Origin of the sequence: Mycobacterium colombiense, from assembly GCF_001672755.1 — a bacterium.
Taxonomy (GTDB): domain Bacteria; phylum Actinomycetota; class Actinomycetes; order Mycobacteriales; family Mycobacteriaceae; genus Mycobacterium; species Mycobacterium colombiense_C.
Map to the genome: position 1 here is coordinate 57,467 of NZ_LZKI01000195.1, position 57,671 is coordinate 115,137.

Sequence of the window (57,671 nt, forward strand, 5' to 3'; positions counted from 1 at the left end):
CAGCCGCACGTCGGCGAGCGCCACCGTCGCCGCCGGGGAGCGCTGCGCCTGCTCCCCCGCTTGCCGCAGTTCGTCAGCGCCGCGCGCGATCAGGTCGAGCAGCGTCGCGCCCGCTGGCAGCGCGTGGATGGTGTCGCCGGAGACGACCCCGACGCGCTCGCCGTCATCACCTTGGTAGGTAACCCATTTCACTCGCGCACCACCTCACTTGCTTCCTTGTCCGGCCGTAGCCCCCGCCAACTCGATTGGCGTAGCCGGTTATCCGGGGTCCACTCGCTGTAGCGCACCTCCCCGACCAGAACCGGCTCGACGTACGTGACGCCCCGGGCTTCGCTGCGGGGCAGCGGTGGATGGAAGGGGGAATCGTCGGTGTGCAGCGGCGCCAGCGTCCTCTTCAGCTTTGTCAGGTCGCGTTCGGTGAATCCGGTGCCGACGCGGCCCGCGAAGTGCAGGCCGTCCGCGGTGGGGATGCCCATCAGTAGTGAGCCGATGCCGCTGCTGCGCCCGCCTTCGCCGGCCTTCCAGCCGCCGATGACGACTTCCTGGGTGTTCCAATGCTTGTCCTTGATCCAGGACGACGAGCGCCGGCCGGGCTGGTAGGTGGAGTCGCGCCGCTTGGCGATCACCCCCTCCCAGCCGCGCTTGCCGGAGTGCTCCAGCGCCTGCGCGCCGTCCTCGGGCAGCAGTTCGGGAACGATGAGATCGCTGCCGGCGCCGAGCATTTCCAGTACCTTACGCCGGTCTGAGTACCTGGCCCGCAGCAGCGAGCGGCCGTCGAGGTAGAGCACGTCGAACGCCCAGAATTCGACGCGCGAGCCCCGGCCGCGGTTCTGCATCGCATGGAAGTTGGGCACACCCGAGGGGTCCAGGACGACGGCCTCGCCGTCGAGGATCACGTGATGTTCGGCGAGATCTTCTGCGAGCGAACGTAATTCAGGGTATTCGCTGGTGACTTCGCGGCCACGCCGGGACCGTATCCGGATGGCGCCGTGGTCGGCCTCGATCAACAGCCGGTAGCCATCCCATTTGCCTTCAAACGCCCACTGGCCCGCCTTCAGCGCCGTCACCGAACCATGGGTGGCCAGCATGGGGGCGATGGTGTCGAAGTCGAAGACCTTCTGATCCTTCATCCGGTGCGCGAGCCACTGGTCGCCGTTGGTCTGGATCAGTGCATAGCGTCCGGAGATTTTGCTGCCGTGCAGGTCGACGATGACTTCCCCTTTTTCGGCGGAGTCGTTGAACTTTTCGGCCTCGTAGGTTCCGGAGTCCCAGATGATCACCTTCCCGGCGCCATACTCGCCCTTGGGGATGATGCCCTCGAAGCCGCCGTATTCCAGCGGATGGTCTTCGGTGTGGACAGCCAGGTGGTTCACCGAGGTCGTTTCCGGCAGGTTCTTCGGCACGGCCCAGGACACCAGCACGCCGTCCCGTTCCAGCCGGAAGTCGTAGTGCAGCCGGCGGGCGTGGTGTTCTTGGATGACGAAGCTGTTCCCTTGTCCTACAGCCGGTTTCGTAACCGGGACCGGCTCGGGGGTTTTCGACGCGTCGCGCATGCTGCGGTATCTGCTCAGGCGATCGGGGACCGGTGCATCCTCGTCCAGCGGTGCCAGCAGATCGCCGTCTCGGGCGACCCGGTCCAGCACTTCGTCATAACGCAGCTGGCGCAGCGACGGGTCGTCGAGTTCCTCCCAGGTGCGCGGCGCCGCAACGGTGGGTTGCTCACGTCCGCGCAGCGAGTACGGCGCGATGGTGGTCTTGGCGCCGTTGTTCTGACTCCAGTCCAGAAAGATCTTTCCGGCCCGCAGGCTCTTGGTCATGGTCGACGTCACCAGCGTGGGCATCGTCTTTTCCAGTTGTTGCGCAACGCGTTTGGCCAACACCGTGGCGCCCTTACTGCTCACCGGCTCCTGCAGCGGTGTGTAAAGGTGCAGGCCCTTGCTGCCGCTGGTGAGCGGATAGGTGGTCAGCCCGATGGCGGTGATCAGTTCGCGGACGGCGCGCGCCACCTCGGCCAGTTGGGCCATCGTGACGCCTTCACCCGGGTCGAGATCGAACACCAAGCGGGTCGCCGGGCCGGGTTTCAGTTCCTCGGCCCGGCTACGGGTCCACTCGGCGACGAAGCGCCACTGCGGTACGTGGACCTCCAGTGCGGCCTGTTGGGCGATCCAGGCCAGGCCGTCGACGCTGTCGATGATCGGATACGTCGTCGTTCCGGATCGATGCGTCACGCTGGCGCGCGGCAGCCAGTCGGGCGCCGACGAGGCCAGTTGTTTCTCGAAAAACGACTCCTCCTCGACGCCGTTGGGCCAGCGCTTGCGCGTGGCCGGGCGCCCGGCGATGTGCGGGATCATCACCTCGGCGATGCGCGTGTAGTAGTCGAAGATGTCGCTCTTCGTGGTACCCGTGGCGGGGTACAGCACCTTCTCGGCGTTGGTCAGTTTCAGCCGCGGTGCCATGTTGTCAAACTACGCGTTTCGCGCGTGTTAACCGCTTTGACCACCGTTAATCGTCCAACTGCCAATTCATTTTGTGACATGACCCACGAAAGTGTTGATCGACGTCCGAGCCGGGGCACAGACACTGAATGTTTGACGTAATCCCCTCCCCGTGGCGTCGAAACAGCGGCGTCCCACTCAGCGACGCGACCCTACGACTGCATTCCCGGAGGATCGACGTCCCAACCTACGACCGGTCGTCCCTCGGCCGCGGAGTCGTCCACATCGGTGCGGGCAACTTCCATCGGGCGCACCAAGCCGTCTACTTCGACGACCTCGCCCGCTCGGGCATCTCCGACCGGTGGGGGGTTACCGGCGTCAGCCTCCACTCCCCCGACGTCAAAGACCTGCTGTCGGCGCAAGACGGGCTGTACACAGTGGTACAGCAAGGACACGACCGCCAAACCGCCCGCGTCGTCGGCTCGATCGGCGCGGTGCACTACGCACCGAACGACGGGGCAGCCGTCCGCGCCGCCCTCGCAGATCCTCAAACCCGCATCGTCAGCCTGACCATCACCGGCAACGGATACTTCCTGAATCCCGTCACCGACGAGTTCGACGCCGACGATCCCGACGTGCGCGCCGACTTGGTCGCGTCCGGCAACTACGCCACCGCGTGGGGGTACCTGGCCGAAGCCCTGGACCGCCGTCGCCACGCCGGTATCGCGCCGTTCACCGTGCTCTGCTGCGACAACATCCCCGGTGACACCCAGCCGGCGCGGACCGCTCTGGTGTCCTTCGCCGCGCTGAAGGACCCCGGGCTTGCCCGCTGGATCGACACGCATGTCGCGTTCCCGTCGACCATGGTCGATCGCATCACCCCGCAAACCTCGAAGTCGGAGCGCCAATTCGTCGAGGAGACGTTCGGCGTCGCCGACAAATGGCCCGTCGTGACCGAGCCGTATTGCCAGTGGGTGATCGAGGATTCCTTCAGCAATGGGCGGCCACCGCTGCACGAGGTCGGTGCCGAGTTCGTTGCCGACGTCAGCGACCACAAGCTGATCAAGACCCGGCTGCTCAACGGCACCCATATCGCGCTGGCGTGCTTGGCCATCCTGGCCGGCTACCAGCGCACCGACGAAGCGATGCGCGACGGCATCATCTTCGATTTCGTCGAGAAGCTGCTGCGCGACGAGATTCAGCCGCTGCTGCCCCCGGTCCCCGGGATGAACACACCCGAATACCGGCGCACGTTGCTCGACCGGCTCGGCAATCCCCGAATGAGTGACCAGCTCTCTCGGCTGGCCCGCCGGGGAACCAGCAAGATCGCGACGTTCGTGGTGCCCTCGCTGCAGGAGGCGATCGCGCAGGGCAGGCCACACACCCTGCTGATGCTGGCGGTCGCCGGATGGGCCCGTTACATGCGCGGCCACGACCTCCAGGGACGAAAGCTGCGCCTCGAAGACTCGCAGGCGATACCGGTGGCTAGGTTGGCCAACATGGCAAGCAGTAATCCCGATCCGCTGCTGGGGCACGAAATGTTCGCCGAGGTCCGCGCGGTCCCCGGTTTTGCGGAGCGCCTCGGCGACATGATCGCGGATATCGACGCGCGTGGCGTGTTGCTCACGCTGCGCGACGCGCTGCGCCACGACCAGCGGGAGTTGGTGGCACGATGACCGCGGGCTTGACCTTCATGCGCGAATTCGACCCGGCGCCGATCACCACCCTGCTCTGCGACGCCGATGACAACCTGTTCGGGTCGGAGAGGCCGGCGTTCGACGCATCGACTGAGGTCACGAATCGTTTCCTGGCCAGGTTCGGCGTGACCGCCCCGCTGAGCTCCGAGGAGTTGCGTAAGCGCGCCGTCGGGAAGAACTTCCGCACCACGGCTCTGGACTTGGCGGTGCAATGCGAGGTTCCGCTCGACCAGACGTTGGCCCAGGGCCGCCCTGCCGCGGTGGTCGCGTCGGCCGACGACGTGGCGAGCGGCAGCGCGTTGTGCGCCGACGAACTCGAGCAGTGGGTGCGCGACGAGCGCGAACGGGTCACCGCTCACCTGGCGGTCACCCTGAGCCCCGATCCGCGGGTGCTCGAACCGTTGCGCGACCTCGCGGCGCGCTACGCACTGGCGGCCGTGAGCTCCAGCGCCACCAAGCGTCTGCGCGCCTGCTTCACCGCCACCGGTCTGGCCTCGCTCCTACCGGAGGCGGTGACCTTCAGCGCGGAGGATTCTCTTCCGGTGCCGACAAGCAAACCCGATCCGGCGGTGTATCTGCATTGCGGCCAGGTACTGGGCGTCGCACCCGAACAGGGGCTGGCCATTGAAGATTCCGTGGCCGGCGTGAAGTCCGCGGTCGCGGCCGGCTACGCGACCGTCGGCAACCTTATGTTCGTGTTGCCCGACGAACGGGATTGCCGCCGTGCAGAATTGATCGATGCCGGCGCAGTCGCGATCACCGATTCGTGGCGTGCCCTTGCTGATGTCCTGTTGTCGGCGGCCGTGCCGGCCGGACGTTCGCCGCTCCCGTAGGGCATCGACCTCGCAGTAGCGATCCGGGCCGCGACCCGAGGAGGAGGTGGCCAACGATGGCCAGCGCGATCAACCTGAACAATGCGATCGATCTGAACAATGCGTCGCTTTCCGAGCTGCCGATCGACGCGCCGAAGTATGACCGCGGCAGCGTCAGCGTCGGGATCGCGCACATCGGCGCCGGTCACTTCCACCGGGCGCATCAAGCCGCATACATTAATCTGCTGCTGCAGCAAGGTGTGGCGCAGGAGTGGGGCATTTGCGGTGTCGGCGTGATGCCCGCCGACTGGACCATGCGCGACGTCCTCAATGGCCAGGACGGGCTGTACACGCTGATCCTGGAAAATCCCAACGGCAGCCGCGATGCCCAGGTGATCGGCTCGATCATCGACTACCGCTATGCCCCGGACGATCCGGATTCGGCGTTGGAGGTGCTGGCCGCCCCGTCCACCCGGATCATTTCACTGACCATCACCGAAGGTGGATACCGCGACCCCGATGGGCCCGCCTTCGCCTTGATCACCGAGGCGCTCGCCCGACGTCGCCAACGCGGGATCGCCGCGCCGACGATCGTCTCCTGCGACAACATCGAGAACAACGGTGAGGTCGCCAGGCGTACCGTGCTCGCGAGCGCCGAACACATGGATCCCGAGTTGGCCGAGTGGGTGGCCGAACACGCCCGGTTCCCGAGTTCGATGGTCGATCGCATCACGCCGGCAACGACTTTGGAGATGGCCGCGGAAGTGCGACGCGACTTCGGCGTCAACGACCGGTGGCCGGTGGTGGCCGAGCCGTTCACCGCCTGGGTCATCGAGGACACCTTCGCCGACGGCCGGCCGCCGCTGGAGCAGGCAGGCGTGCTGTTGGTCGACGATGTGCGCCCGTACGAGCTGATGAAGCTGCGACTGCTCAACGCGGGACATCAGTGCCTGGCCTACTTCGCCCATCTCTGCGGCTTCAAGTTCGTCCACGAGGCCGCGAGCGATCCGTTGTTCGCCGAATTCCTGCTTGCCTACTTCGAATCCGAAGCCATTCCGACGCTCCCGCCGGTGCCGGGCATCGACCTGCATGAGTACAGCCGCACGCTGGTAGAGCGGTTTGCCAACCCGGCCGTGCGGGACACCGTCGCGCGGCTGTGCGCCTACTCGTCGGACCGCATCCCGAAATTTCTGTATCCCGTCATCTGCGACAACCTGGCCAACGACGGGTCGGTCCGGCTGGCGGCAGCGGTGGTGGCGAGCTGGGCGCGATACGCCGAGGGTGTCGACGAGTGGGGCAACCCGTACGAGGTGTTGGACCAGCTGGCCGATTCGCTGATCCCGATCGCCAGGTCGCAGCACGAGAATCCCACCGTGTTCATCGAGATCACCGCGGTGTTCTGCGATCTGGCCCATCAGCCACGCTTCGTCGAGGCGTACCTCTGGGCACTGGATTCGTTGCACAGCAAGGGAGCTCGCGCGACGCTGGATGCCTTGGTGCGATGACCCGCGGGCTGGTGATCGGTGAGTCGCTGATCGATATCGTCGGGGGCGACGAGCATGTCGGCGGCAGTCCGCTCAACGTCGCCGTCGGACTCGGCCGGCTGGGCCGACAGGTCGACTTCCTGACCTCGATCGCCGACGACACGTACGGGCGGCGCATCGTCGACTACGTCGAAGCCGCAGGGGTGCAACTGGTCTCGGAAAGCCGGACCGCGCCGCGCACGCCGACCGCGCGGTCAACCATCGCCGAGGACGGGTCGGCTGAATACGTGTTCGATCTGGACTGGCGACTCTCGGGAACACCGCCGGTCACCCCGCCGCTTTTCGTTCACACCGGATCGATTGCCGCCGTGCAGGATCCGGGCTGCCTGGCGGTCGCGGCACTGGTCGACACCTATCGAATCTCGGCCACGATCACCTTCGATCCCAACGTCCGGCCGTCGCTCATCGCCGACCGGGAACTGGCCGTCGAACGCATCGAGCACCTCATCGAGCGCAGCGACATCGTGAAAGTCAGCGAGGAAGACCTGCATTGGATCGACCCCGCTCGCACGCCCGAGCAGATCGCGCAAACGTGGCTGCGGTTGGGTCCGGCCATCGTGGCGGTGACGATGGCCGACCGGGGCGCGGTGGCCTTCTGCGCGGCGGGCGTCGCCCGGGTGCCGACGCGCGCGGTGCACGTGGTCGACACCGTCGGCGCCGGTGACTCGTTCATGGCCGGTCTGCTCGACGCGCTGTGGAAATCGGGATCGCTGGGCGGCGACCGTCGCGCCGACTTGCACGGGATCAAAGTGGACGCACTGACGACGGCGCTGGAGGCGGCGAGCCTGTCCGCGGCGCTGACCGTCGCGCGCGCCGGCGCTGACCTCCCGGATCGGGCCGCGCTGGACGCGGCTCGCTTCAGTCGGCGCATACCCGAATAACCGAAAGCCCGGGCGGACAATCCCAGGTCGTAGCCCTGTCGTGCTGTTTTGCCACCGGCCCTACGGGCATACTGACTTGCATGCGCTCCATCTGGAAGGGTTCCATCGCGTTCGGGCTGGTGAACGTCCCGGTCAAGGTGTACAGCGCCACCCAGGACCACGACATCAAGTTTCATCAGGTGCACGCCAAGGACAATGGCCGCATCCGCTACCAACGCGTTTGCGAGGTGGACGGCCAGACGGTCGAATACCGTGACATCGCCCGGGCCTACGAATCCGACGACGGTCAGATGGTCATCATCACCGACGACGACATCGCCACCCTGCCCGAGGAACGCAGCCGCGAGATCGAAGTGCTGGAGTTCGTTCCGGCCAGCGAAGTGGACCCGATGCTGTTCGACCGCAGCTACTTCCTGGAACCGGATTCCAAATCGTCGAAATCCTATGTGCTGCTTGCCAAAACGCTCGCCGAGACTGATCGGATGGCGATCGTCCACTTCACGCTGCGCAACAAGACACGGCTGGCGGCCTTGCGCGTCAAGGACTTCGGCAAGCGCGACGTGATGGTGATCCACACCTTGTTGTGGCCCGATGAGATCCGCGATCCCGACTTTCCCATCCTAGACAAGAAGGTCGAGATCAAGCCAGCCGAACTGAAGATGGCCGGTCAGGTGGTGGAGTCGATGGCCGAGGAGTTCAATCCCGACCGCTACCACGACACCTACCAGGAGCAGCTACAAGAGCTGGTCGACGCCAAACTCGAAGGCGGGGAAGCGTTCACCACCGAGGAGCAGCCCAAGGAGCTGGACGAGACCGAGGACGTCTCCGATCTGCTCGCCAAGTTGGAGGCCAGCGTGAAGGCGCGTTCCGGTAACGGCAAGGCACCCGCGAAGAAGGCCGCGGCGAAGAAGACTCCCGCGAAGAAGACGGCTGCCAAGAAGGCTCCGGCCAAGAAGGCGGCCTCGAAGGCATCGTCGAAATCCTGACCCGCTGTCGGGTCAGCGTCTGCGGGTGGCTAGGAAGCGCGTCAGCGCCGCCACGATGTTGATGACGGCGACCATGATGATCAGGGTCAGCGCCGCACCCCAGATCCGCAGGAAGCCAGCGTGTTCGGGATTCGTGAGCTCGGTGTAGATCAGCAGCGGCAGTGACGCCATGTTGCCTTGGAAGATGTCTACGTTGATCGAGCGGCTGTAGCCGACCAGCACCAGCACCGGCGCGGTTTCGCCGATGACTCGCGCGACGGACAACAGGATTCCGGACACGATGCCGGGCATCGCGATTGGGAAGACGATCCGCACGATCGTCTTCCATTTAGACACGCCGAGCGCGTAGCTGGCCTCGCGCAGGTCGTCGGGCACCAGGCGCAGCATCTCCTCGCCGGAGCGCACCACCACCGGCAGCATCAACAGGACCAGGGCCAGCGACACCGCGAACGAACTCTGCTGGAAGCCGAGGGTGGCGATCCAGAGGCTGAAGATGAACAGCGCCGCCACGATCGAGGGCACGCCCGCGAGCACGTCGACCATGAACGTCGTCAGCCGCACCAGGCGCCCGGATCCGTACTCCACCAGGAAGACCGCGGTCATCAGGCCCAGCGGCACGGCCAGGGCGGCGGCCACCCCGGCCTGCACGAGCGTGCCGTAGAGCGCGTGGTAGACGCCGCCGGCGAACTGTTCCGGCAGCACGCCGTGCAGCGAGTGGGTCCACCAGCCCGACCGTGTGACGGCGTACCAGCCGCGTTCGACGACGATCCACAACACCCACACCAGCGGCACCAGCGCAACGCAGAACGAGCCGAGGAAGAAACCCGTCGCGGCGTTGTTGGTGATCCGGCGCCGGAAGCTCAACGGCCGGAACACCTCGATCTTGACCGGCCGGTCCAGTGCTTCAACCGTCACGAGCGCCGCTCCTCCTCATCGCTTCGCTCTGCATCGTCACGGCGCGGGTCACGAGCGCCGCTCCTCCTTCCGGCCGGTCATCCGTTGACCTTGCCGCCGGCGATCGCGCGGGCGAGCGCGTTGACGATGAACGTCAAGACGAACAGGGCGAATCCCGCCGAGATGTACGCCCCTGTCGGCAGCGGCGAGCTGAACTCCGCGGCCGCCGACGCGATCTTCGAGGCGAATGTGTAGCCACCGTCGAACAGCGACCAGTTACCCGGGCGGGCGGCCGAACGCAAGATGATCAGCACCGCCACGGTCTCGCCCAGCGCTCGGCCCAGTCCCAGCATCGAGGCCGCGATGACGCCGCTGCGGCCGAACGGCAGCACGGTCATCCGCACCACCTCCCATTTGGTGGCGCCCAGCGCCTGCGCCGCCTCCATCTGGATGTGCGGGGTCTGCCGGAACACTTCACGCGAGACGGACGTGACGATGGGCAGGATCATCACCGAGAGCACGACGCCGGCGGTGAAGATGGTGCCGCCACCGGCCAGCGAGACATTGCCCTGCTTGAACAGGAACAGCCAGCCCAGGTGGCGGTTGAGGAACGCGGCCACCGGCTCGATCTGGGGTGCGAGCACGAAGATTCCCCACAGCCCGAAGATGATCGACGGCACCGCGGCCAGCAGATCCACCACCGCGCCGAATGGTCGCGCCAGCCGCTTCGGCGCGTACTGGGTGAGGAACACCGCGATGCCGACCGCGACCGGGACGGCCAGCACCAGCGCGCTGAGCGAGCTGAGCACCGTGACCATGAGCAGGTCGCGGATGCCGAACGCGAGCCTGTTCGGGTCGCTGGTACTGAACCTGGCGCTGGTGAAGAAGTTCGCGTGGTTGACGCGCAACGACGGGATGGCGCGCAGCAGCAGGAAGACGGCGATCAACAGGATGGCGACCACGATCGTCGAGCCGGCGGCGGCGGCCATCAACTTGAACAGTCGATCAGCCCGCCGCCCCACGTGCTGACTCAGCGCAGTTAGTGCCGGCTTGTCCGCGGTCGACGGGCTGATAGCTGTTCCTCGTGTCACGACCACCTCAGGTTATGCGATGGCGTTGATGGAAGCAGACAACCTCGACTTGAACGCGTCAGGGATGGGGATGTAGCCGTTGTCGGCCAGGCCGTTCTGGCCGGCGCCGATGGTGCTCTGCAGGAACGCCTTGACCGCCGTACCGACCTGGGCGTCGGGATACTTCGAGCAGACGATCTCGTAGGTGGCCAGCACGATCGGGTAGGAACCGGCCTGGGTGGGCTTGTAGAAGGACAGCGTGTCCAGCACCAGGTCGTTGCCCTGGCCGGCGATCTTGGCTCCAGCAATCGTCTTGCCCACCGAGTCGGCACTGATCGACACCGCATCCGGGCCGGCCGAGGTGATGATCTTGGCCATGTTCAGCTTCTGCGCCTGAGCAAACGACCACTCGTTGTAGGTGACGGAGCCCTCGGTCGCCTTGATCGCCGCCGAGGTGCCGTCGTTCCCCTTTGCTCCCTCGCCGATGCCGCCCTTGAACGTCTTGCCGGCGCCCTTGCCCCACGCGCCGTTGGAGGCGGCATCGAGGTACTTCTGGAAGTTGTCCGTGGTGCCGGACTCGTCGTTGCGGAACACGACGTGAATCGGCTCGGACGGCAGGGCAGCTCCCGGGTTGAGCGCCTGGATCGCGGGGTCGTTCCACGTCGTGATCGCGCCGTTGAAGATTTTGGCGGCCGTGGCGCCATCCAGGCTCAGTGAATTGAGGCCCGCGACGTTGTAGGTGATGGCGATCGGCCCGAAGACCACCGGCAGATTGAGCGCCGGCGAACCGCAGCGCTGTTGCGCGGCGGCGTATTCGTTGGCCGCCAGCGGCGAGTCCGAACCACCGAAATCCGTTTGCTTACCGTTGAATTCGCTGATTCCCGCGCCCGACCCGTTGGCCGTGTAGTTCAGCGTCTGACCGCGGCAGGCCTGCTCGTACGCGTTGACGAACCGGGTCATCGCGTTGGCCTGAGCCGTCGAGCCGCTGGCCTTCAGCGCCTTCTTTCCGCCGCAGCTCACGTTGCCCGACGAGGAGCCGCTCGTTGCGCTCGCGCCGGTCCCGTTGTTGTCGCTTCCGCATGCCGACAACGCCAGCGCGCCGGCGCTCACGACACTCAGCACGGCGCCAAATCGGTTGAGTTTCAATTCGCTTCCTTACGGTAGGGATGAAACAGGATCGCCGCCGGTCGGTAGCCGTAGCGCCCGACCAGCCGTCTCGCAGCCACGAAGCTAACAGTAACAAGGTGAACGTTGAGCAAATTGTTCGGCGCTCATCGCTGAACGCGATGGCACCGGGCGGCGACGTGGGCGCGAGCCGGACTGGACAGCGGTTCGGCACGCTGCGGCAGCAAAGAAAATCGGTTGCCTTTCGCGGCGACCCGCGGGCGCCGTCTCACATCACGAGATGGCGTTGATGGACTCCGCCAGCCGTGACTTGAACGACGCGGGCACCGGGACATACCCGTTGCCCGCTAGCCCGTTCTGTCCATCGCCAATGGTGCTCTGCAGGAACGCCTTTACCGCCGCACCGACCTGGGGGTCGGGATATTTCGAGCAGACGATCTCGTAGGTGGCCAGCACGATGGGATAGGAGCCGGGCCGTGTCGGCTTGTAGAACGAGAAGGTGTCGACCACCAGGTCGCTGCCCCGTCCGGTCAGGGTGGCGCCGGAGATCGTCTTGCCGACCGACTCCGCACCGATCGACACCGGGTCGGGGCCGGCCGAGGTGACGATCCTGGCGATCGCCAGGTTCTGCGCCGACGCGAATGACCATTCGTTGTAGCTGATCGACCCTTCGGTCGCCTTCACGGCCGCCGACGTGCCGCCGTTGCCCTCTGCGCCCTCGCCGACCCCGCCGTTGAAGGCCTTGCCGATGCCCCTGTCCCACACGCCGTCGGACGCGGAGTCCAGGTATTTCTGGAAATTGTCCGTGGTGCCGGACTGGTCGCTGCGGAACGTGACGTGAATGGGCTCGGACGGCAGTGCGGTGCCGGGGTTCAGCGCCCGGATGGCGGGATCGTTCCAGGCGGTGATCGCGCCCTTGAAGATCTTGGCGGCCGTGGCACCGTCGAGGATCAGCGAGTTGACGCCCGCGACGTGGTACGTGATGGCGATCGGGCCGAAAACCACCGGCAGGTTCCACGCCGGCGACCCGCATCGCGCCTCGGCGGCGAAGTATTCGATCGGGGCCAGCGGTGAGTCTGAACCCGCGAAATCGGTTTGATTACCCGTGAATTCACCAATGCCGGCTCCCGAACCGTTGGGGGTGTAGTTCAGCGTCTGGCCGGGGCAGGCCCGCTCGAACGAGCTGACGAAGCGGGTCATCGCGTTGGCCTGCGCGGTCGATCCGCTGGCCTTCAGCGCCTTCTTTCCACCGCAATCGACGTGGCCCGGCGGGGTCGCCCCGCTCCCCCATGCCCGGGTGTCGCCGCCCCCGCACCCCGACAACGCCAGCGCACCGGCCGTCAGGACACTCAATGCGGCACCAAATCGGTTGCGCCTCAAGTTACTTCCTCACGGTGAAGACCAGACACGATCGTCGCCGTTCAGCTAACAGCATCAAGGTTAACGGCGGGCGAATGGTCGCCCGGCGCGAGTGGGCGCCCGACGCCGCGTGCATACCCGCACTGCGGGCCGCATCGCCACCCCCGTGTACAAAAGTAGAACCTGTTCCAGAAATGCCCGATCCGAGACGGCGCGGCTTGCTACCGTGTCGGCTGACACCAAAATGAAGAGAGGCCGCCATGATCCTTGACAGGTTCCGTCTCGACGACAAAGTCGCCGTCATCACTGGTGCAGGTCGCGGTCTCGGGGCGGCCATCGCGCTGGCCTTCGCCGAGGCGGGCGCCGATGTCCTCATCTCCTCACGCACGGAGTCTCAACTAGAAGCCGTCGCGGAACAGGTCCGGGCCGTCGGGCGGCGGGCCCACATCGTGGCCGCCGACCTGGCCCATCCCGAGTCCACCGCCGAGCTGGCCAGCAAGGCCGTCGAGGCGTTCGGGAAACTAGACATCGTCGTCAACAACGTCGGCGGCACCATGCCCAACACGCTGCTGACCACCTCGACCAAGGACCTCAAGGACGCATTCACCTTCAACGTCGCTACCGCTCACGCGCTCACCATCGCGGCGGTGCCGCTGATGTTGGAGCACTCCGGCGGCGGCAGCATCATCAACATCACCTCGACCATGGGCCGGCTGGCCGGGCGTGGTTTCGCTGCCTACGCCACCGCCAAAGCCGCGCTGGCGCACTACACCCGGTCGTCCGCGCTGGACCTGTGCCCGCGCATCCGGGTCAACGCGATCGCCCCCGGATCGATCCTGACCTCCGCGCTGGACGTGGTGGCCTCCAACGACGACCTGCGTGCACCTATGGAGAAGGCAACACCCATGCGCCGTCTGGGCGATCCCGTCGATATCGCCGCTGCCGCAGTCTATTTGGCCTCTCCCGCAGGCGACTTCCTGACCGGTAAGACGCTCGAGGTGGACGGCGGCCTCACGTTCCCCAACCTCGACATCCCCGTCCCGGACCTGTGACCCCCGACCGCTAAGGAGCACGTCATGCCCATCCCCGTCGTCCAATTGGGCACCGGCAACGTCGGTATCCACGCCCTGCGCGCGCTCATCACCAATCCGGAGTTCGACCTGAAGGGCGTCTGGGTGTCGTCGGACGCCAAAGCCGGCAAGGACGCGGCGGAGCTTGCGGGGCTTAGCGAGTCGACCGGTGTGCTCGCCAGCACCGACCTGGATGCGGTGCTGGCCACCGGGCCGCAATGCGCCGTGTACAACGCACTGGCCGACAACCGGTTGCCCGAGGCGCTCGAGGACTACCGGCGCGTCCTGGCGGCCGGAATCAACATCGTCGGCAGCGGCCCTGTCTTCTTGCAGTACCCGTGGCAGGTCATCCCCGAGGAGCTCATCAAGCCCCTGGAAGATGCTGCGCAAGAAGGGAATTCGAGCCTCTACGTCAACGGTATCGATCCCGGCTTCGCCAACGATCTGCTACCGCTGGCGCTGGCGGGTACCTGCCAGAGCATCCAGCAGATTCGGTGCATGGAGATCGTCGACTACGCCACGTATGACAGCACCGCGGTCATGTTCGACGTGATGGGCTTCGGCCAGCCGCTGGACGAGCTGCCCATGCTGCTGCAGCCCGGCGTGCTCAGCCTGGCGTGGGGTTCGGTGATCCGCCAAATGGCTGCGGGCCTGGGTATTTCGCTCGACGAGGTCACCCAGGACTACGTGCGCATCCCCGCTCCGGAGGATTTCGACATCGCCTCGGGTCATATCGCCAAAGGCACCGCCGCGGCGTTGCGCTTCGAGGTGTTCGGCATGGTCAACGGCGACCCCGTCGTCGTCCTCGAACACGTCACCCGGTTGCGCGGGGACCTGTGCCCGGAGTGGCCGCAGCCGGCCCAGGAGGGCGGCTCCTACCGCATCGAGATCACCGGCGAACCGTCTTATGCCATGGACGTCTGCCTGAGCAGCCGCAAGGGCGATCACAACCACGCCGGCCTGGTGGCCACCGCGATGCGCGTCGTCAACGCGATCCCCGCGGTGGTGGCCGCCCAGCCCGGCATCGTGACGACAGTGGACCTGCCGCTGGTCACCGGCAAGGGGCTTTACCTCCCGCAGTGAGGCCCGCGGGCGGGAAACGCCGTAGCCGCTGCGGGTCACGCCGAGATGTTCGACTAACCTCACTTTCTTATTCGGTGAAGTGAATCGAGGTCGACACGTTGGGGCAGCGCACCCAGGGCTCGCTCAAGGGCAACTGGTATTTGCTCGGGCCCGCGTTCGTTGCCGCGATCGCCTACGTCGACCCGGGAAACGTCGCCGCCAACGTCAGCGCCGGCTCGCAGTACGGCTACCTGCTGCTGTGGGTCATCGTCGTGGCCAACGTGCTGGCGGGCCTGGTGCAGTACCTGTCGGCGAAGTTGGGGCTGGTCACCGGGCGCTCCCTGCCCGCCACCATCGGCAAGCGGATGGGCCGCCCGGCCCGGTTGGTCTACTGGGCGCAGGCCGAACTCGTGGCCGTCGCGACCGATGCGGCCGAGGTCGTCGGCGGGGCCATTGCCCTGCACATTCTGTTCAACCTGCCGCTGCTGGCCGGCGGGCTGATCACCGGCCTGGTGGCCTTGCTGTTGCTGGGGATTCAGGACCGGCGCGGGCAGATCATCTTCGAGCGGGTCATCACGGGCTTGTTGCTGGTCATCGCGATCGGGTTCGCGGCGAGCTTCTTCGTCAAGACAGCCCCGCCGGAGGAGATGCTCGGCGGGTTGGTGCCCCGGTTTCACGGCACCGAAAGCGTGCTGCTGGCGGCCGCCATCCTGGGCGCCACGGTGATGCCACACGCGGTCTACATGCATTCCGGCCTGGTCCTGGACCGGCACGGACATCCAGACGAGGGGTCACACCGGCGCCTGCTGCTGCGCGTCACTCGCTGGGACGTCGTGCTGGCGATGACGGTGGCCGGCACGGTGAACGCCGTGATGCTGGTGATCGCCGCGGTCAATCTGCAGCACCGCGACGTCAGCGCCTCCATCGAGGGCGCTTACTCCGCGATTCACAACACGCTGGGCGCGACCATCGCGGTGCTGTTCGCTGTCGGGTTGCTCGCGTCGGGCCTGGCGTCGTCGTCGGTGGGCGCCTATGCGGGCGCCATGATCATGCAGGGATTGCTGCACCGGTCGATTCCGATGGTGCTGCGGCGGGTGATCACTCTGGTGCCCGCCTTGGTGATTCTGGCGGTGGGATTCGACCCCACCCGCGCACTGGTGCTGTCGCAGGTGGTGTTGTCGTTCGGAATACCTTTCGCCGTGCTGCCTTTGATCAAGCTGACCAGCAATCGTGGGCTGATGGGCAGCGACGCCAATCACCGCGTCACGACGATTCTCGGCTGGGCCGTCGGCATATTGATTAGTCTGCTTAACGTGGTGCTCATCTGGCTGACGGTGACCGGCTGAATGCCGGCCCTCCGGCACCTTTACTTCGCATACGGGTCGAACCTATGCGTCATGCAGATGGCGCAACGCTGCCCCGACGCCGCGCATCCGCGGCCTGCCGTGCTGGCCGATCACGACTGGCTGATCAATCAGCGCGGCGTGGCTACCGTCGAACCGCTCGCCGGCAACCAGGTGTACGGGGTGGTGTGGCGGATCTCCGACGGTGACCTGGCGACACTGGACAGCGCCGAGGGGGTGCCGGTGCGCTACCGGCGCGACGAGATGACGGTGCACACCGACGACGGACCCGAGCCGGCCTGGGTCTACATCGACCACCGCGTGACGCCGGGCCCGCCCAGACCGGGCTATCTGCCCAAGATCATCGACGGTGCCACGCAGCAAGGGTTGCCGCAACGCTGGGTCGACTTCTTGCGCCGCTGGGATCCCGCCGGCTGGCCCCGCCCGAAATCGTCATCGACGTCCGGGCCTGGGCCACAGTCACTTTCGGCGTTACTTAACGACCCCGGGGTGACCGAGAGCAGCCGATTACGTTCGCGATTCGGCTTTTTCGCGATCCACGGTGGCGGGCTGGAAGAGATGACCGATGTGATCGCCGAGCGCGCCGCCGAGGCCGCCGGGGCCTCGGTGTACGTGGTGCGTCATCCCGACGCTTACCCTCATCACCTGCCGTCGGCCCTGTTCGACCCGGCCGAGTCGCCGCGACTCGCCGAGTTCCTCGACCACGTCGACGCCGCGGTGTCGCTGCACGGGTATGGCCGCGACGGTCGCAGCACGCAGCTGCTGGCGGGCGGCCGCAACCGGACGCTGGCCGCTCACCTGACCCGGCACATTCGGCTCACCGGCTACCAGGTGATCACCGACCTCGACGAGATCCCACCGGAATTGCGGGGCCTGCATCCGCGCAACCCGGTGAACCTGGTGCGTGACGGCGGAACCCAGCTGGAGCTCTCGGCCCGGGTCAGGGGGATCAGCCCGCGCAGCCCGCTGCCGGGTGATGACGGTTTGTCGTCGGTCACCAGCGCCCTGATCCAGGGGTTGGCGGAGGCCGCCCGTTGTTGGTCAATGTCGGATCGTTGAACGGAGATTGTTGGTGGCCAAGGATTTTCGCTTCGGGATGAGTATGCGGTTCTTCAAGTCGCGCGAGGCACTGCTCGACAAGGCCAAGCGCGCTGAGGACGCCGGGTTCGACATTCTTTGTGTGCCGGACCATTTGGGGGCCGCGGCCCCGTTCCCGACACTGACCGCGGTCGCGATGGTCACCACGACGCTGCGGCTGAGCATGTATGTGCTCAACTCCGCGTTCTACAAGCCGGCCCTGCTCAGCCGGGACATGCAAGGCCTGGATCTGCTCAGCGATGGCCGCCTGGAGATCGGCCTTGGCACCGGTTACGTCCGGGAGGAGTTTGAGGCCGCGGAGATCCCCTATCCCAGCGCAGGCGCGCGGGTCGACTATCTCGAGCACATGACGAAGTACCTGAAAGAGCACCATCCGTCGACGCCGCTCATCATCGCCGGCAATGGCGACCGGGTACTGACCATCGCCGCCCGGAACGCCGACATCATCGGGCTGACCGGCTCCAAGGTGCGCGACGTCGAAGACCCGTTCGCCGAACGCGTGGACTTCGTCCGCAAGGCGGCGGGAGACCGGGTCGAGTCACTCGAGCTGAACCTGGCCATCACGGCGATGCCGCGGGTCGGCGAGACCGAGCCCGACCTCAAGCTGACCCGCTCGTACGCGCCGGACCTGTCCGACGAAGAGATTCTGTCCCAGCCCTCGGTCCTGAGCGGTTCGCCCCGCGAGATCGCCGACACGCTGTTGGCATACCGCGAGAAGTACAGCGTGTCGTCCTTCACCGTGCAGGACAACAACATCGACAACTTCTCGAAAGTGATCGCCGAACTGCGCTGACCGCCGCGGCGATCTATCGGTGGGCGTGCCGGTAAGCTCAGGCCCGTCCGCCCCCGTAGCTCAGGGGATAGAGCACGGCTCTCCTAAAGCCGGTGTCGCAGGTTCGAATCCTGCCGGGGGCACGTCAGCTTGTATGGCCTCGGTTGATGCTTGACATTTCTATTTCGGGTGATGCCTGACAGTGTTTCGGCTGATGCTTGACAGTTGTTTCGGCTGATCCTTAACACTCCCTGGATGTGACGGATCGTCGATCTCGCAGGTTGCCGAAAAGGGTGGGGAGTCGCCTCAGACGCCGCACTCGTGGTTAGCCCGCTATGACGCCGAGGCCCTGGACGGGTTGGTGGACCGGCCGCGTAAGCGGCGAGGCCATCCGACCATCGGTGCCCACTGCTGGCGCCCCCAGATAGCGCCGCCCAAATCACGCATCCGGCAGAACCTCCGACCAACCCGGACCGAATAGCCGTGCCGTCCCGGGACTACCAACTTGCCGGAACGAGTAACTCATCGGCCATCCGCAACCTGTGCCCAGCCGTCTGGAATCCATAAATTCGAATCAGTTCGATCACTGACGGAGGCGAATGGAGCATGCCGGACGGTTGTCGGCAGAATCCAAGGAGGACGACATGAACCGCACGAAACCGCTTTACTACAAAGACCAGCAAGCCTGGCGCGACCTACAGCAGTTCCTGCCTGAACGGCTCCGGCTGAACGACACGAACTCTCCTGAGGAGGATTTCTGGGAGTGGCGTGGGAGTACCGTTCACCTCGACCGCTACCGCAACCCAAAAGCAGCGGCCAAGGTGGTCCTGCACCACGGCGTCGGCACCAATGGCCGCCAGATGAGCCTGATCCTGGGTGCACCTCTGGCTCAACGTGGGTTCGAAACGGTCGCACTGGACAACCTCGGCTACGGCTTGACCCGAGTCGCTCCCGGCACAATCCCCAGCTATGACGACTGGGTCGATCTGGTCGTGGACTTCTTGGCCTACGAACAGTCGCGTGACGACCGGCCGATCGTGCTGTACGGCCTCAGCGCCGGTGGGATGCTGACCTACCACGTCGCGGCGAAGGCGCCAAAGGGAACGCTACGCGGCATCGTCGGCATGACCTTCCTGGACCAGCGAATCCAGCAGGTGCGTGATGAGACGTCGCACGACATCGTGAGCTCGCGAGCAGGAATCCCGCTGATGGGATTGCTGGCCCACACCACCGCCGCGGGTCTCCGCTATCCCATGACATGGGCCTCGAAGATGTCGGCCCTGGTGAACGACAAAGCGGCACTGAGGGTCATGACCCGTGACAAGACCTCCGGTGGCAACACGGTCCCGGTCCGCTTCCTCGCCACGTACGGCGGCTATGTCCCCGCCGTCGAGCCCAAGGATTTCGACGCCTGCCCGGTACTACTCACCCAGCCCGCCGAGGACCGCTGGTCGCCGCCGCACCTGAGTGAACCGATCCTGTCTGCGATCACCAAGGTGCCAGTGGAGAAAGTGATGCTGGAGAACGCGGGCCACTACCCGATCGAAGAGCCGGGTCTGCAGCAGATGCAGGACGCAATCGCCAATTTCGTCACCAAGTACACGCAGTAGCGCGTACCAACTCGGGACCACGGAGTTACTAGAATCGGCGAGGAATAGTCCAACCGGTTCTTAGGAGCTCCGTGGTTCACTGGGACATTCCGCGCTCGACGATGGGCGCCCTACTCATGACCCGGCTGGGTCAGGAGAACGGCCTTTCGGTCGAAAAATGTTTGCACGGAAGTGGACTCACCGAGGCACGACTGTTCGATCCCAGTGCGGAGGCCAGCGTGAGGGACGAACTGGCCGTCGTGGCCAATCTCGTTCGCGAACTAGGGAATCCAGCCGGGCTGGGGATCGAGGCCGGCATGCGTTTCCGGCTCACGTCCTACGGCCTGTGGGGATTTGCGCTTATCAGCAGCCCGACCCTGAGCTCAGCGATACGGGTTGGCTTTCAGTTCGGCGAACTGAGCTTCTCCCTCAGCGAAACATCTTCCCGCGTCGTGGACGGAGAACTACAGCTGGTCCTCGAGCCCCTTGGAATCCCACCGGATCTGCGCCGCTTCACCATCGAGCGCGACGCGGCAGGTATTCAAACCCTATACCGCGACTTGCTCGCGAGGCCGATGCCCTTGAGCCGGGTGAGTTTCACCTTCCCCGCGCCCCCCTCCGACAGTCTCCCGCTCTACCAAGAAATTTTCGGTATGCGACCCGATTTCGACGCGGAGGAGAACATCATCGCCTTCGATGGCAGGATCGCGAATGAGCCTCTCCCCCAAGCGAACCAACACACCGCGGCCCTCGCTCTGCAACACTGCCGCGACTTGCTCGACCGCCGTCGAGCCCGGACCGGGGTCGCCGGGCAGGTGCGCAACATCCTGATCGAACATCTGACCGCACCTCCCGACGCCGCCGACATCGCGGACACTCTCCACGTCAGCGAACGCACCCTCCGCCATCACCTCGCGCAGGAGGGCACGTCCTACCGGGCATTGCTCGATGAAGTCCGGGAACGACTGGCTGAGGAACTTCTCGGCACTCACGGCCTGCCGGTTGCCGAGATCGCCACTCGGCTCGGCTACGTCGAGGTGTCGAGTTTCTCGCAGGCATTCCGCCGCTGGAAAGGCATCGGGCCCCGCGCCTTCCGACAGCTTCAGCCGGCCGCGATCCTGTAACTGAACCAGATCTAGGCGACCGCGCTCGCGTCGCCCTCTTCGACTTCCGCGCACGCCATGAGCAGCTGCGCTGTGAGCCGCTCGAACTGGCAGTCGTGGCATAACACCAGATCAATTCCGGGCAATCGCCGGATTACGGCATTTGATTCGGTGGCCACTCGTTGACAGTGCCCGCATTTGAGATACGCGGCAGAGTGTTCGACGGTGCGGGCTGCGGCTAGGGCGGAGGGGTCGACCATGGATCGATCGTCCCCCGCGCCGCTGGCGATCTGCTGAGAGCCAGGTTGGCAATCTCCCAAGAATCAGTTAGGAATCTGCTGAGTGCGCCCCCGCCGCGCGCCAGCGGAGTCGTCTTCATCGATGGTTCGCAGGTCGGGGGGCGAATCCGCCGGAGGGAGGTGGCTTGGGTGGCAGAGCTGTGATGCGAAACTCGTTGCGCGACAAGGGCTGACGATAACCAACTGTGTCGCAGGTTCGAGCCGGGCGGCACTTCGACGTTCTTAGGACGTCCCCGGTATGCATCGACGGGTCGCCGGAAGAGGATGGTCCCATGACCACCACACCGAACAGCGCCCTCATCCCGACTTTCGCCGCACTGCGCTTTGCCACCGGCGTGGCCTCATGGGCCGCCCCAGTCAGAGCTGCCCGCCTGTTTGGACTGGGTTCGGCGAACCAGCCGCTTATCACCCAGCTCTTCGCGTCTCGCGAACTGACGCTGGCCCTGGCTGTCGCGGATCCCGCATCACCGCGGCTGCGCACCCGCGCATTGCAACTTGGGCTGCTCACCGACGCCCTGGACATCGTCGCGACCCTGCGCGGCCTCCGACACGAGACGCTGCGACCGGTCGGTGCGATCGTGACCGGCGGCGGCGCGGCGGTGTTCCTCGGCATGGGCCTTACCGCGCTGGCGAACCAGAAACGCGCCGCCGCCGCGACGCCATAAGCGGTAGTGAGTTGGGTCACCACGGGCAGCCTTTCGGCCGCTCAGGTGTTGCAACCTGCAGACACTAGTTCAGACGGTGGCCATCACCTAGCGAGGCTGACATGCGGCAGATCATCATTCGCCAACGCTCGGATGCTCGTTTCCCCATAGCGGAAACGCTATGGGTCATCGCCGGCACCATCCTGCTGCTCGCCCTAGGGGACGTCGTGATCGTGTTGACCCTCGCGCTGGCCGCCGCGGCTATCGCGGCCGCATGGTGGATCCGCCGCACCGCCGGGCGTCGCGCGCTGAGGAGCGAAGTGGCGCTGGCTTCCGTGTCTCACCTGCCGACCGGGAACCGCGAGCCGACAGCGGCGTCGGCGCGCGCGCCGTGGCATCGCCACCGCGCCGCGTAGGCACCGTCTCACCTCAGCCGACACGTCATCATCCCCAGGTGGCGCGGGGCGGTGTCGCCTTGGATTTGTCGGCCGAGGACAGATGCACGGCGTGCACGCCCGGCTTCTTGGCCAGCTGATCCAAAAGGCTTTCCAGATGCGCCTTGTCGGTGTGCCAATGTTGCACCGCCTCGGGGGTCTCCTGTAATTCCGCGAGGACGGTCTTGAGCTTGTCCGGGGTTTTGCCGTCGTTGTCCGACGGGCGGCGGCCCAAGCCGCGCGCGGCGCCCCCGGGAAGCCCGCGGGGCACGGCACCGCCGAGTGCACTTCCGGCCAAGCCCGCCAAGGCCATCTCGCCCGAGAGGCCGCTCATGGCTGCAGTGACCGTCGGTGCGGCGCCGGTGCTGGTGTACTCCAGGACGGTGGCGGCAAGCTTGACGCCGGGGCCCGCCGCGGCCCAGCTCGGCGGCACGGACAACGCCCCGGCGAGACCCGCGCTGCCGGCACTCGCCGATACGGCAGACGCGCCGGCCGCGGCCACCGACTGCGTGCTCGAACCCAGCGCGGCGAACAGCGGTCCCTCCAGATCCACCGCCGTGTCGCTCCAGGTCCGCGCCGTCGCGACCATGCCCAGGCTGAGGCTGAGCAACGTGTCGTTGACCGGACGGATGGCCTTGGTAACGAACTCGACGTTCGCGGCGATCCTCGCCAACGGCGTGGAATTCAGGTTGTTCAGCCATGTCGCCAGCGACGACGGGTCCGCCGCGGGAGACGCGGCGGGCGATGCGAGGCCTTGCAGGGTTCGCGGGGTCGTTGACATCAGCTGCGATAAGGCAGATTGCGCGTTGGTGGGCGCCGTGCCGGCAGCTTGGGCAACTGCCGCCGATTGACCGGACGCTCCAACGGGATTGGTGGTTTGCGGCGCCGCGTTGAACGGCGTCATCTGCGCGGCGGTCGCCGAGGAACCGGCGTAGCCGTACATGGCGGCGGAGTCCTGCGCCCACATCTGCCCGTACGCCGCCTCGGTGGCCGCGATCGCGGCGGTGTTCTGGCCGAGCACGTTGGTCGCCACCAGTGTTGCCAGCTGACTACGGTTTTCCGCGATCACGACCGGGGACACGGTCGCCAGGAACGCGGTCTCATAGGCCGCCGCCGCCGCTCTAGCCTGGGCGGCGGCCTGCTCGGCTTGCGCGCCGGTGGCGCTCATCCACTCCACAAACGGCGTCGCCGCGGCCGCCATCGCGACCGACGACGGCCCCTGCCAGCCGCTGGACAGGTTTGAGATCACCGATTCGTACGCTGCTGTCGCAGAGTGCAGCTGCGCGGCCAATCCATCCCATGCCGACGCCGCGGCCAACAGCGACCCCGAGCCAGGCCCGGTGTAGATCCGGGCGGAGTTGACTTCCGGCGGTAAGGCTCCAAAATCCATTGCTGCTCCTCGATATTGGCGAGCGCGGCTATTCCTGCGCGTCGTCGGCGTTGATGACGATGATCGTGGCGGTGGTCGCCGCCCTCCCGAATGCGCTGCCCCCGAGGCCCATTCCGCGAGCAGAACCCCCACCGGCGGCGGCCACGGCGCGCCCGGCCAGGCCGGACGCGGCCATGTTGCCGAACAGCGATCCTTGGCCCTCTGCCGCAAGCGCTACCGGAGCGCCGGCAACAGCGGTCTGCGGCAAGACGACGGCGATCGGCCGGACTTCTGGAGCGGCAGCGGCCCATCCCTGCGGCACCGACAAACGCCCGACCACGCCGGCGCGGCCGACTCCCGTTGACACTCCGGTTCCGCCGGGCCCCGGTGAGCTGACCACCCGCGTCCCCGAATCAATCCCAATGCCAACCCGGCCAAGCGCCGATCGGTCGCGGTCCAAGCGCTGTCGGGCACTGTTCACGTTGGCCACGTTCTGGGGCACCAGATAGCTTTCGACCCCTAGCAGGTACGGGCTGCCCCCGATGCCGTACAGCGAGATGGGCCCCAACGGACCCGTGAAGGCGGAGTCGAATGCAGATAACAGCGACGGATCAGCGGCGTTGGGCGTGGTCAGGCTTTGCAGCGATTGCGGCACGGCCGACATCAGTTGCGGTAGTGCGGTTTGCGTGTTCGTCGCGACGGATCCACTGGTCGCGTGCATGACGGCAGCAGCCTGTACCGCCGTGCCGCCCGGGTTGGCGGTCGGCGACGGCTGGGCGAATGGCGCCATCCGCGTGGCGGTCGCCGAGGTGCCGGCGTAGCCGTACATCGCCGCAGCGTCCTGCGCCCACATCTCGGCGTACGCGGCCTCGGTCGCCATGATCGCCGCAGTGTTCTGTCCCAGAACGTTCGTGGCGACCAGGGCCATCAGCCGGGCACGGTTGGCCGCAACGATCGGCGGCGGCACCGTCGCTGCGAATGCGGCCTCGTAGGCGGACACCGCGACCCGCGCCTGATTGGCGGTTTGCTCGGCTTGGGCGGCGGTCGCGCTCATCCACGCCGTATAGGGTGCGACCGCGGCCGCCATCAAGCTCGACGAAGGACCCTGCCAGTCGCCGGTCAGGTTCGCGATCACCGACTCGTACGATGCCGCCGCAGAGTGCAACTGGGCGGCCAACCCGTCCCACGCAGCGGCCGCGGCCAGCATCGGCCCCGCCCCGGGCCCGGCGTACATTCGGCCGGAGTTGACCTCGGGTGGTAAGACTCCGAAATCCATTGCTACACCTCGTGATTAATTGCACGGCGATGGCGTCTACGCCGCGCTCATCTTGATTGGCTAAGGCCGTGCTTTGACATTCGCACTCTGGCAACACGCGGGCCCGATGCGCTGTTCGCAGCCAGGGCTGCAACACCCACCGGCCCGTCCGGCACGCTACGGACGAGCCGGCTCACTAGGCGACATTGATGTTGTGGCACACGGAATCAATGGATTGATCCGTGCGAGCTGCGACTTGGCCACGGCAACTTCTGACCGTGAATGATGTGCCGACGTCGTCGGAGTTGCTGCGCAACGCCGAATACGGCACAGGAGGTAAGACTTCGAAGGCTAGGAGCCGCGGTTGCGCCACGGGCGATGCCGGCGGCGTTGCAGGTAGGACTCAACACGACGATTGTGCCCGCCGGCAATGACTTCGATTGCGCGCCAGCTATCTTCACGGGTTTGCTCAGAAATGAGCGTGGCGAGGCACGGGCGCGCTTGCGTGAGGTGACGGGTGGGCGGCAAAGAACGATTCAGCCAGCGCGGAACAATGTCCGAGGCGCTCAAAGCAAACACTGACGGTGAGCTCTCATGGAGAGACCTCATTGCAATGCTCCTGCTTGCACGGCCCTGTGCCGCAACAAATTCCCCGCTCTACCAGAAGATGACAGAACACGATCGTACTTTTCGCTGTTACGCCCTGTCCAGTTTGCGTTCATCGACTGTGCATAGTATGCGGGCCTTTTGGGCCGCCACGGGTATCTGCCCTGCGGCGCTGCCATGTCGGCCGGCGCGCGGCAACCTCCGTCGGGGTGGATTCATATCCCACAATGCGCGGAAAAAGAGGACTAACATCTATACCGTGCGTGTGAAGGAAGAAACGTAGCGCCCGTCGCTTCGTTGGGCATGAGCCGAGCCTGCGATGCGGAAGCTGGTCGCGACACTGATGGCCGCTGGGGCCGTGATGCTCAGCGGGGCTGTCGCCCGCGCCGAGAACCGGCAGCCGCCTCCTCCTCCCGCCCCCTCGTTCTACGCACCGAAGTGCCTGAGTTTCGACCCCAACCCGCCGGCGCACTGGAACTACCTGCCCTGCGGTTGGACGACGGACGGCAAGCGGTGGATTCCGCCGCCGCCGTAACCGACACCCGCTGACTCAGGCCGGCGACAGTGGCGTCGCGAAAAGCCTTCAGCAGCCGGCTAACTGGCTTTGAGGTGACCGCCTCCCCGGCAGCTCACGCCGCAGACGCCCGCATCCCCCCGGGCGTCTGCGAGCGAAAGCGCCTGGTCGATCGGAACACCACTGCAGTCCAGGCCGTTGACCACGAGGCCCAGGCTGATCGCGCCGTCGGCGCGGGTCCGTTCGATGCACACCTCGATGTCACGGAGCCCCGGCCTTCCCGCCGTCCAGAAGTCCGGCCGGTGGCCGTCGAACACCGTGTGGGTGTCCGCACCGCCGGCACCCTCCGGCCGGGAGAGCTCACCCGCCGACGACTCGGGCACATCGTCGGGCAACGCCGCCGCCGCGAGAGGAGTGAGCGGGTCGGCGAGGCCGCAACAGTTGTCGTGATACTCCAAGGCGATCATCGTCGCCCTCCTCTCACTCGGCCGTCGTCGTTCGACGGCAACGGCTTTACGGCAGCACGGTGTGCATCAGCATCACGTCGTATGCCGACCACAGCGACAGGTTGAAGTACAGGTCTCGTCCGGACGACCAGGGATGGATCATCGGCGCATAGATGCCGCCGGGCATTTGGAACGAGGACACCAGCGGCTGCTCGGGACTCCAGGGCCCTTGCGGCGTTGGCGCGGTCCGTGCCACGACGTCGTTGCTGCCGCCGTCGGTGTAGAGCACCAGGTATTGCTTGAGATAACTGTTGTACTGGGCCGACATTTCGCCGACCGGCCCCGGGAAAATCGGTGTCGCCGCGCCGGGATTGTTTGCCACCCAGTGACCGCCGTTGTCGCCGTTCCAGTATTGATACTTGGTCAGGTCGGGCAGCTGATTCGGTGGGACCCGCGAGAGGAATGCCGCGCCGCCGCGGCCCGACGGGGTGCCGAACTGGTAGAGGTAACCGTCGTTCCCCTTCATGAACGCGCCCATCTGGAAGTTTTCATTCCCCGGCGTAAACCCGGCTCCCGGAATGGCATCCGGCGAGGCCGTGCGAATGGTGGTCGGGAAGATTCCCCAGTTCTGGCCGTTGTCGTTGGACCGGGCGATCGCTGAGTAGTTCGTCGACCATTCGCCATCACGGCCCCACTGCCGGATGGACATGTAGCTCATGTACTGGGTTCTGCCCATCGACATCGCCGCGGTCGGGATGATGCCGGTCTCGTGCCCTGCCTTGTGGATGGTGTTGACGACCTGCTTGGAAAGTCCGGGCGCCCACACCGGCGAGCCGGAATATCTGTCGTTCGGCACACCGTCGGCGATGTGAATCCCCTTGGACAGATCGTGGTCGTTGCTGCGGAACAGGGTGTTGTAGCGCCACTGCTGGCCGTGCACCTTGCAATAGCCGAAGGTGTCACCGAAGGCCATCAGTACCTGGCGGTTGGCGGGATCGCCGTTGTCCCAGGCAATCCCGAGGTCGGTGCCGGAGATGCTGAAACGTTGCAGGGTCTTGTTGGGGCCGTTCGGTCCGGTCACCCAGTCGACGAGCGACGTCGGAGCCCCCGCGATCGAAGGGGGCGGCGGTCCCGGCTCGGGCTGCGGCTGTGGCTGCGGCCGCGGCATCGGTGCGGCGTTCGGGCGCAGCTGGTTGGCGTTCGGCGGGACGCCGGGCGCGGGCGGATTGGGCCCGGGCGGCAACACCTCGGCTTGCGGATACATCGGTGCGGACGGGTCGGGTCCCTCGGCGCGCGGGTGCACCGGTGCGGAGTATTGGCGGCCCGGCGCGGCCGGCTTGAGCAACGACGAGATCAGCGGGCCCAGCCGCGGTAGCGGCGCCTGGTCATTCGTGTGCGTGGGCCTGCGCCCGGTCGGCGGCTGGACGACCGGTTGGGGTGCGGGCATGGCCGGCGGCGCGGCGGGAGGATCGACGTTCGCCTCGGGTGCACCGCACGGTGTGGCGTTTGCAATTGGCGCGGGCCCCACCACGAGGACGAATCCGATAGCGGCCGCCGACGCCATCGATAGCGACACACTTCGCAGAAACGCCGACATGTAGCACCTTTCGAGGGGTAGGACACCGCGTTGACATCCTCTAGCTGGCCCATGTGACGATAGTGATCTACGGGGCGAATGTGACCAGTGATGAGCTGATAGGTATGCATCCGTGACCGTGTCGCAACGCAGCGATCCCCGCCCGCGGCGCACCCTCCAGGCGATTAGCTCACCGCTCATAGGGGCAGTTGGGAGGCGTTGTCGGCTTTGCCGGAGCCGCGGCCGCACTGGGCCACCCGTCTCCCGGCGCGGTGCCAGGATGGACTCCGGACGGGCTGCCGCGGGGTCTGGTGACCGTTCTCTCGAATCCGGCTCGTCGCTACGGGGTGGGCACCCCGTCAACCGGTCCCGCGGCATCGGCGCGGGGGTAGCGGGGTGCCGTAGGAATCGACACCGACTTTGCTGGGCGGCCGCCGAAGAGAGGCGTGAGCCGCCGATCCGCATCCGGTACGGGCGCACCACATTGCCGCAGCTCAGCCTTCCGCGCGCGGACCGTCGGACACTCTGTTGCACACACGCAAAACGAGATTCGTCATTCGCCCGGCGTAACGCGAAAGGCGTGTCACACTCAAACAGATTGGGTCAGCATGTTTGTCGACCGTCATCGGTGGCAATGATCCAACAGAGGCGAGTGCGTCGGCCGGCCTTCGCACTCGCCTAGGTCCCGTCGGTTCAGCCCGAGAGCCGACGGGGCCGCCCTTTATCGGCCCCTTTCGCCGACCCACACCCCTCGCACTCGGGTCGCCGATAGGCCTCAACAACCCCGCGGTGCGGGAGTACCGTCGGCGTATGGATCGGTCGCCCGGCGTATGGATTCTCGGCGGTTACCAAAGCGATTTCGCTCGCAACCTCACCAGAGAAGGCCGTGACTTCGCCGCGCTGACGGCCGAGGTCGTCGACGCCACACTGACCGCCGCCAGGATCGATGCGGGCGACATCGGGGTGGTGCACGTCGGCAACGCCTTCGGCGAGATGTTCGCGCGGCAGGGCCACCTCGGCGCGATGCCGGCCACCGTGTGCGACGGCCTCTGGGATATCCCGGCCTCGCGGCACGAAGCGGCGTGCGCGTCCGGCAGCGTGGCGGTGCTGTCGGCGATGGCGGATCTGCGTTCGGGCGCCTACGACAGCGCGCTGGTGGTGGGCGTCGAGCTGGAAAAGACCGTCCCCGGCGACACCGCCGCGCAGCATCTGGGCGCCGCCGCGTGGACCGGTCACGAGGGGGCCGACGCCCGCTACCTGTGGCCGTCCATGTTCGCCCAAGTGGCCGACGAATACGATCGCCGGTACGGCCTGGACGCCGCGCACCTGCTCGCCATCGCCCAGCTGAACTTCGCCAACGCGCGGCGCAACCCCAACGCCCAGACCCGTGACTGGACCGTCCCCGATCCGATCACCGACGACGACGCGACCAACCCGATCACCGAAGGCCGGTTACGCAGATTCGACTGCAGCCAAATGACCGACGGCGGTGCGGGATTGGTGCTCGTCAACGACGCCTATCTGCGCGAGCACCCGGATGTGCGCCCGATCGGCCGCATCGACGGCTGGGGTCATCGCACCGTAGGGCTGGGCCTGCGCCAGAAACTGGACCGCGCCGACGGCGACCCCTACGTCATGCCCCATGTGCGGGCCGCGGTACTCGACGCGCTGCGACGCGCGCAGCGCGCCCTCGATGACGTAGACGGATTCGAAGTCCATGACTGCTTCACCCCCAGCGAGTACCTGGCGATCGACCACATCGGGCTGACCGGCCCGGGCGAGTCGTGGAAGGCCATCGAGAACGGTGAGATCGAGATCGGCGGCCGGCTGCCGATCAACCCCAGCGGCGGACTGATCGGGGGCGGACATCCGGTCGGGGCGTCCGGCGTGCGGATGCTGCTCGATGCGGCCAAGCAGGTCAGCGACGCGGCGGGCGAGTATCAGGTCGAGGGTGCCCAGACGTTCGGCACCCTGAATTTCGGCGGGAGCACCGCCACCACAGTGAGTTTCGTCGTCAGCGGCTCCGAGGGCGTGTGACCATGGATGTTGAGATCGTCGGCAAGTTCCTGTCCACCCTGCCCGAAGACGACGACCACCCGTACCGGACCGGACCGTGGCGTCCCCAGACCACCGAGTGGGACGCCGACGACCTGATCGCCGTCGAGGGTGAGATTCCCCGGGACCTGGACGGCGTCTACCTGCGCAACACCGAGAACCCGCTGCACCCGGCGTTGAAGACCTACCACCCGTTCGACGGCGACGGCATGGTGCACGTGGTCGGCTTCCGCGACGGAAAAGCCTTCTACCGCAACCGATTCATCCGCACCGACGGCTTCCTGGCCGAGAACGAGGCGGGCGGGCCGCTCTGGCCGGGACTGGCCGAGCCCGTGCAGCTGGCCCGGCGCGAGCAGGGCTGGGGCGCCCGCACGAAGATGAAGGACGCGTCGAGCACGGACGTCATCGTCCACCGCGGTGTCGCACTGACCAGCTTTTACCAGTGCGGCGACCTGTACCGGATCGACCCGTACTCGGCCGACACGCTGGGCAAGGAGTCCTGGAACGGCGGCTTCCCGGACGAATGGGGCGTATCCGCACATCCGAAGGTAGACAACAGAACCGGCGAACTGCTGTTCTTCAACTACAGCAAGCAAGAGCCGTACATGCACTACGGCGTAGTCGACGAGCGCAACGAGCTGGCGCACTACGTCGACATCCCGCTGCCCGGGCCGCGTCTGCCCCACGACATGGCGTTCACCGAAAACTATGCCGTCCTCAACGATTTCCCGCTGTTCTGGGATCCCCAACTGCTCGAGCACGACGTGCACCTGCCACGTTTCCATCCCGACCTCCCGTCGCGCTTCGCGGTGATCCCCCGCCGCGGCGGCACCGGGGACATTCGCTGGTTCGAGGCCGAGCCCACGTTCGTGCTCCACTTCACCAACGCCTACGAGGATGGCGACGAGATCGTGCTCGACGGCTTCTTCGAAGGCGACCCGTCCCCGCTCGATACCGGCGGAACCAAGTGGGACAAGCTGTTTCGCTTCCTCGCCCTGGATCGCCTGCAGGCCCGGCTGCACCGGTGGCGCTTCAACCTGGTCACCGGCGCGGTGCGAGAAGAGCGGCTCTCGGAGTCCATCACCGAATTCGGCACCATCAACCCCGAGCACGCCGGCGGCGCCTACCGCTACACCTACGCCGCCACCGGCAAGCCCGGCTGGTTCTTGTTCGACGGCCTGGTCAAACACGACCTGCGCACCGGGGGCGAGGAGGGTTTCTCGTTCGGCGAGGGCGTCTACGGCAGCGAGACCGCGATGGCCCCGCGCGTGGGCGCCACCGGTGAGGACGACGGCTACCTGGTCACTCTCACCACCGACATGAACGCCGACGCCTCCTACTGCCTGGTGTTCGATGCCGCCCGGGTCGGCGACGGTCCGGTGTGCAAACTCAAACTGCCCGAACGTATTTCCAGCGGAACCCACTCGACCTGGGCATCCGGCGCCCAATTGCGGCGCTGGGACACCGCCGACTCGGCCGCCGGCGCGATCGGGCTGTGATGAGCGCCGGCAAGCACCACCACACGACGCACTGGCCGCTGCAGCTGGCGCCGATCGGTGCCATCCGTTTCGCCCGCCGCTCCACGCATTTCGCTCAAACCGTGCAGTTTTACCGCGATCTCGTGGGGCTGCCGCTCTACGAGACGTTCGGGGACAGCTACGGAAGCAACGGCGCCATCTTCGGGTTGCCCAGCTGGAACCTCACCATGGAAATCGTGGAGGCCGTCGACACCGTCGCGGTGGACCATCACGAACAGCTGTGTCTGTACTTTCCGGACCCACAGGCGCAACAAGCCGCCCTCACGCGCCTGCGCGCGGCGGGCGTCGAGCCCGTCGAACAGCACCCCTATTGGGAGGCCACCGGCGCGGTCACCTTCCGCGACCCGGATGGACGTGAAATAGTGTTTGCGCCTTTCGTATTCGGTGTCAACGAGCCCGCCAACAGCGCCGCGTCGGGAACGCACGAATTCCCGTCGGCCTGACCGTTCAGCGGCCGGACCGCCCGGAAGCCACCGCGGCGATGACGGCCACCAGCGAACACGCCACCGCGCAGACCGCGGCACCCGCGCCGACATACAGGCCGTATTCGGCCGACACCGGCGGGTTGACGTTGAGCTTGTAGTACCACACCGTAAGCGCCACGATCAGCAGCGAAATCAGCAGCGCGGCAACCGAAGCGACCTTGACGGACAACCCACGGCCCATCATCGCGCCGACCACCAGCAACGTCGAGGCCAACAGCACGATGAGCTGGCCCGCACCGAACCCCCGGGGCAATTCCAGGTTGCCGTGAGCGCCGCCGATGGCGTTGGCCCAGCCCCCGCCGTTGACGGTCGTCCGCAGCCACGGCAGCCATGCGCTGGCCGACACCACGACGGCGAAAAACGCCACCAGCCAACCGGGGCGCAGTCGGCGAGTCATGGTAGCGAGATTAACGGACGCTCACACCGGCCCACGCGAGCGAGCGTGAGGCTCGCCGTACGAGGCGCTACGTCTGCAGCGAGGACAGGTTGAAGACCGCGCCCGTCGGATCGCCCGCGGCGGCCAGCCGTCCGTACGGGGTGTCCTCGGCGTCACGCACCACGGTGCCGCCGTTGTCGGCAATCACCCGCAGCGTCTTGTCCACGTCCTCGGCGCCGAAGAAGATCACCCAGTTCGATGGGGTGTCCTGCGGCAGGAACGCGGCGCCGTCCATCACGCCGAGCAATTGGTCGCCACCGAATCGTGCCGTGCTGTAGCGGAATTCGTCGGTGTCGGACACAGTCTCGGTCTGCCATCCCAGCACGCTGCGGTAGAAGTCGAGGGCCGCGCCGTAGCCGCGGGTGGTCAGCTGGTGCCAGACCGGCGCACCGGCGGCCCCGATGAGCTCGAAGCCGCGGTGTTCCAGGGGCTGCCACAGCCCGAAGACCGCGCCGGCGGGGTCGGTGGCGACGGCCATGTGGCCCTTGGCGGGAACCTCCATCGCCATGCACACCTCACCACCGGCGCCGGTCACCGCGGCGACGGTGCTGTCGATGTCGGCGCTGTGGAAGTAGGTGGCCCAATGGTCGGGCGACCCGGCTTCGGGCCGGTTGGCCATGATGCCGGCCACCGGGTGGCCGTCCTTGGCGGCATTGACGTAGCCGCCGTACTCGGGTCCGGCGGACTCGAAGGTCCAGCCGAAGACCGTGCCGTAGAACTGCTGGGCGCGTGCAACGTCGGACGTGGTCAGATCGATCCAGCATGGGGCGCCCAGCGGGGCGCTGTCGCGGATGGGCACGGTGACCTCCTGGTGGTGTCCTGGCCCCGAGGGAAAGGGCTTCACACTATCGACTGGCGCCCAGCCTAAAACTCATCGGCGCCGGCGATCAGCGATGAGGCCCACCGTCTCCGTTCGTGCTCGGGTCCGCGCGGGTGAACACCGTGACGAAGTTCTCCAGCGATTGGTTGATGTCGCCGCGCAGGGCGGCGGCGACGATCATGCCGATGGGTCCGAACAGCGCCGGGCCGCCCAGGTGCACGTCGAAGCTGACGATGGAGCCGTCGTCCTTGGGCTGGATCTTGGCCATCAGCTTGACCTTGACCCCGCCGACGCCGTCGCCGTTGAGCGTCATGCCCTCGGGCGGCTTGTAGCGCACCACCGTCCATTTGATCCGGCTGTACATGCCCTTGACCTCGACGATCGACTCTACGATCGTGCCTTTTTCGATCTCGTCGGGCAGGATGCTGCGCCACACCCGGTGGATGGTCAGCCAGTCCTTGTACCGGGACAGGTCGGAGGCGTGCTGCCAGGCCACCTCGGGTGGCAGCGGGACATCGATGGATCCGGAAAGCTTCGCCATTGCTCAGTTCTGCTGGTCGCCGGTGTCCGCGGCGCCGGTGGCCTTCTTGGCCTGCTCCTGCACCTGGTGGATGGTGTCGGTGTACTTGCCCTGCGTCTTGTCGTCGACGAACTCGCCGGCCTTGTCGATCGCCATTTCGACCTTGTCGGCGTTCTGCGACAACAGGTCTTTTGCCTTGTCCAGGAATCCCATGCGCCCTCCCTTTTCCCGGCATCGTACTTGGCCGGCGAGGGCGCACTGCGGGTGAGTTCGGCGCGCTCAGCGCCACAACCGCGGCTGCACGCCGAGCACTTTGGCGCGGATCCACCACGCGGCCTCGACGGCGGCCGCACCCAGCACCCCGACGCCCAGCGCGGTCGACGTCACCGCGACATTGGACGGGTCGAGCAGGAATTCTTTGCGCGCCAGCGGCAGGCTGAAAATCACGACATAGGCCAGGCCCGAAGCGATTACCAGCGCCACCCGCCACCACTCGTAGGGGCGGGCCACCACGGCCAGCACCCACAGCGCGGTCATCAGCAACGTGATCAGGGCCGCGGTGGATGCCTGATCCTGCTGTACGAAGGTGGCGTGGCGACCGTGATAGGCCAGCAGGTAGGAAGCGAACGTCGCGGTGCCGACGATCAGCCCGGAGGGCAGCGCCGAGGTGAGGACCCGGCGCACGAAGCCCGAGTGGGCACGTTCGTTGTTGGGTGCCAGCGACAGAATGAACGACGGTATGCCGATGGTGAACCAGGCCGCGATGGTGACGTGGATGGGCTGGAACGGGTACAGCAGGGGGTCGGCTTTCAGCGGTTTGGAGAGTAGGCATTCGATGCCCACCAGCAACGCCAGCAGCACCGAGTACACCGTCTTGGTCAGGAACAGGTTGGCGACGCGTTCGATGTTACCGATCACTCGGCGCCCCTCCCCTACGACATAGGGCAACGTGGCGAACCTGTTGTCCAGCAAGACGATCTGCGCGACCGCGCGCGCCGCCGGGCTGCCGGCGCCCATCGCCACACCGATGTCGGCGTCCTTGAGGGCCAGCACGTCGTTGACGCCGTCGCCGGTCATCGCGACGGTGTGCCCGTGCGATTGCAGGGCGTGCACCATGGCGCGTTTCTGGTCCGGCCGCACCCGCCCGAAGGTGGTGTGGGTGTCCAGCGCGTCGGCCAATTGCGCAGGCTCGGAAGGTAATTGGCGCGCATCCATCGTCTCTCCGCGCAGCCCGAGCTTGCCCGCAACGGCGCCGACCGAGACCGCGTTGTCCCCGGACAGCACCTTGACCGAAACACCTTGTTCGGCAAAGTATTCCAGCGTCTCGCGGGCGTCCGGACGCACCCTCTGTTCGAGGACCACCAGCGCGACGGGGGTGACGCGGCCCGGCGCGTCGGGGTGGTCGACGGCGACGTCACCGGCGCCGATCAGTAGCACCCGCAGCCCCTGCGCCCCGATCCGCTCGGCCTGTTCGGCCGCGGCCGACGCCGGCTCGAGCAACACGTCCGGCGCCCCCATCACCCAATTGCCATGGCCATCGAACGAGACGCCGCTCCATTTTGTGGCCGACTTGAAAGGCGCTGTCGCCGTGGCAGTCCAGCCGGGCGGTTCGTGGTAGGTCTCGGCGATGGCCCGCATGCTCGCGTTGGGTCGCGGGTCGGCGGCGGCCAGCGAGGCCAGCACGTCGGCGATCCGCTCCCCCGGCGGGCCGAGTTCGTCCACGGTCGCCACCCGCATGCCGCTCTCGGTCAGGGTGCCCGTCTTGTCCGCGCAGACCACGTCGACGCGCGCGAGCCCCTCGATGGCGGGCAACTCCTGCACAAGGCACCGGCGCTGACCGAGCCGGACCACCCCGACCGCAAAGGCGACCGACGTCAGCAGCACCAGCCCTTCGGGAACCATCGGCACCAGTGCGCCAACCGTGCGCAGCGCGGCCTGCCGCCAGTCGGCGCGCGTGGTGAACAGCTGGGTGTAGATGGTGAGCAGGCCGGCGGGCACCAATAGGTAGGTGATGAACTGCAGAATGCGGTTGATGCCGTTGCGCAGTTCGGATTTCACCAGGGTGAATTTGCTTGCTTCCTCGGCGAGCCTGGTGGCGTAGGCGTCCGGCCCGACCCTGGTGGCGCGGTAGGCGCCGCTGCCCGCGACCACGAAACTGCCCGACATCACCGCGTCGCCGACGGTCTTGGCGATCGGGTCGGCCTCACCGGTCAGCAGCGACTCGTCGACTTCCAGGTTCGCCCCTTCGAGGATCTCGCCGTCGACGACCACCTGATCGCCGGGGCCCAGCTCGATGATGTCGTCGAGCACCACCTCGCCTGGCGGCACCGCCCGGGTTCCGGATTGCCTGCGCACCAACGGTTTCGCCTGTCCCACGATAGCGAGCTTGTCCAACGTCTGCTTGGCGCGGATCTCCTGGACCATGCCGACGACACTGTTGGCGATGATCAACAGCCCGAACATCCCGTTGATCACCGAGCCCGTCGCGAGCACGATCAGCAGCAGCACCCCCAGGATCGCGTTGATCCGGGTGAAGACGTTGGCCCGGACGATAGCGGGGATGCTGCGCGTGGCACGTTCCCGTACCGCGTTGCTCTTGCCGTCGGCCACGCGCTGCGCGACGTCGGCATCGGTCAGGCCAGCGGCGGCAGCGAGCGTCATCGCGTGAAGGTTCCCAGCTTGTTCGAGTCGAAATACTCCAGGTTCAGGGTATTGCCCGCGAACACGGCCTTGGAAACCGTTCCGGGTGGCGCGTTTTCGTCGGTCAGCGTGAAGGTGAAGGTGTCGCCGTCCCAGTGCGTGAGGGTGGCCGTCCGGTTTCTCGGCCCCATCGCGAGTTGCAGCGCTCCGTCGTGTTCGGTCACCACGGCCGGTCCCCAGTAATCGTTGGCGTAGCTGCCGGCGTAGTCGCCGAGCGGTCGGGCGGGGGCCGGATTGGCCGGGGGCTGCTTGCCGACCAGCGAGCCCACCGGGTTGTTCAGCCAGCCGATCGCCTTCTTGTACAAGGGACCCCAGTCCTCGCGGATCTGACCGTACTGGACGAGGTCCATGAATTCGGCGGTCAGCGTTTCCGGGATGCCGTAGGGCGCGGCGTTGGTCAGCGCGATGATGCCCACATCCTCGGACGGCAGCACCACGAAATTGGTCGCCGCGCCCAAATCGAAAGCGCCGGAATGGCTGTACTCGGTGCGTCCCGATGAATCCACCGAGGAGTTGAAGCCGTATCCGTAAAATCCGGTGCGCGCCAGCGGTGTTTTGGCGGGCGACGACACCATCTGCGGACTGGTGGCGGGCAGCAGGGCTTCCGGCGACGTGACCCGCCGGCCGTCGTAAGTTCCGTTGCCCAGCAACATCAACAGCCAGCGTGCCATGTCGTTCACCGATGAACTCACGCCGCCGGCCGCCGACTGGGGATCGGGGTCGCGCTGGAAACGGGCCTGCCACTTGTCATCGACCTTGATGTGGTTGACCGCGTGATCGGGCCGGGCGATGAAGTCGGCGAACCTCGAACTGGTCGACGTCATTCCCAGCGGGCGGTAGAGCACCTCGTCGGACAGGTCCTCCCATGGCTTGCCCGCCGCGGCCGCCACCGCCTCCGCGCCGGCGGTGATCCCATAGTTGGTGTAGGCGTAGCTGATTCGGAACGGATCCAGCGGCAGGTACCTGAGTCGCTCCAGCGTTTGCCGACGGTCGTAGCCCAAGTCTTCCAGATTGTCACCGGCGTGGTCCGGCAGCCCGGAGCGATGCGAATACAGGTCGCCGACGGTCACATGGCTGGTGACGTAGGGATCGCTCAGCGTGAACCACGGGAGCTTGGACGCGACGGGCATGTCCCAGCCGACGACGTTGTCGCTGACCTCGTGCGCGATCACCGTCGCGCCGACGGATTTGGACACCGAGGCCAGCTGGAAGACCGTGTCGGCGTCCACCTTGTTGTCCTGGCCCTGCCCCCTGCTCACATCCTTGATGCCGAAGCCTTTGGCGTACAACACCTTCCCGCCGTGCACAACGGCCACGGCCATCCCCGGGATGCCGGTGGTCTTCATCAGGTCGTTGACCAGACCGTCGACCTTCGCGACGGCCTCATCGATACGTCCGGCCGGGATCGACACACCGGAGACCTGATTGGGCGGAACGTCTGACGGTGTGGACGGCGGACCGGCGGTCGGCTGCGCGGAGCCGCAGCCCGTCAACCCGAGCAGCGTCGCGGCGAATGCGGCCGCGGCCGCACGTGTGGTCATGCGCGAACCCTAACGCGGTGCGATGCGCGCCGCGTCAATCTACAGCCGCCACCAGGGCTCGGAATTCTCCAGCACCGCGGGATCGATGCGTTGACCGGGCAGCGGCACCGCCACGTCCACCCGCTCGGGCGCGGCCGCGGCCAGCAGGCGCTCAACCGGTTCCGCCCACGGGTGCGGGGCCAGCCGGAAAGTGCCCCAATGGATCGGGACCAGCAGCCCGCCGTCGGTGACGTCGAGATGCGCCCGCACCGCCTCCTCGGGGTTCATGTGCACGTCGGGCCACGCCGTGTTGTAGGCCCCGATGGGCAGCAGGGTCAGGTCGAACGGCCCGTGATCGGCGCCGATCTGCGCGAAGCTCTTGGTGTAGCCGGTGTCGCCGCCGAAATACGCGCGATGCGTCGGGCCGACGAACGCCCAGGACGCCCACAGTGTCGTATTGCGGTCCAGAAAGCGTCCCGAGAAGTGCCGCGCCGGCACGCACACCACCGTGAGCTCGTCGACCTTGGCGCTCTGATGCCAGTCGAGTTCGACGATGCGGTGCTCGGGGATGCCCCACATGCGCAGATGGGCGCCGATGCCGAGCGGCACGAAGAACGGGGCCCGCTGGGTGCGGGCCAGCGCCCTCACGGTGTCGATGTCGAGATGGTCGTAGTGGTCATGGCTGATCACCACCGCATCGACGGCGGGCAGCGCCTCGAGTGGGACGGGTGGCGGGTGCAGCCGCTGCGGGCCGACGACGTCCGACGGCGAGCACCGGTCGCTCCACACCGGATCGGTGAGCACCCGGTAGCCGTCGATCTCCAGCAGCGCCGTGGAGTGGCCGAACCAGCTGACGGCCAGCCGGCTCGGGTCGGTCTCGAGAATCCCCGGCGACGCCAGCGGGATCGGCCCCTTCGGCCGGCTGCCGCCCCGGTTGCCGATCAGCTCCCACGCGACGAGCCGCAGTTGCTCGCGATCCATCTTGGTGTCGGAGGCCGGCTCGAGGTTGACGAAGACGCCGTCGCGATAGTGCGGCGACCGGGCCGTCACCGCCGCGATCGACGCGGGGTGCGCGCCGAGCGCGTCGGGCGCGCCGTGCAGCGCCCGCACCAGCCAGCCACCGGCCGCCAGCGACGCCGTACCGGCGACCAGCCGTAGCGTCCCCCGCATGTTTGTCAGGCCCCCTGGAACTTCGGCGGTCGTTTCTCGATCCGGGCGACCTGGGCTTCGACGACGTCCTGGCTGCTCCAGGCCTTGTCGAAGAGCTCCTTGTGCACCGGCCCGGCCTCTTCGATGGCGCCGTCGTCGTTGAGCACCCGCTTGGCGTGCTGGATGGCCAGCGGCGCCAGGCCGGCGATCTCGGCGGCCCAGGCCTGCGCGTCGGCCAGCGTCCCGATGCGGTTGGCCATCCCGGTCTGCAGCGCCACGTCGGCGGTCAGCTTCTCCGCGGTGAGCAGCATCGCGCGGGCGCGGCCGTGGCCGACGAGCGAGGACAGTCGCCGGATGCTCCAGTTATCCAGGGCCAGGCCATATTTCGAGGTCGGGAACTGGAAGAACGCGTCGGGCGCGACGACCCGCAGATCGCATTGCATGGCCAGCTGCAGGCCGGCGCCGATGGCCGGCCCGTTGATCGCCCCGATCACCGGGATCAGCGTGGCGTCGAGCACCTTGTGCAACTCGATGAGCCGGTCGGGGTAGTCGGCGGCGAAGGCGTCACCGCTGAGGTCCGCGCCGGCGCAGAACACCGTGCCCTGACCCGTCAGTACGATCGCGCGGGTGGAGCCGTCGCCGACCTTCAGCACGGCCTCGCGCAGCTCCTCGACCAGCTGGGAGTTCAAGGCGTTGCGGCGCTCGGGGCGCTGCAGCTCGATGGTCATAACGGCTTCGGCCTGGGTAACACCGATCATGGCAGCCACCCTATATAGCCTCGTCACGTGAGTCGTATTACGGCTGGTCAACTCCGCGATGCGGTGCTGGACGAAAATTCCTTCATCCGCTGGGACAGCGAGCCGCTCGCGGTGCCGGTCAGCGCTTCCTATGCCGAAGAGCTGGCCGCCGCCCGGGAAGCGACGGGCCTGGACGAATCGGTGCTCACCGGCGAGGGGCGCGTCTTCGGGCGCCGGGTCGCCGTGGTGGTCTGCGAGTTCGGCTTCCTGGGCGGGTCGATCGGGGTGGCAGCGGCCGAGCGGATCACCGCCGCCGTGCAGCGGGCGACGGCCGAGGGCCTGCCGCTGCTGGCGTCGCCCAGCTCCGGCGGCACCCGCATGCAAGAGGGCACGGTCGCGTTTCTGCAGATGGTGAAGATCGCCGCGGCCGTCCGGCTGCACAAACAGGCGCACCTGCCCTACCTGGTCTATCTGCGCAATCCGACCACCGGCGGGGTGTTCGCGTCCTGGGGTTCGCTCGGTCATGTGACGGTCGCCGAGCCGGGCGCGCTGATCGGCTTTCTCGGGCCGCGCGTCTACCAGTTGCTCTACGGCGAATCCTTCCCGGCGGGCGTGCAGACCGCGGAGAATCTGCAGCGACACGGCGTGATCGACGGCGTCGTCCGGCTCGATGAAGTGCGCCGGACGCTCGACCGTGCCATGACCGTCATCGCCGACACTCCCGAACCGCTGCCCGCGCCGGCGCCACCCGAACCGACGCCCGACGTCGCGGCGTGGGACTCGGTGGTGGCCTCGCGTCGGCCCGACCGGCCCGGGGTGGGGTTGTTGCTGCGGCACGGCGCCACCGATCGGGTGCTGCTGTCGGGGACCGGCCAGGGCGAGGCCGCGACCACGCTGTTGGCGCTGGCCCGATTCGCCGGCCAGCCCGTGGTGGTGCTGGGCCAGCAACGGCTGACGGGCGGCCTGGTGGGGCCCGCGTCGCTACGCGAGGCCCGGCGCGGCATGGCGCTGGCCGCCGAGCTGCGTCTGCCGCTGGTGCTGGTGATCGACACCGCGGGGCCGGCCCTTTCGGCCGAAGCCGAACAGGGCGGGCTGGCCGGGCAGATCGCGCAGTGCCTGGCCGAGCTGGTGACGCTCGATACCCCGACGGTGTCGGTGCTGCTCGGCCAGGGCAGCGGCGGGCCGGCGCTGGCGATGGTTCCCGCCGATCGGGTACTGGCCGCGCTGCACGGCTGGCTGGCTCCGCTACCGCCGGAGGGCGCCAGCGCGATCGTCTACCGCGACACCGAGCACGCCGCCGAACTCGCTGCGGCACAAGGCGTTCGATCGGTCGATCTGCTGAAGTCCGGGATTGTCGACGCGATCGTGCCGGAGCATCCCGATGCCGCCGACGAGCCGGTCGAGTTCGCGCGGCGATTGTCGCGGGCCATCGCCGCCGAGGTGCGGGCGCTGCGCGGGCTGCCCGCCGACGAGCGGCTGGCCGCCCGGTTGCGGCGCTACCGCAACATCGGATTGCCCGAGCATCGTCGCGAAACCGCCGGGTAAGACAGCGGTGTAGCCTCCCACAGCCATAGTCGGCAATCAGGCAAAATGGGCGGCATGGACACTGGAGCTAGCTCACCGCGCGTCTTGGTCGTCGACGACGATTCAGATGTGCTCGCGTCGCTCGAACGCGGTCTGCGGCTGTCCGGATTCGAAGTGTCGACGGCGGTCGACGGCGCCGAGGCGTTGCGCAGCGCCACCGAGACGCGCCCGGACGCGATCGTGCTCGACATCAACATGCCCGTGCTGGACGGCGTCAGCGTCGTCACGGCGCTGCGCGCCATGGACAACGACGTGCCGGTCTGCGTGCTGTCCGCCCGCAGCTCCGTCGACGATCGGGTCGCCGGACTGGAGGCCGGCGCCGACGACTACCTGGTCAAACCCTTCGTGCTGGCCGAGCTGGTCGCGCGCGTCAAGGCGCTGCTGCGTCGCCGTGGCGCCACCGCCACGTCCTCCTCGGAAACCATCACGGTCGGGCCGCTGGAAGTCGACATCCCGGGCCGGCGTGCCCGGGTCAACGGCGTCGACGTCGACCTGACCAAGCGGGAGTTCGACCTGCTGGCGGTGCTCGCCGAACACAAGACCGCGGTGTTGTCCCGCGCGCAGCTGCTCGAGCTGGTGTGGGGTTACGACTTCGCCGCCGATACCAACGTGGTCGACGTGTTCATCGGGTATCTGCGCCGCAAGCTGGAGGCGAACGGCGGACCTCGCCTGCTGCACACCGTCCGCGGAGTGGGATTCGTACTGCGCATGCAGTAAGCAGGTCGACCGGCAATGAACTTCCTGTCCAGGATTGCGACCCGTACGCCGTCGTTACGGGCGCGGGTCGCGGTAGCGACGGCCATCGGCACCGCCATCGTGGTGGTGATCGCGGGAGCGGTCGTGTGGTTCGGCATCACCAGCGCCTGGAAGGAACGCCTGGATCGCCGTCTGGACGAGGCGGCCGGTTTCGCCATCCCCTTCCTGCCCCGGGGTGTCGATGACATCCCGCGTGCCCCCAACGATCAGGACACCGTCATCACCGTCCGGCGCGACGGCCAGGTCAAGTCCAACTCGGACGTCACGCTGCCGCCGCTGGACGTGGGCTATGCCGACACCTACATCAACGGGGTGCGCTACCGCGTCCGAACCTTGGAGGTCGCCACGCCGCAGCCGGCGACGGTCGCAGTGGGTGCGACCTACTACGACACGATCGCCCAAACCAACAACCTACATCGCCGGGTCATCCTGATCTGCGCGCTCTCGATCGGTGCGGCGGCGGTATTCGCTTGGCTGCTTGCGGCTTTCGCGGTGCGGCCGTTCAAACGTCTGGCCCAGCAAGCCCGTTCGATCGACGCCGACGAACGGCCGCAGGTGGCAGTGCGCGGCGCCAGCGAGGCCGTCGAGATCGCCGAAGCCATGCGGGGCATGCTGCAACGCATCTGGACCGAACAGGACCGGACCAAGGACGCGCTCGCGTCGGCGCGCGACTTCGCCGCCGTGTCCTCACACGAACTGCGCACCCCCCTGACCGCGATGCGCACCAACCTCGAAGTGCTGTCCACCCTGGACATGCCCGACGAACAGCGCAAAGAGGTGCTGGGCGACGTCATCCGCACGCAGTCACGGATCGAGGCCACGCTGACCGCCCTCGAGCGGCTGGCCCAGGGCGAACTGTCGACGTCCGACGATCACGTGCCCGTCGACATCACCGAGCTGCTCGACCGCGCCGCCCACGACGCCACCCGGATCTACCCGGGGGTCGACGTTTCGCTGGTCCCCTCCCCCACCTGCATCATCGTCGGGTTGCCGGCCGGTTTGCGCCTCACCGTGGACAACGCGATCGCCAATGCCGTCAAGCATGGCGGCGCCACCCAGGTGCAGCTGTCGGCGGTCAGCTCGCGCGCCGGTGTGGAGATCGCCATCGACGACAACGGCAGCGGTGTACCCGAGGATGAGCGCCGGGTGGTGTTCGCTCGGTTTTCACGCGGATCGACGGCCTCCCATTCCGGGTCGGGGCTGGGCTTGGCGCTGGTTGCCCAGCAAGCCCAGCTGCACGGTGGGACGGCGGCGCTGGAGAGCAGCCCGCTGGGCGGCGCGCGGCTGGTGCTGCGGCTCCCCGGTCCGAGCTAGCGCTCTACCGCCGCCGCGGGTTGTCCGGGCTGTCGCGCCACGGCGTGAAACCCGCTTGCCGCGCGGATTTTTCGTCGCTGAACCAGACCTCGGCGGCGGTCGAGTCGTAGCTCGGATCGTCGGGCGTGAAGTACACCTTGCCCTCCGCGCGGGCTTTGATCAGGTATCCCGCCGGCCCCCGGCCGTCGGGAGCGGCGTCGGCCGAGCCCGGGCCGTACGGCGCGCGCGGCGACGGCGGAATCTTGGTGGTCGGCGCCTCCTTGGCGATCCGGATCTTCGTGGTGCGCCGTTCGGTGACCGGGATTTTCGTGGTGCGCTTCTCGGCGACCGGGATCGCGGTGGTGGCGGGCTCCGGCGCCGCCCCCTTGCTCGGTGACTTCGCCACCGGCGCTTGGCTTTTGGTGGGGTTCATCATCAGCGTGAGCGTCAGCACCAACCCCAGGCCGAAGGACAGGCCGAAAAGCCACCAGTGCACGTGACTCATCGCCGGGCCCCCTTCCCCGGGCGGTTGAGCAGGGTGGCAATCACCCACGCGACGGCCGAGCCCGCCACGAACGCGAGTAGGTACCACAACCACTGGATGACGAAGTCCACGCCGAATCTCCTTAGCTGACCACGATTTCGACCCGGCGATTCTGTGCCCGACCGCCGTCCGTGCCATTGGGGGCGATCGGATTTGCTGAGCCGAAACCGGTGGTGCTCAAGCGGTCGCCGGGCACGCCCTGGGCTTCCAAGAACCCCGCGACGGCCTGCGCGCGCTCTTCGCTCAACGGAACGTTCAGGCTCGTATTGCCGGTGTTGTCGGCGTAGCCGTTGATGGCCGCACGCGCGTTCGGGCACGCCTTGAGTTTGTCAGCGACACGGGTCAGGACCTGCTCGTCGGACGCGGTCAGACTGCCGACGTTCGAGTCGAAGGTGAGAGCGCCGTCGGTCAGGGTGTTGATCGCGGATTGCAGGTTGGTACACGACGCGGCGGTGGGCGACGGAGACACCGCCGGTGCGTTAACGACAAGATTGTCAACGACATTCAGGTTGGACCAGATGCGCTTCGCATCGGTGTCGATGGTGTTCTTCTGCGCGGGCGATGCCGCCGTGCCCGCCAGCGTGATGGTGTCGCCGCCGACCGTGAGGGCGAAGTCGGCGATCGACGCGCTGTCGGAGAAAACGGGCTTGGCCTTGGCGAAATCGAGTGCGTCGACGGCGGGATCGATGCGGATCTGGTCGGCGATGTCGAGGCCGGGAGGCAGCGCGCCGGTCAGCACCTTCAGCAACGCCGCTTTGGCGGACTCGTCGGGGAAGTCTCCGGTCAGGGTGACGCTGTTGCCGTTGCGGACCATGGAGAACGCCGCCAACGAAAGCTTCGGCGCACCAGCGCCGGTCGACGGGGCCGAGGACACGCTGCCGGACGGGGATCGTGCCGACACTTCGTAGCCGATTGCGGCCATCAGAAGCGGAATGACCAGCAGCGCGATCAGCCAGGCCAGGCCGGGCCGTTTGATGCTCACGACGGCCCTCCCTCATATCGCCGGCGTTTGCCAGGCGATATGCAGCCTACCGATTCACCCCCTGCCGAGTCGGGCACACTGGAGCGATGGCCAACGGCAGTAAACCGACCGACAAAGACACTCTGGCAGTCATCCGTGAGCTGGTCGCCGAGGAGAAAGCCTTGCGGGCCCAGCTGCAGCGCGGGGACATCGACACGTCGGAGGAGCATGACCGCCTCCAGCGGGTGGAGGTCGAACTCGATCAGTGCTGGGATCTGCTGCGGCAGCGCCGGGCACTGCGCGAGACCGGCGGCGACCCACGGGAGGCGGAGGTGCGTCCGCCCGACGAGGTCGAGGGCTACCTGAGCTGAGCGGCCACGCGCCCGACGTCGACGCCCTGATCGTCGGAGGCGGCCACAACGGCCTCGTCGCCGCCGCCTATCTGGCCCGCGCGGGTTTGCGGGTGCGTCTGCTGGAACGGCTGGACCACACCGGCGGCGCCGCAGTCTCGGCGCAGGCCTTCGACGGTGTCGGTGTCCGGGTATCGCGCTATTCCTATCTGGTCAGCTTGCTGCCCGCGCGCATCGTGGAGGATCTGGGCGCCGACGTGCGGCTGGCCCGGCGGCCGTTTTCGTCGTACACACCCGACCCCGCGACCGGCGGTCGCGGTGGCCTGCTGATCGGATCGTCCGGTACCTTCGCCGCCATCGGGGCGGAAGGGGACGCGCGGGCGTTCGCCGACTTCTACCAGCGTTGCCGGCTGGTGACCGAACCTCTGTGGCCGACATTGCTCGAACCGCTGCGCAGCCGCAAGGAGGCCCGCAGGCAGGTGACGGAACGCGGCGATCGCCGCGCGGCGGCCGCGTGGCGGGCCGTGATCGACGACCCGATCGGACACGCCATCGCCGACGCGGTGCGCAACGACGTGGTGCGCGGGGTGGTCGCGACCGACGCGTTGATCGGCACGTTCGCCCGCCTCGATGACGCATCGCTGACGCAGAACGTCTGTTTCCTGTATCACGTGCTCGGCGGGGGCACCGGAGACTGGGACGTCCCTGTCGGCGGCATGGGCGCGGTGACCACGGCCCTGGCTGCGGCCGCCGTACATCACGGCGCCGAAATCACTACCAGCGCAGAGGTTTACGCGGTCGACCCCAGCGGGGAAGTGCGTTATCGCAGCGGCGACGAACACCACCAGATTCGGGCCCGGTTCATCCTGTCCGGCGTCACACCGACGGTACTGGCCGGGCTGCTCGGCGAAGAACCGGAGCCGGCGGCCGCCGGCGCGCAGGTCAAGGTGAACATGGTGCTGGCGCGGCTGCCCCGGCTGCGCGACCGCGCCGTCACCCCCGAACAGGCATTCGCCGGGACGTTTCACGTCAACGAGACCTGGACGCAACTCGATACGGCCTATTCGCAGGCCGCCGCCGGTCGACCACCGAATCCCTTGCCGTGCGAGGCCTATTGCCACTCGCTGACCGACCCCAGCATCCTGTCGGACGGGCTGCGCGACTCGGGCGCGCAGACGATGACGGTGTTCGGTTTACACACCCCGCACTCGCTATTCGGCGGCACCGACCCCGACGCGATGCGCGACCAGCTGACCGATGACGTGCTGGCCTCGATGAATTCTGTTCTGGCCGAACCGATTCAAGACCTGCTGCTGACCGATGCCCAAGGCCGGCCGTGCCTCGAGACCACGACCACGATGGATCTGGAGCGCACCCTGCGCATGAGCGGCGGCAACATCTTCCACGGCGGCCTGTCATGGCCGTTCGCCGAGGACGACGAGCCGCTGGACACCGCGGCGCGGCAATGGGGCGTGGCCACCGCACACGAACGAATCATGCTGTGCGGCTCGGGCACTCGCCGCGGCGGGGCGGTGTCGGGCATCGGCGGGCACAACGCCGCGATGGCGGTGCTGGCCTCACTGCGCTAGCGGATGTGCTCGCGGACCCGCCTACTTGCGGGCGTCGATGGTGACGTAGTCGCGCTCGGTGTAGCCGGTGTAGATCTGGCGCGGGCGACCGATCTTGCTGTCGCCCTCGTCGTGCATCTCACGCCAGTGCGCGATCCAGCCGGGCAGCCGCCCCAGCGCGAACAGGACGGTGAACATCCGGGTCGGGAAGCCCAGCGCCCGGTAGATCAGACCGGTGTAGAAGTCGACATTGGGGTACAGCTTGCGCTCGATGAAGTAGTCGTCGGTGAGCGCGGCCTCTTCCAGCTGCTTGGCGATGTCCAGCAGGTCGTCATCCCCGCCGAGCTTGGCCAGGATCTTGTCGGCCTGCTCCTTGACGATGCGGGCGCGCGGGTCGTAGTTCTTGTAGACGCGGTGGCCGAAGCCCATCAGCTTCACGCCTTCTTCGCGGTTCTTGACCTTGCGCACGAATTCGCTGACGTCGTCGTCGCTTTTGCGGATCTTCTCGAGCATCTCGAGCACCGCCTGGTTGGCGCCGCCGTGCAGCGGACCCCACAGCGCGTTGATGCCTCCGGAGATGGAGGTGAACAGGTTTGCCTGCGACGACCCCACCAGCCGGACCGTCGATGTCGAACAGTTCTGTTCGTGGTCGGCGTGCAGGATGAGCAGCATGTCCAGCGCCCGAACGATTTCGGGATCCGCTTCGTAGGGCTCCGCCGGCAGCCCGAACGTCATGCGCAGGAAGTTCTCCACCAGCGACAGTGAGTTGTCCGGGTAGAGGAAGGGCTGGCCGACCGACTTCTTGTAGGCGTACGCCGCGATGGTCGGCAGCTTGGCCAGCAGGCGGATCGTGGACAGCTCGACGTCCTCGGTGTCCATCGGGTCAAGCGAATCGGGGTAGTAGGCGGACAGCGCGTTGACGGCGCTGGACAAGACCGGCATCGGGTGGGCGTTGCGCGGGAAGCCGTCGAAGAAACGCTTGAGATCCTCGTGCAGCATGGTGTGCAGCTGGATCCGCTTGGTGAAATCGGCCAGCTGCTCCTTGCTCGGCAGTTCGCCGTAGATCAAGAGGTAGCTCACCTCGATGAAGGTCGACTTCTCGGCGAGCTGCTCGATCGGGATGCCGCGGTAGCGCAGGATGCCCGCGTCGCCGTCGATGTAGGTGATGGAGCTCTTGCACGAGGCGGTGTTCACGAAGCCGTTGTCGAACGTCGTGTAGCCGGTCTTGGACAACAGCGAGCCCAGCGCGATGCCGTCAGCGCCGTCGGTAGCGTTGACGATCTCCAGGTCGGTCTCACCGCCCGGGTACTTCAAAGTGGCGGTGTCGTCGGTGTCTGCCACGAGAACCCCTTTGCGCTCTGGCTGATATGGCTGCTGACTTGGTGCTTACTGCAAAAGGTAGTCGTTATGAGGATGAGGCGCCTGCCCGGGGTCGAGTCCGCTGGTCACGCCAACAATCGATCCCGTCATGCCGCCGCGCGACGTGCATTATCTGCGGGTCAAGGCTGCCGGCGCTCCACCCGATCGCATAGAGCACTCCGGACCGGCGATCCACGAAGTCGACACACGCGGGCTCGGTCACCTGGCTGACGTTCCATTTTTCCGTCAACACGCTGGTGAACGCCCTATCCTTAGGCGATCGGGGTAGTCGGGCCCCTAGACGGTGGTGCTCGGATGACGGCGAGCGTGGCGTGCGGGTCATGCGGCACCGGGCTGCGGCAGAACGCCAAGTTTTGTGACGAGTGCGGCACCCCCACCCGTGTGCCGGGTGACACAGCCGAGTACAAGCAGGTCACGGTGCTGTTCGCCGACGTGGTGCGTTCGATGGACATCGCGGCCGCCGTGGACATCGAGCGGTTGCGCGAAATCATGACCGAGCTGGTGAAGCGCGCGGCGGCGGTGGCGCGACGCTACGGCGGGACGGTAGAGCACACCGGCGACGGAGTGATGGCACTGTTCGGTGCGCCGATCGCATTGGAAGACCATGCTTTTCGTGCGTGTCTGGCCGCGCTGGACATCCAGGAGCAGGCGAATCGGCTGGCGGTCGAGGTGGCCCGCCGCGACCGCGTGGCGCTGCGGTTGCGGGTGGGCCTGAACTCGGGTCAGGTCATCGCCGGTGAGATCGGTTCGCGGGCGCTGGGGTATGCCGCGACCGGCGAGCACGTCGGGATGGCGCAGCGGATGGAATCGGCGGCGCCCCCGGGCGCGGTGATGCTGTCAGAGTCCACCGCGAGGCTGGTCGAGGACCTCGTCGTGCTCTCTGAACCGGAGTGGGTGCGCATCAAGGGGGCCGACCGACCCGTAGGTGCGCGCCGGCTGGTGGGGATCGCCCCGCGAGGTGGGCTGCCGGAGCGCGCCGAGGCGCGCTTGGTCGGTCGACGCTGGGAGGTGGCGGCCCTCGAGGCCATGGTGGACCGCGCGATCGGTGGCTGTGGTGGCGTGGTGAACGTAATGGGACCGCCAGGCATCGGCAAGAGCCGCGTGGCCCGAGAGGCCGCGGTGGCTGCCGCCCGTCGCGGGGTCAAGGTGTTTTGGACCTTCTGCGAATCCCACGCCAGCGACATCCCCTTTCAGGTGGTGACGCGGTTACTGCGCGCGAGCACCGGCGTGGCCGACCTCGACGACGCGACCGCGCGGGCGCAGGTGCGGAAACAATTCCCGGATGCCGACCCACAAGATTTGCTGCTACTTGATGATCAGTTGGGCATCGCGGACCCCGGCGTGCCGGTGCCCGCGATCGACCCGGATGCGCGGCGGCGCCGGTTGACCGCACTGATCAACACCGCGTCGCTGGCACGCACGCAGCCGGCACTGTTCATCCTCGAGGATGCCCAATGGGTCGACGCGGTCAGCGAGTCGATGCTGGCCGACTTCCTCACCGTCATGGCGCGGACGCCATCGATGGTGCTGATCACCTCTCGCCCCGAGTATCAGGGAGCGCTGACACGGGTGCCCGGCGCGCAGACGATAGCGCTTGCCCCGCTGGGTGATTCGGACATCGCGTCGCTGATCGACGAGTTACTGGGTTCCGATCCCTCGGTTGGCGAGCTAGCCGGGATCATCGCCGAGCGGGCCGCGGGGAATCCATTTTTTGCCGAGGAGATGGTGCGCGAATTGGCCCAGCGCGGGGTGTTGGCCGGTGAGCGCGGCGGCTACCTGCGCCGCGTCGATGTCGCTGAGGTGCGCGTGCCGGCCACCGTGCAGGCGACCATCGAGGCCCGCATCGACCGGCTGTCCGCCGCGGCCAAGCGGACGTTGAACGCGGCATCGGTGATCGGTGGCCGCTTCGATGCGGAGTTGCTCGCCGCGCTGGGCATCGATGTGGTGGACGACGAGCTGCTGGGCGCGGAGCTGATCGATCAGGTGCGACCCACCCCCACCGCCGAGTACGCCTTCCGACATCCGTTGATCCGCGCGGTGGCCTACGAATCACAGCTCAAATCCGATCGCGCCCAGTGGCACCGGCGCCTGGCCGCCGCAATCCAACAGCGTGACCCGGAATCGGTGGAAACGAACGCGGCGCTGATCGCCGAACATGTGCAAGCCGCCGGCGAGCAGCGCGCGGCATATGAGTGGCACATGCGCGCCGGCGCGTGGTCAGCCAACCGCGATGTCGGCGCTGCCCGGGTCAGCTGGGAGCGAGCATGCCGCATCGCCGACCGACTACCCGACGACGACCCCGACCTGCTGTCGATGCGCATCGCCCCCCGCACCATGCTGTGTGCCACCGACAATTGGCAGATCCGAGCATTCGACGAGAGCCGGGGGCGCTTCGCGGAGCTCCGCGACTTGTGCGTCGCGGCCGGGGACAAGGTCTCGTTGGCCACCGGCATGAGCGGGCTGGTAACCGAGCTCCTCTATTCCGGGCGTTCGCGTGAGGGTTCGCGGGTGGCATCCGAACAGACGGTGCTACTCGAGTCGATCGGCGATCCCACCTTGACCGTGGGATTGGCGTTCGTAGCTTTGGCCACCTGGTTCGATGCCGGCGAAATCGGCGAGATCGTGCGATGGTCGCAGACCGTCATCGATCTCGCCGGGGGCGATCCCGCCAAGGGCGCCGGCTTCGGTGGGATCAAGTCGCCGCTGGCGGTCGGGTTGGCGTTTCGCGGCGTCAGTCGGTGGTGGCTGGGCCGCCCCGGGTGGCGCGAGGACCTGGACGACGCGGTCGAGATGGCCCGAAACACGGACCCGGCAACCCTTTCCCTCATCGTCAACTGGACCTATTGCGTCGCCATCCGTTACGGGGTGCTTCTTGCTGATGACACCGCGCTGCGCGCGATCGAGGATGTGGTTCACACCGCCCACAGCGCCGGCAGCGACATCGTATTGAGCTTCGCCGGATACACACTGGGCGGCGTGCTGCTGCAGCGCGACGCCGCGGCCGACCGTCAACGCGGGCTCGAGCTGACGGTGCAGGCCCGCGAGTGGGCACGCCAGCGCATTCCCTACCTGGTCCGGGCCACCGAGGTGTTTGCCACCAGGGAGAGGGCCAGACGCGGCGAGCCCGATGCTGCCATTCCGGCGATGCGCGAAGCTGTCGACGAGTTGCACGAGGCAGGACGGATCGGGTTCGGCGTATGGGGCATCGGCGTTCTGGTGGAGACGGTGTTGGAGCGCGGCGCCGAAGGCGATCTAGCCGAAGCGCAAGCGGCGATCGAGCGGTTGGCGAACCTGCGGGCCGATCAAGGTTGGGCGATACGCGAGATCACGCTGCTACGGCTGCGCGCGCTGCTGGCCCGGGCCCGCGGCGACAATGTTGCTTACCGGGACTTGGTGAGTCGCTATCGCGCGATGGCGGAATCGCTTGGCTTCGACGGGCACATCGCCTGGGCCCAGGCGATGTTCGCGGATGAAAAATAATACGCAGTTCGACCATCCTCACGGACGTAGCGAAGTCACCCCGCGACCGAGTCGGCTGCCGCGATCAGCGCCCTAGCCAGATTCCGCGCTTCGGCCGGCGTGACGATCGGCGAATCGGGGCAGTCGATAATGATCTCGCGCAAAGCGCGTCCGTCCGCGTACTGCAGGCCGATCACGCATACCACGATATCGGCGCATCGCCCGTCGTCGGTGGTGTGCTCGATTCTCCACTTGGGGCCATCGAACGCCCTGGAGCCTCCTCCGACGTTGTCCCATTCGCTGACGCAGGTTGCCCGGAATGGCGGTGCAAGTTTGGGTTTCATGGCTAGATCGTTTCGGCGATCGCGCGCGTAGGCATCTGTAGTGCACTACTTAAAAGCAGTCGGCCCGCCACGCAGGGGATGAGGCGCCGTGCCTGCCTTGGCGAGGAGCAAGCGCCCCATTGGCGGGGCTGAACAGTCACACGGGAACACATCTGAGGATCCTCCGGTTCACTGATCTACACGGTGTCCGACCACGGCTCGAATGGGTGCGGCGGCAATCGTCGTCAATGGGGTAATCGTAGGGAAATCGCCGCTCAGCGAATGGATCTTGATCTGCCGAAGGATTGTCGCTAAAGCGAGGGTCGCCTCGAGCATCGCGAAGTGATCGCCGATGCATGCTCGTGGGCCGCCACCGAACGGCAGGTATTGCCAGCGGTCACGGCCTTTGGAGCGCTCGAGGCTGAACCGGTCGGGGTCGAAGTGCAGCGGGTCTTCCCACAGGGTGGGGTCGCGATGAATGGCGTAGATCGCGACAATCGCGAAAGTACCTGCGGACAAGCGGTATCCGTCGACCTCGATGTCGGCCATCACCATCCGCCCGACTGCGGGTGCCGGCGGGCACAGGCGAAGCGCCTCGTGCAAGACCTGCACGGTGTAACGCAGCCCGGGCACGTCCTCCTGGGTGAGCCGGCGGTCACCGCGCGCGGCGACTTCGGCGGCCACCCGCTGCTGTAACTCGGGCCGGTGACCCAACGCCCACAGCGCATAGGTCAGCGCGGTAGAGGTGGTGTCGTGGCCGGCGAGCAGAAACAGCACCAACTCGTCGCAGATCGCACGATCCGACAGCGGCTGTCCGGTTTCCGGATCGGTGGTTTGCATCAGTGCACGCACCAGCGGCGCATCACGCGTCGGGTCGGCTCTACACGCGCGCAGGATCTCGGCCGCCAGCGCGTGCAGGGAGGCGACGGCCGTGCTTGCCGACCGCTGTCCACGGGTAGGGAACCAGCGTGGCAGGTTGACGGGGCGCAACGCGCGGTCGGCCGCCCACTTGCCGCCGGTACGAAGCGCGGCTCCCACCAACTGCGTTTGGTCGCCCAGATCGATTCCGAGTATCGACCGGCCGAGTGCCTGCAACGTCAGGGCGCGGCATTCGGCGTCCAGGTCAACCGCCGCCCCCAGCGCCCAGCGGCCGGCAAGCTGTTCGGCCGCCTCAGCCATGTGCCCTGCGAACCGGGGAATGCGGTGTTTGGTGAAGATCGGCTGCAGCGCGCGGCGGCGGGGCAGCCACTCGTGATGCGGCACCACCAGCAGGTTGTCGCCCACCAGCCGACGGATCTCTAATGCGATAGGCGCCGCCGCACGCTCGGCGTACGCATCCGTGCGCGCCAGCACGTCGTGGGCTCCCCGCGGGGAGGCGACACACACCAGCGACGGAATCATCCAACTCGGCCCCAACACATTTCGGGTCACCGGACCACCAGAGTCCCGCATCAGCTCCAGACCGGTATCGAATCGTCGGGTCGCCGCCAAACGCCGAAAGTACGGCATGGGGTTTTTTGGCGCCAACGGCAATGCGATGACGTCTGGGCAGGTGATCGTCGCCGTCATGCCCATTAGCCTGGGCCGGCTGGGGTCGGGCAGTCACCAGTAGTCGACTACTGCATCTTGTTCACAAGCTCATCCCCACACTGCAGGCATGTTCCACCGTGCAAGAAGCCTGCATCGCGGCCGCCGAATACGCTTCTCGGGCTTCTGCATTGCGCGAGAAAGCAACAGAAACTCCGAAAGGGAAGCGCGACGCCACCGCTAGGTGCCGACTGTCGCACCGACCGCGCATCGGCAGAGCCGGTGTCACTCGGTCCGCGCCCTGTGGCTAGGTATCAGGGAGGCGAGTTCGGCGCGACTGGTGGTTCCAGTCTTCGACATCGCCCGATAGACATGGCTTTCGACGGTCCGTACGGACAGTGTTAGTCGTTCGGCGATTTCGCGGCTAGACAATCCCTCACCAATCAGCATCACGATCTCTCGTTCGCGGTCGCTTAAGGGCACAGGCTGGCTAACCTGACGAAGCGCCGGAGTCCATGCGCCGCCGCACTGTTCGGCCAGCGCGTTAGCCCGTGCCGCGCACCCCAATGCCGACCCCCGGAGTCCGCGCTGACGATACACCAGGGCGGCATGTGCGGCTGCATCGACAGCGGCAATGAGGTCACCCATGCGCTCGAATTCTATTGATACCGCGGTTAATCCAGCCGCGTCGCCTTCACGCAGGGCGGTCGCGAACCACGCGGCGACGCTGACACGAGGCCCTTCGACGATCCCCTTGAGCTCACCTAACCGAGGTGCGCATGAACGGTTACCGAACTGGGCGGCAGTTTGCAGGCAGACCACTTCTGCCGCGAATTGACCGTTAGCTGAAGCTCTTTCGGCCTCGGACAACAAAACGGTGACCGCCTCGCTGACGGCACCCTGCGCCGCGCCCACCCACGCTCGCGCCAGGCTTCGCTCGAAATCCAGTAACCGGAAAGGACGCCGCTGCTTGTCAAGGGCCGCGAGGGCGGCAGCTGCATCCACGGTTGAACCGCACATCGCGAGTGCAATCGCACGCGGGACGCCGTAGCGGTATCCCCAACCGAGGGCATGCGTGGCCGACAGTCCCTCTGCCGCTTGTTCGAGCAACGCGCGCGCGGAATGCAGTCTGCCCGCACCGAGGGCGGCCTGGCCCGCAATGGCCGCACCCAGCAATTGAGCCGCCCCCGGCAGTTCGGCACCCTGCGGGCGCACCCGCTCGGCGACATCAAGGGCGTCGGCAACCCGGCCAGCCAGCAAAAGCGCGGTGACGTGTGCGTCAGCGATGTTGAATCTCATGTGCGGAGCGTCCAAAGAGCGTGCCGCGACGCTATATCCCGCATCCGCGACGGCCACAGCTTCAGTGGTGCGTCCCGCCTCCGCGGCTATGTCAGCCAGGACCCAGGCGATCTCGGCATCGACGACGGCCGGCAGGTCGTCCAACACAAGCTTTTTCGACGCTTGAATCGCCGCATCCGGTCGGTCCGTTGCGAACCAGTACACCGTGAGAAAGGCATCGATATAGCTGCGCGCTTGAGGTGATGTGGTGCGCGAGGCCTCGTCGATGACTTTTTTTGCACCTGCGGGGTCACCTAGTACCCAGAGCATGTTGCTGGCCCGCCAGAACGCGAATCTGGCGCGGTCGACTTCGTCCAACAAACTGGTGTGGATCTCGGTCAGCACCGCGTCGGCCTCCTCGCCGCGGCCCAGCCACGAAAGCGCATGCGCGCGGACGAAGTTCGATTCCGGTCCCGCCCCGGCGCGGATTGCCGCTTCGGCAAGTCGATCGGCGAGGGGCAGATCCGCCAGCCAGACGGCACCGTGGGCTGCCCGTACGAGTAGCCCCGCGTCGGGTTTGAGGTCGGAGTCAAGGCTCAACGTGGCGCGGCGCACGACGACTTGTATGTCATCAGGGTCATCGGCTGCCGCGAGCTCGGCGGCGACGAGTCCGCGCAGCCGGCGCAGCCGGGTAGCCGGTGCGCGTCGGCGGCGAACTTCACCGTAGAGCGGATGCGCCACCCGCACTTCCACGCCTCCGGCGACGTGCTCAAGCGTGATGAGGCCACGGGTGTCGGCCTCCTCGACAGCCGACGCCTCAGCGATTCGCCGCAGCGCCGCCAGTTCGATCGGCTCCCCCACAGCCAGTGCGTCGATTACATCGCTAACCGGCGCGGGCAGCGCGCCGATGCGGGATTCGATCAGCTCAACCAGCCCGGGCGGCATGACGGGATCACCGAGCCACTGCCAGTACCCGTGCCGTTGCACGATGCGGCCGTCGGCGACCTCCTGTTCCACGATGTTGCGCAGATACAAAACGTTGCCGCGCGTCAGCTTCCACAGCCGCTGTGCGGCAGCCGGATCCACCGGCCCATCAAACGTTGCCGAAAGCAGGATAGTGGTCTCATCGAGCGATAGGGCTTGCAGATCGAGCCGGTCGAATTGGCCAAGCGTCCATATCTCTCGTACGGCCGCGGTAATCGGTTCGCCGTCGCGAATGGTGAGAATCACTTTCGCCGCCCCGCGCTGCACGATCTGGTGCACGACGAATATCGACAAATCGTCGAGCAGATGCACGTCATCGACGCACAACACCACCGTGACGCCCAAAGGTGCGGCCGTTAGCGACTCGATCACCCCCCGCAGCAACTGAACGGTTTCGGTACCACCCGACGCTGCCCACGCGCTGAAAGCACCGAGCGGGATTGCCCGCGCCGAAGATGTACCGGCCACCCACCGGCATTCGCATCCCTGCGATTCAGCGACAGATAAGGCCTCACGGGCGATCCGGCTCTTGCCCACACCCGCCGCTCCGTGGACAACGATCCCGGAAGCATCCGAAGCCGAGATGGCAGCCCCGATAGCTGCCGTCTCCTCGGAGCGGCCGGTCAACGGCCAGGGCAAGCGCACCTGAAAAGCCTAAGCGCGATCACCGCAGTTGCTGGCGCTTACCGCACCCTCTAATCGCGCTCGTGTTTCGGCATGGACCACTCGTAAATACCTGCTTGCGGTGATGAAGTCGATCGCGGCCGTCTTCCGCCGTCCTCAGGGCTGCAGGCGCTCCACCCGATCTCCGGTTATGCGGATGCGGTTGTGCAATCGATTCTCCCGGCCCTGCCAGAACTCGACCACTTCCGGGGCAATGCGATACCCACCCCAGCCCGGCGGGACCGGAACCTGCTCGCGGTCGGCGAAGCGGGCGGTCACCTCCCCCAGCTGGTCGAGCAGGGCCGCCCGTGACGCGATCGGTTGCGATTGTTGCGACGCCCAGGCGCCCAGCTGCGACCCGCGCGGACGCTTGGACCAATAGTCCTCGGTGGCCTGCGCGGTCACCTTCGTCACCGGACCGCGGATGTGTACCTGACGGCCGAGCTGGTACCAGGGAAACGTCGCCGAGGCGTAGGGCGTCGCCGCGAGATCGTCACCCTTGGCCGAGTCATAGTTGGTGAAGAAAGTGATCCCGGTCTCGTCCACGCTCTTGCACAAGACCGATCGGCTCGCGGGCCTGCCGTCGGCGGTGACGGTGGCCAGCACCAGTGCGTTGGGTTCGGCCACGCCCGATCGCTCGGCGTCATCGATCCATTTGCGCAACAACGAAACCCAGCCGTCGCGCAGCCAATCCGCGTCGAGATCTGGACTACCGTCTTTTTCCACTGACCCGTACTCCACACGCATTCTTTGCAGGTGCTCGTCTTCTGGTCCTGCCATCGCGTCAACGCTACCGGCGCTTGCTACCGGCCGGTAGCGTCGGCCCGATCAGGGGGTGCGAGAATTTTCCTATGACTGTGGTACCCGAAGACTTTGTCCCCGGCCTCGAAGGCGTGGTCGCCTTCACCACCGAAATTGCCGAACCGGATAAAGACGGCGGTGCGCTGCGCTATCGGGGCGTCGACATCGAAGACCTGGTGACCCAGCAGGTCACCTTCGGCGACGTGTGGGCGCTGCTGGTCGACGGCAAGTTCGGC

52 protein-coding genes, 1 tRNA gene and 1 pseudogene (2 of these 54 running past the window's edge) are annotated in these 57,671 nt (G+C 66.9%); 27 read left to right on the forward strand and 27 right to left on the reverse strand.

Translation table 11 applies throughout. The features are described from left to right. Together A5708_RS25070 and A5708_RS25075 are read right to left on the reverse strand one after the other, a co-directional pair. Positions 1–192 carry the beginning of a fumarylacetoacetate hydrolase family protein gene (locus tag A5708_RS25070; RefSeq protein WP_065031196.1) on the reverse strand. The gene continues 1,758 nt to the left of window position 1, outside the view, so the window shows 192 of its 1,950 coding nt (coding positions 1–192); its start codon is at positions 190–192; its stop codon lies off the left edge, out of view. After that, complete coding sequence (locus A5708_RS25075; protein WP_065031197.1) at positions 189–2,456, reverse strand: ATP-dependent DNA ligase; 2,268 nt, start codon at positions 2,454–2,456, stop codon at positions 189–191. Before A5708_RS25075 ends, A5708_RS25070 begins: the two co-directional genes overlap by 4 nt. Positions 2,457–2,584: 128 nt before the next feature. Here A5708_RS25075 and A5708_RS25080 point away from each other — a divergent pair, with 128 nt between their 5' ends. The 5 genes from A5708_RS25080 (at position 2,585) to A5708_RS25100 (ending at position 8,355) form a co-directional block, all read left to right on the forward strand. Next, positions 2,585–4,111 (forward strand): mannitol dehydrogenase family protein, encoded by a 1,527-nt coding sequence (locus A5708_RS25080; protein WP_065031198.1) that lies wholly within the window; start codon positions 2,585–2,587, stop codon positions 4,109–4,111. Continuing rightward, positions 4,108–4,965: an HAD family hydrolase gene (locus tag A5708_RS25085; RefSeq protein ID WP_065031199.1), complete on the forward strand. Its 858-nt coding sequence runs from the start codon at positions 4,108–4,110 to the stop codon at positions 4,963–4,965. The genes A5708_RS25080 and A5708_RS25085 overlap by 4 nt, the downstream gene beginning before the upstream one ends. Before the next feature lie 56 nt (positions 4,966–5,021). Beyond that, the gene (locus A5708_RS25090) at positions 5,022–6,449 is read left to right on the forward strand and encodes a mannitol dehydrogenase family protein (protein WP_065031200.1); all 1,428 of its coding nucleotides are present in this window, start codon (positions 5,022–5,024) and stop codon (positions 6,447–6,449) included. Continuing rightward, positions 6,446–7,369 (forward strand): carbohydrate kinase family protein, encoded by a 924-nt coding sequence (locus tag A5708_RS25095; RefSeq protein ID WP_065031201.1) that lies wholly within the window; start codon positions 6,446–6,448, stop codon positions 7,367–7,369. The genes A5708_RS25090 and A5708_RS25095 overlap by 4 nt, the downstream gene beginning before the upstream one ends. Positions 7,370–7,449: 80 nt before the next feature. Further along, the gene (locus A5708_RS25100; protein WP_065031202.1) at positions 7,450–8,355 is read left to right on the forward strand and encodes a Ku protein; all 906 of its coding nucleotides are present in this window, start codon (positions 7,450–7,452) and stop codon (positions 8,353–8,355) included. 12 nt (positions 8,356–8,367) lie between these two features. Here A5708_RS25100 and pstA read toward each other — a convergent pair whose 3' ends face one another. The 4 genes from pstA to pstS (A5708_RS25120) form a co-directional block, all read right to left on the reverse strand. Beyond that, complete coding sequence (gene pstA, locus A5708_RS25105) at positions 8,368–9,270, reverse strand: phosphate ABC transporter permease PstA (RefSeq protein WP_065031203.1); 903 nt, start codon at positions 9,268–9,270, stop codon at positions 8,368–8,370. A 77-nt stretch (positions 9,271–9,347) separates the two neighbouring features. After that, positions 9,348–10,322, reverse strand: a complete 975-nt coding sequence (pstC, locus tag A5708_RS25110; protein ID WP_155766184.1) for a phosphate ABC transporter permease subunit PstC — start codon at positions 10,320–10,322, stop codon at positions 9,348–9,350. Positions 10,323–10,352: 30 nt separating this feature from the next. Then, a complete protein-coding gene (gene pstS / locus A5708_RS25115) occupies positions 10,353–11,465 on the reverse strand; it encodes a phosphate ABC transporter substrate-binding protein PstS (RefSeq protein ID WP_065031205.1) in 1,113 nt (370 codons plus the stop codon). Positions 11,466–11,717: 252 nt separating this feature from the next. Then, positions 11,718–12,824: a phosphate ABC transporter substrate-binding protein PstS gene (gene pstS, locus A5708_RS25120; RefSeq protein WP_065031206.1), complete on the reverse strand. Its 1,107-nt coding sequence runs from the start codon at positions 12,822–12,824 to the stop codon at positions 11,718–11,720. 239 nt (positions 12,825–13,063) lie between these two features. On the opposite strand from pstS (A5708_RS25120), the gene A5708_RS25125 reads away from it, so the two are divergent. From A5708_RS25125 to A5708_RS25160, 9 genes are all read left to right on the forward strand, one after another. Further along, complete coding sequence (locus A5708_RS25125) at positions 13,064–13,855, forward strand: SDR family oxidoreductase (RefSeq protein ID WP_065031207.1); 792 nt, start codon at positions 13,064–13,066, stop codon at positions 13,853–13,855. A 24-nt stretch (positions 13,856–13,879) separates the two neighbouring features. Next, positions 13,880–14,956, forward strand: a complete 1,077-nt coding sequence (locus A5708_RS25130) for a diacylglycerol kinase (protein WP_065031208.1) — start codon at positions 13,880–13,882, stop codon at positions 14,954–14,956. A gap of 83 nt (positions 14,957–15,039) precedes the next feature. Next, on the forward strand, positions 15,040–16,281 hold the full coding sequence (locus A5708_RS25135; protein WP_419538355.1) for an Nramp family divalent metal transporter: 1,242 nt from the start codon (positions 15,040–15,042) through the stop codon (positions 16,279–16,281). After that, on the forward strand, positions 16,282–17,358 hold the full coding sequence (locus tag A5708_RS25140; protein ID WP_065031210.1) for a poly-gamma-glutamate hydrolase family protein: 1,077 nt from the start codon (positions 16,282–16,284) through the stop codon (positions 17,356–17,358). A gap of 7 nt (positions 17,359–17,365) precedes the next feature. Further along, complete coding sequence (locus tag A5708_RS25145; protein WP_081293088.1) at positions 17,366–18,190, forward strand: LLM class F420-dependent oxidoreductase; 825 nt, start codon at positions 17,366–17,368, stop codon at positions 18,188–18,190. 49 nt (positions 18,191–18,239) lie between these two features. After that, positions 18,240–18,312 (forward strand) — tRNA-Arg (locus A5708_RS25150). Between the two features lie 128 nt (positions 18,313–18,440). Then, positions 18,441–18,650, forward strand: a complete 210-nt coding sequence (locus A5708_RS27850) for a leucine zipper domain-containing protein (protein WP_081293089.1) — start codon at positions 18,441–18,443, stop codon at positions 18,648–18,650. 163 nt (positions 18,651–18,813) lie between these two features. Further along, positions 18,814–19,779 carry an alpha/beta hydrolase gene (locus A5708_RS25155; protein ID WP_065031244.1) on the forward strand — a complete coding sequence of 322 codons (966 nt, stop codon included), beginning with the start codon at positions 18,814–18,816 and terminating at the stop codon, positions 19,777–19,779. A gap of 71 nt (positions 19,780–19,850) precedes the next feature. Continuing rightward, complete coding sequence (locus tag A5708_RS25160; protein WP_081293090.1) at positions 19,851–20,882, forward strand: AraC family transcriptional regulator; 1,032 nt, start codon at positions 19,851–19,853, stop codon at positions 20,880–20,882. 11 nt (positions 20,883–20,893) lie between these two features. Here the strand turns inward: A5708_RS25160 and A5708_RS27080 are convergent, their stop codons facing one another. After that, positions 20,894–21,040, reverse strand: coding sequence for a hypothetical protein (locus A5708_RS27080; protein ID WP_155766181.1), 147 nt, complete (start codon positions 21,038–21,040; stop codon positions 20,894–20,896). 392 nt (positions 21,041–21,432) lie between these two features. Between A5708_RS27080 and A5708_RS25165 the strand changes: the two genes are divergently transcribed. Beyond that, on the forward strand, positions 21,433–21,825 hold the full coding sequence (locus tag A5708_RS25165) for a hypothetical protein (protein ID WP_065031211.1): 393 nt from the start codon (positions 21,433–21,435) through the stop codon (positions 21,823–21,825). Positions 21,826–21,926: 101 nt separating this feature from the next. Beyond that, positions 21,927–22,220 (forward strand): hypothetical protein, encoded by a 294-nt coding sequence (locus tag A5708_RS25170; protein ID WP_065031212.1) that lies wholly within the window; start codon positions 21,927–21,929, stop codon positions 22,218–22,220. Between the two features lie 28 nt (positions 22,221–22,248). Here A5708_RS25170 and A5708_RS25175 read toward each other — a convergent pair whose 3' ends face one another. Together A5708_RS25175 and A5708_RS25180 are read right to left on the reverse strand one after the other, a co-directional pair. Further along, positions 22,249–23,628: a PPE family protein gene (locus A5708_RS25175; RefSeq protein ID WP_065031213.1), complete on the reverse strand. Its 1,380-nt coding sequence runs from the start codon at positions 23,626–23,628 to the stop codon at positions 22,249–22,251. 28 nt (positions 23,629–23,656) lie between these two features. Continuing rightward, a complete protein-coding gene (locus A5708_RS25180; RefSeq protein ID WP_065031214.1) occupies positions 23,657–24,883 on the reverse strand; it encodes a PPE family protein in 1,227 nt (408 codons plus the stop codon). A gap of 904 nt (positions 24,884–25,787) precedes the next feature. Between A5708_RS25180 and A5708_RS25185 the strand changes: the two genes are divergently transcribed. After that, positions 25,788–26,003: a hypothetical protein gene (locus A5708_RS25185; protein WP_065031215.1), complete on the forward strand. Its 216-nt coding sequence runs from the start codon at positions 25,788–25,790 to the stop codon at positions 26,001–26,003. Positions 26,004–26,062: 59 nt separating this feature from the next. On the opposite strand, the gene A5708_RS25190 is transcribed toward A5708_RS25185, so the two are convergent. Continuing rightward, on the reverse strand, positions 26,063–26,449 hold the full coding sequence (locus A5708_RS25190; RefSeq protein WP_065031216.1) for a hypothetical protein: 387 nt from the start codon (positions 26,447–26,449) through the stop codon (positions 26,063–26,065). A gap of 46 nt (positions 26,450–26,495) precedes the next feature. Next, on the reverse strand, positions 26,496–28,025 hold the full coding sequence (locus A5708_RS25195; RefSeq protein WP_065031217.1) for a DUF4185 domain-containing protein: 1,530 nt from the start codon (positions 28,023–28,025) through the stop codon (positions 26,496–26,498). 789 nt (positions 28,026–28,814) lie between these two features. On the opposite strand from A5708_RS25195, the gene A5708_RS25200 reads away from it, so the two are divergent. The 3 genes from A5708_RS25200 to A5708_RS25210 are packed head-to-tail and all read left to right on the forward strand — an operon-like array spanning position 28,815 to position 32,040. Then, positions 28,815–30,041 carry an acetyl-CoA acetyltransferase gene (locus tag A5708_RS25200; protein WP_065031218.1) on the forward strand — a complete coding sequence of 409 codons (1,227 nt, stop codon included), beginning with the start codon at positions 28,815–28,817 and terminating at the stop codon, positions 30,039–30,041. A gap of 2 nt (positions 30,042–30,043) precedes the next feature. Continuing rightward, entirely contained in the window at positions 30,044–31,558 is a 1,515-nt protein-coding gene (locus tag A5708_RS25205; protein WP_065031219.1) for a carotenoid oxygenase family protein, read from the forward strand. Next, on the forward strand, positions 31,558–32,040 hold the full coding sequence (locus tag A5708_RS25210; protein ID WP_065031220.1) for a VOC family protein: 483 nt from the start codon (positions 31,558–31,560) through the stop codon (positions 32,038–32,040). Before A5708_RS25205 ends, A5708_RS25210 begins: the two co-directional genes overlap by 1 nt. Before the next feature lie 4 nt (positions 32,041–32,044). Here A5708_RS25210 and A5708_RS25215 read toward each other — a convergent pair whose 3' ends face one another. From A5708_RS25215 to A5708_RS25250, 8 genes are all read right to left on the reverse strand, one after another. Then, on the reverse strand, positions 32,045–32,479 hold the full coding sequence (locus A5708_RS25215) for a hypothetical protein (protein WP_065031221.1): 435 nt from the start codon (positions 32,477–32,479) through the stop codon (positions 32,045–32,047). 67 nt (positions 32,480–32,546) lie between these two features. After that, positions 32,547–33,317 carry a VOC family protein gene (locus A5708_RS25220; RefSeq protein ID WP_065031246.1) on the reverse strand — a complete coding sequence of 257 codons (771 nt, stop codon included), beginning with the start codon at positions 33,315–33,317 and terminating at the stop codon, positions 32,547–32,549. An 88-nt stretch (positions 33,318–33,405) separates the two neighbouring features. Continuing rightward, positions 33,406–33,879: an SRPBCC family protein gene (locus tag A5708_RS25225; RefSeq protein ID WP_065031222.1), complete on the reverse strand. Its 474-nt coding sequence runs from the start codon at positions 33,877–33,879 to the stop codon at positions 33,406–33,408. A gap of 3 nt (positions 33,880–33,882) precedes the next feature. Continuing rightward, positions 33,883–34,071, reverse strand: coding sequence for an antitoxin (locus tag A5708_RS25230; protein ID WP_007777099.1), 189 nt, complete (start codon positions 34,069–34,071; stop codon positions 33,883–33,885). A gap of 66 nt (positions 34,072–34,137) precedes the next feature. Continuing rightward, the gene (locus A5708_RS25235; RefSeq protein ID WP_065031223.1) at positions 34,138–36,519 is read right to left on the reverse strand and encodes a cation-translocating P-type ATPase; all 2,382 of its coding nucleotides are present in this window, start codon (positions 36,517–36,519) and stop codon (positions 34,138–34,140) included. Further along, positions 36,516–38,099 (reverse strand): serine hydrolase, encoded by a 1,584-nt coding sequence (locus A5708_RS25240; protein ID WP_065031224.1) that lies wholly within the window; start codon positions 38,097–38,099, stop codon positions 36,516–36,518. Before A5708_RS25240 ends, A5708_RS25235 begins: the two co-directional genes overlap by 4 nt. Positions 38,100–38,138: 39 nt before the next feature. Beyond that, complete coding sequence (locus A5708_RS25245) at positions 38,139–39,248, reverse strand: MBL fold metallo-hydrolase (RefSeq protein ID WP_065031225.1); 1,110 nt, start codon at positions 39,246–39,248, stop codon at positions 38,139–38,141. Positions 39,249–39,253: 5 nt separating this feature from the next. Further along, positions 39,254–39,985, reverse strand: a complete 732-nt coding sequence (locus A5708_RS25250; RefSeq protein WP_065031226.1) for an enoyl-CoA hydratase — start codon at positions 39,983–39,985, stop codon at positions 39,254–39,256. A gap of 27 nt (positions 39,986–40,012) precedes the next feature. On the opposite strand from A5708_RS25250, the gene A5708_RS25255 reads away from it, so the two are divergent. Genes A5708_RS25255 through A5708_RS25265 form a run of 3 tightly spaced genes read left to right on the forward strand, consistent with a single transcriptional unit; the run spans position 40,013 to position 43,618 of the window. Further along, the gene (locus tag A5708_RS25255) at positions 40,013–41,509 is read left to right on the forward strand and encodes a carboxyl transferase domain-containing protein (protein ID WP_065031227.1); all 1,497 of its coding nucleotides are present in this window, start codon (positions 40,013–40,015) and stop codon (positions 41,507–41,509) included. 45 nt (positions 41,510–41,554) lie between these two features. Continuing rightward, on the forward strand, positions 41,555–42,265 hold the full coding sequence (prrA, locus tag A5708_RS25260; RefSeq protein WP_007777113.1) for a two-component system response regulator PrrA: 711 nt from the start codon (positions 41,555–41,557) through the stop codon (positions 42,263–42,265). Between the two features lie 15 nt (positions 42,266–42,280). Continuing rightward, positions 42,281–43,618, forward strand: a complete 1,338-nt coding sequence (locus tag A5708_RS25265; protein ID WP_065031228.1) for a sensor histidine kinase — start codon at positions 42,281–42,283, stop codon at positions 43,616–43,618. A gap of 4 nt (positions 43,619–43,622) precedes the next feature. Here A5708_RS25265 and A5708_RS25270 read toward each other — a convergent pair whose 3' ends face one another. The 3 genes and pseudogenes from A5708_RS25270 to A5708_RS25275 all read right to left on the reverse strand — a co-directional run bounded on the left by A5708_RS25270 (position 43,623) and on the right by A5708_RS25275 (position 45,123). Further along, the gene (locus A5708_RS25270) at positions 43,623–44,102 is read right to left on the reverse strand and encodes a hypothetical protein (RefSeq protein ID WP_065031229.1); all 480 of its coding nucleotides are present in this window, start codon (positions 44,100–44,102) and stop codon (positions 43,623–43,625) included. 29 nt (positions 44,103–44,131) lie between these two features. Further along, positions 44,132–44,212: pseudogene (locus tag A5708_RS27735) on the reverse strand (hypothetical protein); the annotation flags it as partial. Between the two features lie 11 nt (positions 44,213–44,223). Then, on the reverse strand, positions 44,224–45,123 hold the full coding sequence (locus tag A5708_RS25275; protein ID WP_231118013.1) for an OmpA family protein: 900 nt from the start codon (positions 45,121–45,123) through the stop codon (positions 44,224–44,226). Between the two features lie 86 nt (positions 45,124–45,209). On the opposite strand from A5708_RS25275, the gene A5708_RS25280 reads away from it, so the two are divergent. Both A5708_RS25280 and A5708_RS25285 read left to right on the forward strand, forming a co-directional pair. Next, positions 45,210–45,473, forward strand: coding sequence for a DUF2630 family protein (locus tag A5708_RS25280; protein WP_065031248.1), 264 nt, complete (start codon positions 45,210–45,212; stop codon positions 45,471–45,473). Continuing rightward, positions 45,470–47,041: a phytoene desaturase family protein gene (locus A5708_RS25285; protein WP_231118016.1), complete on the forward strand. Its 1,572-nt coding sequence runs from the start codon at positions 45,470–45,472 to the stop codon at positions 47,039–47,041. The genes A5708_RS25280 and A5708_RS25285 overlap by 4 nt, the downstream gene beginning before the upstream one ends. 21 nt (positions 47,042–47,062) lie before the next feature. Here A5708_RS25285 and A5708_RS25290 read toward each other — a convergent pair whose 3' ends face one another. Next, a complete protein-coding gene (locus tag A5708_RS25290; RefSeq protein ID WP_065031230.1) occupies positions 47,063–48,361 on the reverse strand; it encodes a citrate synthase in 1,299 nt (432 codons plus the stop codon). A 333-nt stretch (positions 48,362–48,694) separates the two neighbouring features. Here A5708_RS25290 and A5708_RS25295 point away from each other — a divergent pair, with 333 nt between their 5' ends. Then, positions 48,695–51,880: an AAA family ATPase gene (locus tag A5708_RS25295; protein WP_065031231.1), complete on the forward strand. Its 3,186-nt coding sequence runs from the start codon at positions 48,695–48,697 to the stop codon at positions 51,878–51,880. 35 nt (positions 51,881–51,915) lie between these two features. On the opposite strand, the gene A5708_RS25300 is transcribed toward A5708_RS25295, so the two are convergent. The 4 genes from A5708_RS25300 to pdxH all read right to left on the reverse strand — a co-directional run bounded on the left by A5708_RS25300 (position 51,916) and on the right by pdxH (position 57,414). Continuing rightward, positions 51,916–52,203, reverse strand: coding sequence for a hypothetical protein (locus tag A5708_RS25300; RefSeq protein ID WP_196772759.1), 288 nt, complete (start codon positions 52,201–52,203; stop codon positions 51,916–51,918). Between the two features lie 168 nt (positions 52,204–52,371). Continuing rightward, positions 52,372–53,751, reverse strand: a complete 1,380-nt coding sequence (locus A5708_RS25305) for a cytochrome P450 (protein ID WP_065031250.1) — start codon at positions 53,749–53,751, stop codon at positions 52,372–52,374. Between the two features lie 243 nt (positions 53,752–53,994). Further along, complete coding sequence (locus tag A5708_RS25310; RefSeq protein WP_065031232.1) at positions 53,995–56,616, reverse strand: LuxR C-terminal-related transcriptional regulator; 2,622 nt, start codon at positions 56,614–56,616, stop codon at positions 53,995–53,997. Between the two features lie 135 nt (positions 56,617–56,751). Continuing rightward, positions 56,752–57,414 (reverse strand): pyridoxamine 5'-phosphate oxidase, encoded by a 663-nt coding sequence (pdxH, locus tag A5708_RS25315; RefSeq protein WP_065031233.1) that lies wholly within the window; start codon positions 57,412–57,414, stop codon positions 56,752–56,754. Positions 57,415–57,485: 71 nt separating this feature from the next. On the opposite strand from pdxH, the gene A5708_RS25320 reads away from it, so the two are divergent. Further along, positions 57,486–57,671, forward strand: partial view of a citrate synthase 2 gene (locus tag A5708_RS25320; protein ID WP_065031234.1) — the 5' portion only. 936 nt of this gene lie beyond the right edge of the window; only the first 186 of its 1,122 coding nucleotides appear in the window; it begins with the start codon at positions 57,486–57,488; the stop codon falls past the right edge of the window.

Excerpts from the sequence above, each read along its gene's own strand:
- A5708_RS25075 (WP_065031197.1), bottom strand. The coding sequence starts at position 2,456 with ATGGCACCGCGGCTGAAACTGACCAACGCCGAGAAGGTGCTGTACCCC.
- A5708_RS25080 (WP_065031198.1), top strand. The coding sequence starts at position 2,585 with ATGTTTGACGTAATCCCCTCCCCGTGGCGTCGAAACAGCGGCGTCCCA.
- A5708_RS25085 (WP_065031199.1), top strand. The coding sequence starts at position 4,108 with ATGACCGCGGGCTTGACCTTCATGCGCGAATTCGACCCGGCGCCGATC.
- A5708_RS25090 (WP_065031200.1), top strand. The coding sequence starts at position 5,022 with ATGGCCAGCGCGATCAACCTGAACAATGCGATCGATCTGAACAATGCG.
- A5708_RS25095 (WP_065031201.1), top strand. The coding sequence starts at position 6,446 with ATGACCCGCGGGCTGGTGATCGGTGAGTCGCTGATCGATATCGTCGGG.
- A5708_RS25100 (WP_065031202.1), top strand. The coding sequence starts at position 7,450 with ATGCGCTCCATCTGGAAGGGTTCCATCGCGTTCGGGCTGGTGAACGTC.
- A5708_RS25125 (WP_065031207.1), top strand. The coding sequence starts at position 13,064 with ATGATCCTTGACAGGTTCCGTCTCGACGACAAAGTCGCCGTCATCACT.
- A5708_RS25130 (WP_065031208.1), top strand. The coding sequence starts at position 13,880 with ATGCCCATCCCCGTCGTCCAATTGGGCACCGGCAACGTCGGTATCCAC.
- A5708_RS25140 (WP_065031210.1), top strand. The coding sequence starts at position 16,282 with ATGCCGGCCCTCCGGCACCTTTACTTCGCATACGGGTCGAACCTATGC.
- A5708_RS25155 (WP_065031244.1), top strand. The coding sequence starts at position 18,814 with ATGAACCGCACGAAACCGCTTTACTACAAAGACCAGCAAGCCTGGCGC.
- A5708_RS25165 (WP_065031211.1), top strand. The coding sequence starts at position 21,433 with ATGACCACCACACCGAACAGCGCCCTCATCCCGACTTTCGCCGCACTG.
- A5708_RS25170 (WP_065031212.1), top strand. The coding sequence starts at position 21,927 with ATGCGGCAGATCATCATTCGCCAACGCTCGGATGCTCGTTTCCCCATA.
- A5708_RS25175 (WP_065031213.1), bottom strand. The coding sequence starts at position 23,628 with ATGGATTTTGGAGCCTTACCGCCGGAAGTCAACTCCGCCCGGATCTAC.
- A5708_RS25180 (WP_065031214.1), bottom strand. The coding sequence starts at position 24,883 with ATGGATTTCGGAGTCTTACCACCCGAGGTCAACTCCGGCCGAATGTAC.
- A5708_RS25185 (WP_065031215.1), top strand. The coding sequence starts at position 25,788 with ATGCGGAAGCTGGTCGCGACACTGATGGCCGCTGGGGCCGTGATGCTC.
- A5708_RS25190 (WP_065031216.1), bottom strand. The coding sequence starts at position 26,449 with ATGATCGCCTTGGAGTATCACGACAACTGTTGCGGCCTCGCCGACCCG.
- A5708_RS25195 (WP_065031217.1), bottom strand. The coding sequence starts at position 28,025 with ATGTCGGCGTTTCTGCGAAGTGTGTCGCTATCGATGGCGTCGGCGGCC.
- A5708_RS25200 (WP_065031218.1), top strand. The coding sequence starts at position 28,815 with ATGGATCGGTCGCCCGGCGTATGGATTCTCGGCGGTTACCAAAGCGAT.
- A5708_RS25205 (WP_065031219.1), top strand. The coding sequence starts at position 30,044 with ATGGATGTTGAGATCGTCGGCAAGTTCCTGTCCACCCTGCCCGAAGAC.
- A5708_RS25210 (WP_065031220.1), top strand. The coding sequence starts at position 31,558 with ATGAGCGCCGGCAAGCACCACCACACGACGCACTGGCCGCTGCAGCTG.
- A5708_RS25215 (WP_065031221.1), bottom strand. The coding sequence starts at position 32,479 with ATGACTCGCCGACTGCGCCCCGGTTGGCTGGTGGCGTTTTTCGCCGTC.
- A5708_RS25225 (WP_065031222.1), bottom strand. The coding sequence starts at position 33,879 with ATGGCGAAGCTTTCCGGATCCATCGATGTCCCGCTGCCACCCGAGGTG.
- A5708_RS25230 (WP_007777099.1), bottom strand. The coding sequence starts at position 34,071 with ATGGGATTCCTGGACAAGGCAAAAGACCTGTTGTCGCAGAACGCCGAC.
- A5708_RS25235 (WP_065031223.1), bottom strand. The coding sequence starts at position 36,519 with ATGACGCTCGCTGCCGCCGCTGGCCTGACCGATGCCGACGTCGCGCAG.
- A5708_RS25240 (WP_065031224.1), bottom strand. The coding sequence starts at position 38,099 with ATGACCACACGTGCGGCCGCGGCCGCATTCGCCGCGACGCTGCTCGGG.
- A5708_RS25245 (WP_065031225.1), bottom strand. The coding sequence starts at position 39,248 with ATGCGGGGGACGCTACGGCTGGTCGCCGGTACGGCGTCGCTGGCGGCC.
- A5708_RS25250 (WP_065031226.1), bottom strand. The coding sequence starts at position 39,985 with ATGATCGGTGTTACCCAGGCCGAAGCCGTTATGACCATCGAGCTGCAG.
- prrA (WP_007777113.1), top strand. The coding sequence starts at position 41,555 with ATGGGCGGCATGGACACTGGAGCTAGCTCACCGCGCGTCTTGGTCGTC.
- A5708_RS25265 (WP_065031228.1), top strand. The coding sequence starts at position 42,281 with ATGAACTTCCTGTCCAGGATTGCGACCCGTACGCCGTCGTTACGGGCG.
- A5708_RS25270 (WP_065031229.1), bottom strand. The coding sequence starts at position 44,102 with ATGAGTCACGTGCACTGGTGGCTTTTCGGCCTGTCCTTCGGCCTGGGG.
- A5708_RS25280 (WP_065031248.1), top strand. The coding sequence starts at position 45,210 with ATGGCCAACGGCAGTAAACCGACCGACAAAGACACTCTGGCAGTCATC.
- A5708_RS25295 (WP_065031231.1), top strand. The coding sequence starts at position 48,695 with ATGACGGCGAGCGTGGCGTGCGGGTCATGCGGCACCGGGCTGCGGCAG.
- A5708_RS25300 (WP_196772759.1), bottom strand. The coding sequence starts at position 52,203 with ATGAAACCCAAACTTGCACCGCCATTCCGGGCAACCTGCGTCAGCGAA.
- A5708_RS25305 (WP_065031250.1), bottom strand. The coding sequence starts at position 53,751 with ATGACGGCGACGATCACCTGCCCAGACGTCATCGCATTGCCGTTGGCG.
- pdxH (WP_065031233.1), bottom strand. The coding sequence starts at position 57,414 with ATGGCAGGACCAGAAGACGAGCACCTGCAAAGAATGCGTGTGGAGTAC.